Genomic DNA, 54,375 nt, shown 5'->3' with positions numbered 1-54,375 from the left:
GGCGCCACAGGAAATCCCGCCCGGTCTTCGGAGAGGGCGCGGCATCGACCGCCTGGGCCGCCTCCCCGGGCTCGACCGTCAGCGCGTATTCCGCGTGGCCGCGCAGCGCCTCGAGCCGGGCTGCGCATTCGTCGAGACGCTCGGTCAGCGCCGCCTGCAGGGCGCGCGGGCCGGAAAACCAGGTTCCGAAACGCACGGGCATCACGGGGCCCCGCACGAGGTAGCACGAGAGCAGCCGGTCATGCGCCAGCAAGCTGTCGAGGGCGGATTGCTCCGTCGGTGCGAGGGCGCCCTCGGTCACGATGGCGCTCACCGGGCCAAGCGGAAGCTGCCGGTGCGGCGGTGCGGCAGGGGCGGGGGCGGGACCGCCCGGGCTGATCAGCCCATGCAGCTGAAGCACCCTCATCGGCCTGTCCCCTGGTGTCGTGGCGCGGCGCTCGGCCCCGGAAGGCTGCGTGGCCCGACCGGAGCGGCGCATCCCTCGCGCCTGACGGCGAGGATCGGCACGTCGTCCACCGGCCCCGAGGGCAGGGTGAGCGCACAGACCCGGGCCAGAAGACGGCTGTGCTCGGTGCTGCAGCCTTGCATGAGCGCCTGCCTGCGGCGCTCGGGGAGCAGGGGGGCCAATGCGGCGAGCGCCGCGCCGGTTGGTGGTGTGGGAAGGGCCAGGCCAAGCGCGGCTGCCGCGGCGCACACATCCGTACCGGAGACCCGATGCAGCGACGCGAGCGCGAAGGACACCGCGGGGCTCGGCCCGACGAGCCGCAGGCGCAGCCGGTCCGGGCAGCGCGCGTCGATCTCTGCCAGCAGCGTGTCGAGCCGGTCTGCGTCGCTGCTGTCGATGAGCAGGATTCGATTGACCAGCGTATCGCCGCCGCCAAGCGGCAGCTCGATGCTGTCGCGCGCCAGGTGCGACAGCCGCTCTTCCATCCAAGATTTCAGCGCGGCCGAGGCAGGCGCCGGTGGGCGCGGCGCGTGGCCGTCCCAGGCGGCGGTCAGCTGGAACTGGATCCGGCCGGCAAGCCGATCGCACCACTCGGCCAGTTCCGCCTGGGAGGGGGACAGGTCGCCACGCGTGAGCCGAGATCCGGCCTGAATCGCGAGAACCGGCCCCAGCGGCAGAAGGGACTCAAGCTGCGCCTGGCGGTGTCCGGCGCGCTGCAGGACCGCGCGGCGTCCCTTGCCGAAGGTCACCCTGTGACCCGGCATGTCAGGCGCGCGCACGAGCAGGAGCGCGCCGCAGGGCTCGGCCGAGAGACCCGCCGGCAGCGGCATCGGTGCGTCACGCCGCAAGATGGCGAGCGGCGCCATCATGGCGCGCCCCGCCGCGCGGCTTCGGCCAGGCGCGCCATCAGCACCTCTTCTTCCGCGTCGTAACTTGCTTCGTCGAGATCGCCGCGATCGGCCGCGCGGGCCAGCGCCTCGATCTCGCGCCGGATGCGGACCGGGTCGTAGAATTCGGCCTCTGCCGCCTGCGCGAGTTGCGCGGTGACCCAAAGTGCGCCCGAGAAAGGCGCGGTCACCGGGACGCAGAGAAGCTTGCGCAAGAGGCCCATCAGACCACCTCGGGGTCCGGCTCCGCCGCCAGGGAGAAGGAGACGAAGTTGAAGGGCGGCGTGGGATGAACGAGGCGCAGGTGCGGGGGCGCGCCGGCGAAATCGCAGGACGAGGCGGCCTGGTCCGCGGCCTGGGAAAAGGCCTCGACCGCCGTTTCGGGCAAGAGAAAGGCCGCACGCAGCACCTGCACATCGTCCTCGGGAGGATGGAGCACATGGGCGCGGGCGAGGGGCGCGAGGCGCCGGAGCAAAGCGTGCTGGCAGACGGTGCGCCGCGCCTCCAGCGCCTCGGCGACCCGGCGCCCGAGCTCAATCTGGGCGAGGCGCCCGCCCCCGCCGCGCGCGAGCAGCGCGTCACGCTGCCGGGCAAGGCCCGGCGCGGCCGCGAGCGTTGCCTGCAGCGCGGCGGTGCGGTCGAACTCGACCCGCAGACCGACCTCGGCATGGCCCTCGATCCGGGTGAAATTCCGGGTGATCTGCGCCTTTGCCGCGCGCAGCATCCCGCTGAGGTGCGCGGTGTCGCGCACCACATGACCGAAGCGGAACGGCAGCACCGGGCCGTGAGACATCAGCACCTCGAGCACGCGGGCATGCGCCATGAGATAGCGCCGGCGTTGCGGCACCGGCTGCCCGTCGTGCGGCGTCATTGCGAGCACCGCACCGTCCATCGCCAGGGCCTGCACCGGGCCGAAAGCGCCGTCGATCGGATGGCGGGCCAGCCGGGCGCCCAGCGTGTCGCAGCGCAGCAACCCGTAGAGGTAGGCCGCAGTCATGCCGAGGTCCCCGCGCGCGAGGCTTCCACCGTCAGCCAGCCCCCTTGAAAGCGCATCCAGAGCACGCCTTCCCGCAGGTCTTGGGGAAGCGAGCAGCGGAGCTGGTGCCCAGGCGAGGTGAGGGTCAGGCGGCCCCGATGCACCTCGATGCGGAGTTCGTGCAGGGGGACGCCGGGAAGATGCGCCTCGAGCGTCCAGGCGGTGGCGTCTTGCACGATGCGGTGCTCCGGCACGCTGCGGTCCCGGTGCGAGGAGGCTTCCAGGAAATCCGCGAGGGTGCCGAGACGGACGTTGCGCGAAACCTCGGCAATGGCGGTTTCGGAACGCGGAGGCAGGCTCTCGCCGATCCTCTGCAAACTCTCTGCAAACGCGCCGATCAGCCCGCGCAGACGCAGGTCGAGCGCCTCGATCCGCGCGGCTGCCTCGGGGGACCCGTCCGAGGGCGGCTCTTGACCGGTATCGTCCGCCGGACCCGTTCCGAGGTTTCGGGGACTCATGCGCGCGCTCCCGGTATTGGCAGCTGCTCCAGCCGGGATTCGAGGGCGCTCACCCGCTCAAGCAGGGCCGCGTTCTCCTGCTCCAGGCGGCGTGCCTCCGCCGAAAGGTGGGGGTCGCTTTCCCACCAGTTGATGCCCAGCTCCTTGGCCTTGTCGACGGTGGCGACCAGCAGCCTGAGCCGGATCGACAGCAGCTCGATCCCGACCAGCGAGACCGAGACATCGCCGGCGACGACGATGCCCTTGTCGAGAATGCGCTCGAGGATGTCAGCGAGCCCGTCCGGCTGCATGGACTGCCCGTGATGGCTGCTGTGGGTCATTCTTCGCGATCCTCTCGATGGTAGCGGCGCAGTCGGCGGAAGCCGGTCAACTCGCCGGTGGGGTCAAGCGCGAGTTCGTAGGCAGCCAGGAGGTCGTTGTCGCCCATGCGGGCCGGTGCCTCGAGCACCTCGGCGACGATGCGCCATCCGCCGGGGTCCCGCTCGGAACTTGCGATGCCCTCGATCGGCAACGGGGTGATGTCCTGCAGCGCGGCGCGCGCCCTGTCCATCGCCTGCTGCAGGGAGATCGGGCGGCCCGGATCACTTGTTTGCGCGGCCGGGGCCGTTGCCGGGGCCGGGGGGGCGGGTCTCTTGCGGGCGGTCACGGCCACGGATCCTCCTCCGGCGTGGCCAGCCGGGCCAGCAGCCGCTGCGCCCGAAGCGCGTGGGCGCGAAGTTCGGTCGCGGAAAGACCGGCGCGGCGTTTCATGGCCTCAAGCTCCCGGCGGAGGCGATCGCGCTTGAACTCCACCTTCACCAGTTCCACCGCGGCTTCGGTTCGGGTGCGGGGCGGGCGGCGCAGAGCGGAGTTCGGGCGCCGCGGAGGGCATGCGGGCGGGCGTCTCATGAAGCCACCTGCATGGGGGCGTCGGAGGCGGGCGCGTCGCCGGCGCGCAGCCCGTCCAGCGCGGTCTTCAGGGCGGCTTCGAAGCCATCGGCCGAACCCGATCCACGCACTGAGCGGCTGCGCAGAACATCGACGCAGATCTGCACGAAACGGCTGTCTCGCGCGTCGACCTCCACCTTCTGGGCGGCGAGGAGGCGCCCGAGCAGCAGGGCCGTGCGCAGCGAGGCGGGGGTGCCGGGCAAAATCCGGCGCAGGGATCGCACAAGCGTGACCAGCTGCGCCGCCTTGGCCCTGTCGAGCCCGGTGCGCGCCGCGACGATGCCGCTTTCGGTCTCGGCCGGCATGCCGTCGAGATCGAAGGTCACCACCCGGTCGATCAGCGCGTCCGGCGGATGCTCAACCCCGACATATTCGTGCGGATTGGACGTCAGCAGCATGCGGAAGTCGGGATGCGCCTCGAGGCGCTGCCGCCCCGCGCGGGCGTCGTGGAACACCAGGACACGCTCCTCGAGCACCGGCAGAAGCACGGCATTGGCCGTCGGCGGGGCACGGGTGAACTCGTCGTAGACCAGCGTGTGCCCCAGGCGCATGGCGTCGGCCAGGATCGCGTCTTGCCAGTCCGTCCGCTCCTGGGTCTCGGTACGCCGGACCCGGCTGACGTAGGCATCCACCGTCTGGCGCGAGATGCGACCGATCTCGCGGCCGACGAGATCCTCGCGCGTCAGCCAGCGATCGCCGGTGAGAAAGGAGACAGGTCGCCCGAGACGGCCGGCGATGCGCAGCGCCAGGGTGGTCTTTCCCATGCCGGCAGGGCCACGTAGGTGCACCGGGACATCCGCGGCAAGGTAGGCCATGGCGCGGCTCTGCAGCGAGACGATCTCGTCATCTTCGAACAGCGGGCGTTCTTGCATGGGCAGCCGGAAATCTGCAGGGCACTCGGGCTGGGCCATGGCGAACTCCTTTCCTCGACATCGAACGCGGGACGGTCTCTGGTCTTGTCTTAGCGCGATGGTGGTGAATCCGGTCTTAATCGCGGGCGGAGTTTTTTGCGGGATGGCGCACTCAAGACTGCCAGTCGGCCAGCTTTCCCATGGGATCTCGCGGCAGTTGCGGACCGAATGTGTAGCTAAGCGGGCGTGCGGCCGGCGCGTGGCGCGCCGCCATCTCCGCGCGCAACCGCTCCTCCAGCGCGGCGGCATCGGCTCCGGCGCAGGGCACGATGTAGCATTTGAGTCGATCGCCGTCCTGCCGGACGCAGGCATGGGCGACCTCGGGTTGCGCCTCCAACGCCGCGACCACGGCGTGCAACGAGACAGTGTGACCGGCAATCTGCACGCTCCGGTCGTGGCGGCCGTGAATGGTGAAGGCCCGTCCGTCCTCCGACCAGCGGAGGTGATCCTGCAGGGCGATGGCGGCGCCCCGGCGCCGTGGCGGATTGCCCGGTTCGAGATAGGGCATGAGGCGGAAGGGCGCGTCGGGGTCGGCGCGGTGCCCGACGCCCCCCGTCTCGGAGGCGCCGAAGATCTCGGTCAGCGCGCCCAGGCCCGCCCGGGTGACCGCGGTCCAGAGCTCCGGCGGGGCCGGGGCGGTGGAGCTTAGCGCATGGGCTGCGACGGGCTTGCCCGAAAGCAGCGTCAACACCCGGCCGAAGATGTGCGGCGTGCCGACGATCAGATCGCCGTCCTGCAGCTCCCGGGACAGCGCGCCAGGCCCCCTGCTGGCGAGATCGAGCACCGGCACCCCCAGCCGCGCGGGCAGGAGCACGGTGAACAGAAAGCCGAAGATGTGATGCGGCGGCACCAGCGCGACAACCCGACCGGGCCTTTCGACAAGGCTGCGTGCCGCATGTGCCTCGACTTCCTCGACCAGGAGCTCCAGAGGGTGCTGCACGACCTTGGGCGTGCCAGTGCTGCCGGAACTGTGGAAGGCCAGGGACAGATCCGGGGCCGCGCTCTGAAAATGCGACTCGAGAAGCTGCGCCCAGGTTCCCAGCTCGGGATGCAGCAGCATGTAATCCTCGACCCCCGAGCGATGCAGCGCGAATCTTGCGGTCATTGCCGACACGAGATCGATCCTCGAGAGGCTGTCGAAGCCGAGACCGTCTTCGTCGATGCGCGTCTCATCCGTCCAGAGCGCCGCCGGCATGCGCCGGGCGCGCGACGGGTCTAGCCGCTGAAGCTCCTCGAAGATTACGGACTTGCACAAGCGCAGGGCATCGTTGCGGCGGATCATGGCGCCCTCCGGCGTGGCCCTCCGGCCTCAGGTCTCGTCCAGATCGTGCAGGAACTCGCCCACGAGGCTGGCGAAATGCGCGCGGGTCTCGGCGATCTCGGCCCGCAGCTGGACGGCCTTGGCGGCCAACTCGGCTGCGGTCGCATCAGCCGGGGGCATGTGCCGACCCACCGGGACATCCTGCGCAGCGTCATAGCTTTCGAGCGCAGACATGGCGGCGTCGAGATCGGAAAAGTGCCAGGCCCGGCAATAGTCGGTCTCGTCCTCTGACACGTGGAACCGCTTAATGCTCACCACGAAGCCAGAGTCGCTGCGGAAGATGTTGAACTCGTACCACCAGGGCAACTCGGGATTGAAGCTCATCGCCATGCCCAACTCCACGCCGGTGAACTCGAGCGGGCGAGCCCCGACCCGCCGCAGGCAATAGGTCAATGCGTCGGCGGGGTGGGTGTCGGACGGGGCGTCGTGGAGGGGCAGGACATGGTCGGTCGGCTGTCGGTCTGTCATGTAGGGCATCGCTACTCCTCTTGCCGGGTGGGTCCGGCTGCTCGGGCTCGAGTGACAGGGTCGGGACCGGAGTCCCATGGGCGGGTCCGGGGTCGCGCGTCTTCCGGCCCGCGCGGACCGGCGGGCAGTGTGGCGCATCCGTCGGGGCGGGCCGTCCCAAGAAGGGCTCGAAGATCAGACTGATTGGTGATCCAGGCGGCGCGGAAGGCCGGGCGCCTGGTGTCGTCCCGCGGCTCTCTGATGTGGGCGACGAGGCGGTCCTCGGGATCGAGGTAGAGCGCCAAGTGCCCGCGCTCCTGCGGACCGACGGAACACCCAACCGAGGTCGCCTCGCGCCCCTCCTCGCCGCGGCCGGGCGAACCAGGCCCTGGCTCGAGAGGGAGCACGAGCACGGGCACTGCCTCGACACACAGCGGTCGCAGGCCATCCCTGCGCAACCTGATCGGGCGGGGAGGCGGCCGGGTTCCCGCCCTCGCGGACGCATCGCCGCCGGCGGTGACGATCGCGGAGGGGCTGGCGCCCTGGACAAGCCGGGCGGGTGCGGCGGCCGGCAGAGGAAGCGGAGGCGCCGCCTCGGCCCTCGCGCGAAGCTGCCGCAGCTCCGGCTTGATCCGGATCAGGAATTTCTGTTCGGCCACCATGCTCGCCCCCGTGCTCAGACCCTTTTGACGAAGAGCCAGCAGGACTGTCCGTCCGGCTGCGACTTCATGTGGATCTTCACGTTCACGTCCGTGCCCTTGTAGGCGAACTTATAGTCGAACATGACGTTCACCTGGCCGCTGCGATGGAACTTGATGAACTCCCCGTGGAACCGCTTGCCCTTGGCGCAGGGGGCGATCTGGTTGAAGAAATCCATCCCGATCACCTCGGCGGGAACCCGGTTGGAGATCAGGCCTTCGGCCTTGTTGTACTTGATGATCTTGCCCATGCGATCAAGCAGGACGGCGCCGAAGGGAAGGTATTCGGCCCGCTGGGGCTCGCGGCTCAGGATGTTGTCGATGTCCTGGCTGCCAAAGGGAATGATTTCCATGTATCGATCCTCGCTCGTTCACGCCGCTCCGTCGGAGCTCTTGTCCACGCCGTCCTCGTCGTCGAGAAAGCTGTCGTTGCGGGTCAGGGACATGTCATGCAGCCGGCGCATCGTGTGACCGTCGAACTCGGTCAGCTTCTCGCGCCCCTCCTGGTCCGCCCAGCGATAATCCATCGTGCCCATGGTCACGACGCATTGCGGAAGCACCTCGTAGCGGAACTTCATGTCGACTTTATGCGCGTCTATATCGATCTCGCTCGCCTCGCCGAATTCCACCAGGGCAGTCAATTCCTCCATCCGGCTGTCGGCTTCGAGTTTCGTGTTGTCACGAATGATCTCGGCTGCGGCGGCGAGAACCCACTCGGGATAATTTCCGCGGACGACAAGGCCGAACTGATCTGAGTGGAATTCGAAGCGACCTCCGCTTTCCTTCAGGTATCCAATCGTTTCCATACTCGGAACGCTCCTTTCAGCCGCTTAGTAGACTGCTCTATCGTGAACTTTTCCGTGGCTTCGGAGTAAGCGACGCGTGCAGGATTTCCAAACGAACAATTCTTAAGTGGTTTCCCTTTCATTGCTAGAATCGCCAAAGTTTTTTTCTTCACTTTCGGTTAGCGTATTTCCCTCAGGCTCGCCCCGGCATGTCATTGAAAGGAGGGGACGAGGAATGACCTCGGCCAAGGCCCTGACCGCACCCGAGGCGTGCCCGGACCCTGCCAGGCTGCCCGATGCTGGTGATCCGCGGCGCGTGATCCTGCCTCGGGCCGGTCGCAAACCGCTGAATTTCATGGGGCGCAAAGCCAGCCGCACGGTCTGGTGCACCGGAGCAGGGGCAGGGGCAGGGGCTCCGCCGGACGAACTGGCGCTCTGGGCGCGCACCGATGGGCGGCTGGCGATATCGCTGCGGCTTGATGGGAAAGACGACGCGGCCGTTGTTGCCGATCTCGGCGCGGCCCTTGACTGGATTGAGGCGGCGTGCCGGCCGCAACGCCGCGATGCAACTCATCCCCAAGATGCCCGGGCGCTGCTCGAGCAGCTTGAAACCTGGCTGTGCGAGGCGCGTCGGGCCGAGCGGTTGCGCCGCCTTGCCGGTTTGGCGCTGCCGCAGTGGATCGGCCTTCGAGATGGGATCGGGCGAAAGGAGCGCGCATGAGCGATCACGAAACCTACGCGGACTGGGTGCGCTCCGTCCGTGCCGAAGCAAGGCGCAGTCTGCGGTCGCTGCGCCAAGACCGGCTCGCGCGGCGCAGTTCTCCGGGGCGCGCCGCAGTGGCGGGGTCTCCGCAGGGAGTCCTTCCAGAGGAGCTTCCGATTTTGGTCTCCCGTCAGACGGCTGACATGGTGCGCTCAGAGGCGGGCGACCCGCTGCCCGCTGCCGCATCGCAGGCGCCTGAGGCCGCCGATGTGACAGGGGATGGGGCAGGGGATGCGGCGGGGGATGGGGCAGGGGCCGAGCCCATGCAGCACCAGGGCGAGACCAGTGAGGCGCGACCGACCGGGGGTGACGCGGATCCGCAGCAACTTCCCGGCGATGCGGAGTCGACGGGGGAACAGGCTGATCAGGAAGCCCCGCTAGCCCCGGCCATGGCGCCGACGTCGCCAGAGGCTCCCTGCGCGGATGTGTCCAGCGAGACAGGCGAAGCGCCGGACAGCACGCTGTGCTGGACGGAGGCGGAGCTGCGTGCCAGCTCATTGAATCGCCTCCCCGGCGCCGGGATCGGGCTCGTATGGCTGCTTCATGCGAATGGGATCGGCTCGCTTGAGCAGCTGACCACAGCCGACGCCGTCAGGCTGACGCAGGGATTGGGTCTGGTGGGGCAACTCGTCGACGTTCAGGACTGGATCGATTTCGCGAAGAGCGAGCTCGGCGGGCCCGACGGCCAGACTCCGCTCGCGCCCCTGTAACGCCCAATCGGCTCGGGGGCGCCTCTGCGACCCGTCGGCTATTGACTGCCCTTAGATCGAAGCCTCGCGCCGTGATAGCGATCATCGCCGGGCCATCGCGGCAGGAGCCTTATCCTTCGCCGCATTGGAAGCCGCGTAGAGGCTCTTTTGCACAAATACCGTGAGAGATTTATATCGTGAATACAGAGTTGTAGCTGGGCTGCATGAGCAGACCGACACCCCCGACCTAGAAGGCCCGGAACTGGCCGAGCTACAACGAAGCGTTAAAGCGCCGCGGCTCTTTGACGATCTGGTTCGACCCCGCCATGACCTCGGAAGCCGCGCCGACCGGCAAGCGCGGACGGCATCCCGCCTATGGTGATGCCTCTATCCAGACCTGCCCGACGATGAAGGTGCTGTTCGGCATGGCGCTTCGACAGACAACAAGGTTCGGCGAGAGTCTGCAGCGACTGATCGGCTTGGACTGGGCCGTGCCAGACTTCAGCACGTTGTCGCGGTGCCAGAAGACCCTGAAGGTCAACATTCCCTATTCTGGATCGAACGGCCCACTGCACCTGCTGATCCCCTCTCGGGACATTGCTTTGCAATGCCCTGCCGGGCAGTGGACGGCACCGGCATCAAGGTCGAGGGTGACGGCGAGGGGAACGCCCGCAAGCATGGCGGTTCCAAGCAGCGCGTCTGGCGGAAGATCCACATCGGGATCGACGAGCAGACGCTGGAAATCCGGGCGGCGGAGTTCACCTCCAGCGAGATCGGCGACGCCCCGATGCTACCCGAACTGCTTGACCAGATACCGCCGGTGCGGGAGATCGCCAGCGTCACTGCCGACGGGGTTTTCGATACCCGCAAGTGTCAGGACGCCATCGCCGCCCGTGGAGCTGCCGCGATCACCCCACACCGCAAGCACGCCAAACCATGCAAGCCTGACACCGCAGGAGCCCTCGCTCGGAACGAAATCCTGCGGACAATGAAGCGTGTTGGCCGGTCGATCAGGCGACGATGGAGCGGCTATCACCGCCGAAGCCGCGCCGAGATCAAGATGCACTGCATCAAGCTCTTGCGGCAACTCCTGTCCGCCCGAAACTTCGACCGTCAGGGCGCGGAGTGTCGTTGCGAAAGGCTCCGAGACGACACTGGCCTCGCTCTGCGCTTCGACCTGTTTTGCCTGCCCGGCTGCGACATTCTTCGCTGTCACCTGCAACGTCTAAATGGGCCGATCATGGGTGCGTCGCCAACTTCACGACGTGCCATCCATAACCTTGCCCATATAGTCGTCGAAGGTGATCTCGCCACCTTCAGCTTCGGTCCGGCCCTTGTCCCAAGGGGGCAGGACGTCTTGCAGCATGTCAATGCGTTTCCACGACGGGAAAGGCTGCTGGCCCGCGGCATCTGGCACATAGGGGCTTTCGGAAACGCGGACGTGTTTGTGGATGTAGCGCGCGCAGTTAAGGAAACAGCCGGTCACTTCAACCCGCACCACAAGGTTGGCACCGGGGAAGGCAGCCAGAAGCTCCGGGTCTTCGCTCAGGATTGCGGCGCCCGACCGAAGCCGGGCGCCAGACCGACTACTCGGCCAGCGCGTCGTCGGTTTCGCTGTCGGCCGTCTCGACCGGCTGTGCGTATTCGTTGCTAAAGGCCATGACGACAGGAGCGGGCTTGTTGTTGACCATCAGCCGGAACACGTCCGGGCGCGAATAATGCCCACAGGGATCGGCGGCGGCCTTGCCGATGGCGATCATGTTGAGGTCGATGTCGGCGATCACCAGACCCTCTTCGTCCGGGGCGAGGTTTTCGCCCATGGGCGAGCCGTCGGGGGCAAAGATGCGGGCATAGCCTCCCCCCTTCTTCAGCAGCTGCTGCTTCACCGGCGTGTCGCAGAGCGCCTCGATCATCTCGTCCGAGACGGTGGCGCAGGGGGCGATGACAAAGCACTGACCCTCGACCGCGTACATGCGGCTGGCGGATGTGTTCACCTCCGGCCCGAGCGCATAGGCCCCGCCCTCGTAGACCGAGAAGCTTGGCCAGGCGCCGATATGGATCTGCTCGTTTTGCGCGAACATGGCGTATTTGTTCAGCGGATGCAGGTGTTCCCAGCAACACAGCGCGCCGACGCGGCCAATGTCGGTGTCATAAACCTTCATGTCGCTGCCATCGCCTTCGCCATAGACCGTGCGCTCGACATGGGTTGCTTTCAGCTTCCGCCGGCGGGAAATGACCTGCCCGTCGGGGCCGTAGTGCCACTGCGCGATGTAGAGCGTGCCGTTGCGGTTCCACGACAGGCCCATGACCACGTGGATCTTGTTCGCCCGGGCGGCTTCGGCCAGCCGTTTGTCCTGCGGGCTGCCCTCGGTGATAGAATTCGCCGCATATACCGGCACATTGTGCATAGTCATCGCCGGAGCGTCGAGCCAGATATACCACGGATAGCCCGGCAGGTAGGTTTCCGGAAAGGCGATCAGTTTGACGCCTTGGGCGGCAGCCTCTTCGATCAGGCCGATGGCTTTGTCGATACTGGCATCGAGGTTCATGAAGATGGGGGCGGCCTGAACGGCAGCGACTTTGGTGGGTCCGGTCATGGTGCTATCTCTCTGTTGGCGTCTTGTTGTTATGAAGAGAGGATAGACACGTCTCGTATCGCCGCGCGTGTCCACCTGGGCGGAAGGTGGTGTATTTTTGAGCGGAGGAGAGAGGTCTTTTTTTCGGTTTCGCTAGGCCTCTGTTAAGATCCCGTTATGGAAAAGCGATTCACGACGCAGGATGCACGCCCCACGGATCGGTTCGCCTATTGGCGCGAGGCGGTCTGCGATAGCTATGTCGAACTCGATTGCGCCACGGCGACACCTCGGTCCTTTCACGGTCAGATCGACCTCAAGCGGCGCGCGCATCTCTCCACATCCTACGTGAAGGGCAGCAACCAGACCGTAACCCGGAGCCAGACCCATGTATCCCGAAGCGGCGAAGAGACCTTTCTCGTCAGCTTGCAGCTGCAGAAGACGGGGTTCGTGGAACAGGCTGGGCGACTGGCTCGGCTCGAGCCGGGCAATTTTGCGCTTTATTGCAGTTCGAGCAGCTACCGGCTGACGCTGCCAGACGATTTCTCGCAGGTCGTCCTTCAGTTTCCGAAGGCGGATTTCCTTGACCGCCTGCCCTGTGCTGAAGCGCTGACCGCGATCAAGGCCCCGACGCTCAGCGGGTTCGGCAAGCTGGCCGCAGAGATCCTTCCCCGATTGGTGGCATCACTGGACGAGACGCCGGACTGTGCGCAGGCGCAAAGCCAGAATGCGATCATGGACCTCCTCGTAGCGGTATTTGCCACGATGCAGCCTGCGGTTGCCGACCTCCATTCTTACGATCAACTGATCCTGTTGCGGGCGCGTGCCTTCATCTCTCAGCACCTGGGCAACCCGGATCTGGACCGGACGGCGGTCGCAGGGGAAACGGGGCTTTCGGTGCGCCGGCTTAACGAGTTGTTCCAAATCGAGGGCAGTTCCATTTCCCGCGAGATCGCAACAGCTCGGCTGAATAGGATCGCGGCAGATCTCGCCAACAGTCAGCTGTCCCATCGCTCGATCAGTGAGATCGCCTATCACCGTGGAATCGTGAACTTTCAGAGCTTTTCGCGCATGTTCCGCAAACGCTTCGGCCAGACACCGTCAGACTTCCGGTCGGAGCTCGCTTCACGGTCCTGACGCCAGTAGGGGGGCGTTTGTCCGAGACCATGATATGTGCCCTGTTGATGCGATCCATATGGTCTGTGTCGCGCGGAAGATCTCTTGCCGCTGGCGGAAGCGGCTTGGAGGGATGCGACCGGCCACCTGAATGAACGAGAACGTCTTCGGACGGATATAAGTGCTTGAGAACGGCTGGCTGACTCATCAGCGGTCGGCCGGTCGCGAGGACGAAATGGCTTTGATCAGGCATCTGCCAATCTTGGTGCGACGGCCCGGATCGGGTTCAGTGCAGGGGGGTGGTCGCAGCGGAAGATCGCGCCGCGGAGCGACACGCGTGACGCCGCCTCCAGTTTATGGCGGCCTCCGCCGGGGCGCGCAGGCGATCGCATAAATCAATTTCGATCCGCGCATAGGTCACCAGGATATTGGTCGTGACGTCGGGCGACACGTCCGGCTCCGCGTTGAAGCAGAACCCGCTGATGGCGGTCAGGCGCCGGGCCCGTTCTGCGGTTTCGCGGGGAACGTGAGTGCGCAATGGAAATCAGAAAAAATCCGGTTCGAACCGGCTTCGGGCGCGGGCAGGGACGCGCCGACGCCAGTCGAAGCCGGTGGCGCGGTGCTCGAGATGGGGTTGAGCAGTTGCCAACTCTGGGCCTCCTGAGGTGGAGGTGCCGCGCAGGCTCCGGGAGGCTTGTGCAAACGCTTGTGCACCACATTGTGCAAAGCGAAACGCAAAACCCCCAGGCCTCTGCCGAGACCCGGGGGTTTTCTGCCGAAACTTCAAGCTCTTGCGAGAAGTTTGGCTCCGGCGGTAGGGATCGAACCTACGACCAATTGATTAACAGTCAACTGCTCTACCGCTGAGCTACGCCGGAACGTGGGGGGTGTTTAGCAATGGCGACTCCGGGCGTCCAGAGGCTTTTTGAAGTTTTTTCGCTCCGGCGTGAATTTTCTTTCATGCCCTTGAAAAGACGCAGTTCTTTTCGAGATTGCCTAGCGGAATCACGGCTTTACGCTGGGTGAGGTCGATGAGGTGCGCCAGCACATTGCGCGCTGCGGCGGGCAAAAGCGCGGGGTTTGTGTCGTGATAGATGACGGTCGCGAGACTCGCGGCATCGGCGGGGCCGTCGGCGAGCGCGGTGAGGATCGCCGCTTCGCGGGCGCGGCGATGGGCGCGCAGCGCGTCGATCCGTTCGAGGGGGGCCTCGACCGGGGCACCATGGCCGGGGTGAAGCCGAGACCAGCGAGTGCGGCGCAGCCGTTCCAGCGAGTTCATGAAGGCGCCGAGGTCGCCATCGGGGGGCGAGACCAGCGAACTTGCCCAGCCCATCACCAGATCCCCCGAGAACAGAACGTCTCCCCAGGCAAAGCTCAGATGGTTGCCGAAATGGCCCGGGGTGTGAATCACTTCGAGGCGCCAGCCCTCCGCGGCGATCACCGCGCCGTCGGGCAGCTCTTCATCAGGCGCGAAGCCCGCATCGACGCCTTCGCCGCCGCCGGCGAGGCCCGTCTCGGCAAGCCGCTGCATCATCTCGCTGCGTCCGGCGCGGGCGTCTCCGAAGGCCAGCACCGGCGCGCCGGTGGCCTCGGCGAGCGGGCGGGCGAGGGGGGAATGGTCGAGATGCGCGTGGGTGACGAGAATATGGCTGATGTGCTGGCCCGGTCCGACCGCCGCGAGGATGGCCTCGAGATGCGGCTCGGAGCACGGGCCGGGATCGATCACCGCCAGCGCGCCCGTGCCGAGCACATATGTATTGGTGCCGCGAAAGGTCATCGGCGAGGGGTTCGGCGCTAGCACCCGGCGCAGCCCGGGCGCAAGCGCCTCGGCGTGGCCCGGAACAGGCTGGAAGTCGGGCTGGGGATCGATCATCTTGGCTCTCGTTTGCAGATGGTGGCGCCTCGGCGCCTCGGCTAGGGTTAGCGCATGTTCTTCCAGTGGCTCAAACGTTACATGCCGCGCGGCATCTACGCGCGTGCGGCGCTGATCCTCATCCTGCCGGTCTTCACCATTCAGTTGGTGGTCTCGGTGGTGTTTGTGCAACGCCATTTCGAGGGTGTCTCGCAGCAGATGACGCGCGGCGTGGCGCGCGACGTGCGCTATGCGCTGCACGCGCCGGCGGCGGCTGCGCCGCTCGGGCTGAAGATGCGGGAGGTGGGCGAGGCGGCGCTGCCCCCGGCTGACCAGCGGCGCTGGTTCGACTTCTCGGGCATCGTGGTTGCCGAGACGCTGCGCGGTTTCGTGCCCGGCGTGCTGCGGGTGATGCTGCCCAATGACAATGACGTCGAGCTCTATCTGCGCGGCTCGCGCGGCACGCTTTACAAGGTGGAGTTCTCGCGCCAGCGCGCCTCGGCCTCGAACCCGCACCAGCTCTTGGTCAACATGATGGTCTTCGGCATCCTGATGACGCTGATCGCCTTTTTCTACCTGCGCAACCAGCTGCGCCCGATCACCCGGCTGGCCGAGGCCGCCGAGGCCTTTGGCCGCGGTCGGCATGTGCCCTATCAGCCGGGCGGGGCGGTCGAGGTGCGGGCGGCGGGCAATGCCTTTCTCGACATGCGCAACCGGATCGAGCGGCAGATCGAGCAGCGGACGATGATGCTCTCGGGGGTCAGCCATGACCTGCGCACGCCGATCACCCGGCTGCGGCTCGGCCTGTCGATGCTTGACGACGCGGACCGCGAGCCGCTCGAGCGCGACGTTGACGACATGCAGCGGCTCATCGACGCCTTCCTCGACTTCGCCCGCGGCAATTCGCAGGACGGGGTGGCCGAGCCGGTGGATCCGGTGGCGCTGGCCGCCTCGGTGGTGGCCGATGCGCAGCGCAGCGGCAAGGCGGTGAGCCTGGGGCAGATTGAGGGGGCGGGCGAGGTGAGCGTGCGCCCTGTGGCGCTGCGCCGGGCGCTGGAGAACCTTGTTGGAAACGCGGTGCGCTATGGCACCCGCTGCGAGGTTTCGGTGACCCTCACGGACAAGTCGCTGCGGATCCGGGTCGAGGACGACGGGCCGGGGATTGCGCCGGAGCGGCGCGAGGAGGCGATGAAGCCCTTCACCCGGCTCGACCCGGCGCGCAACCAGGACCGCGGCACCGGCGTCGGGCTGGGGCTGGCGATCGCGGCGGATGTCGCGCGCGCCCATGGCGGCGTGCTGCGGCTGGGTGAGAGCGACACGCTTGGCGGTCTGCGCGCGGACATCGTCATCGCGCGCTGATGGCGCAGGGGCGGCGCGCCGGACATGGCGCGCCCCGCCCCAAATGTCAGCCTTCGTCGAGGATTTCCTGGCGCGCCTCGGCCAGCAGAGCCGCGCGCTTGCGGGCGATCTCCTCGGCGCTGGCCTTGTCGCCGAGATCGCCCGCGACCCGGGCGATTCCGGCATGGCCCGCCGCGTCGAGTTCGGCCTTGATGAGCTGCGCCACGTAGTCACCGGCCTCGGGCTCTGATTTCCCGAGCAATTCCGCGGCCCAGAGGGCGAGCTTCCTGTTGCAGCGCATCTCGGCCTGGAAGTGCAGCTCCGCGTCGCGGGCAAACTTGTTCTCGAACGCCTGTTCTCGATTGTCGAAAGTCGTCATTGGAAACCCCTCCTGAGAATGCCCAACTATAGCGCGGATCGGGTGTATTGGATATTGCGCTGGCTCAAGTGAAAGCAGGCCGCTTGCGGCAAGGGCAGCCTTGATTTATGAGGGCGGACAAGACGCAGCGGCCGATACGCGGCCCCGGGCGAAAGGATTCCCATGGCACGGCGCAAGAAGATCTACGAAGGCAAGGCAAAGATTCTGTACGAAGGCCCCGAGCCGGGCACCATCGTCCAGTACTTCAAGGACGACGCCACCGCCTTCAACGCGCAGAAGAAGGACGTGATCGAGGGCAAGGGCGTGCTGAACAACCGCCTGTCCGAGTTCTTCATGACCGGCCTCAACAACATCGGCGTGCCGACCCACTTCCTCAAGCGGCTGAACATGCGCGAGCAACTCGTCCGCGCCTGCGAGATCATCCCGCTGGAAGTGATCGTGCGCAACTACGCCGCGGGTTCGCTGGCCAAGCGCCTGGGTCTCGAAGAGGGCACCGCGCTGCCGCGCCCGATCGTCGAATATTGCTACAAGGACGACAAGCTGGGCGACCCGCTGGTCACCGAAGAGCATATCGCCGCCTTCGGCTGGGCCGGGCAGCAGGACATGGATGACATCCTGAGCCTGTCGCTGCGGGTGAACGATTATCTCTCGGGCCTGATGTACGGCGTCGGCATTCGCCTCGTCGACTTCAAGATCGAGATCGGCCGCGTCTATGACGGCGACTTCCAGCGGCTGATCGTCGCCGACGAGATTTCGCCCGACTCGATGCGCCTTTGGGACATCGAGACAGGCCAGAAGCTCGACAAGGACGTGTTCCGCCGCGATCTCGGCTCGCTGACCGACGCCTACACCGAGGTGGCGCGCCGTCTGGGCGTGATGCCGAAGCAGGCCACCCACGTGTCGAAGCCGAAGCTGATCAATTGAAAGCGTAACGCCGGAGGCGGCGCTGCGATTTACCTGATTTGGGAACGATGAGGGGCAAAGCCCCTTTGCGAAGAACGGAGAGATGGCCATGAAGGCACGTGTGCATGTGATGCTGAAAGAGGGCGTGCTCGACCCGCAGGGCGAGGCCGTGCGCCACGCGCTTGGCGGGCTCGGCTTCGAAGGCGTGGGCGCCGTGCGTCAAGGCAAGGTGATCGACCTGGAACTGGCCGAAGGCACCGGCGAGGCGACGGTCAAGGAGATGTGCGAGAAGCTGCTCGCCAACACCGTGATCGAGAGCTACCAGATCGAAATGCTCTGATCCGCTCTGGCGGATCGGCCGAAAAGCCCATCCTGAGACGCAGACGCCCCCGGCCTCCGGCCGGGGGCGTTTTGCGTTTGGCGGGTGGGCTGCGCAATGAGGCGTGGATATGGCGACGGCAGGGGGTGCCCCGATTGGTCATGGGTCAGCTGCCGGATTGCGGTCACATTCCCAGGTTTGATTCGGAGAAATCGGCGCTTCAATCAGGGGTCACCGGGGCAATCTTTCAATTTGAGTAAGATTGGTTCGTCTGCCGGGACAGATGTGCCGTAATTTTGACGGACTACGGGCAGGCGTGGACTGCGGGTTTGGGCGCTACATCTGTTTCCACCTTGGGAACAACGCAGAGCGGCCTTCCCGGCGGGCCCTGCGGCAATGGCGGGAAAACGCAGCTTTCGGCGTCTCCGGGGAAGAATAAATTGGAAACAATATTTCGACACATTTGCGGCAGATTTCTCGACGATCAGCCGAAACCGGCCCATATTTGGACATCTATCGCCACCTGACCGCCACTTTTGACTTTGTTAACGCGCGGCCTGGCTCTAAGTAGTTTGTTAAGCCCGACTGGGGGGCGACGAAAGACAGGCCGGGGGCGGCCGCCGATCTCAAGTCATCCGCTGAGGATGTGACCGATGGTGTGGGGCAGATGTGGCCGGCACCAGTCGGACTGCTTTTGCCGCTGCCCGGCATGCAGGCCACCGGACACGCGGAGAGGACGGAGACGGGGCGATGCGGCGCAGTTGCGCCGGATGCCGCTGCCGCGGCGCGGGGAAGTCCCGTTCTGGAGTTGAAGGGTGTAACGATGGCTGACTTGTTTCTGAACTGGGTATCGCTTGGTGCGATGGGAACCACGCTGGCGGACACGTCGACCGGTGGCTCCGCGACCACCGTCGATACCGGCGGCGTCAACGTCGCCATCTCCTTCGAGGCGCAGGACACGGGGGCCGAGGCTTTCACCGCCGCATACGACGGCTACGTGCCCGAAGGCTCCTCGATCAATCCCAATTCGCACCTGAAGCTCTTCGGCGAAGGCGGGGATGGCGGCACTGTCTCGGCGACCTCGACCACGGTGCTCGATTTCAGTTCCTCGAACGAACTCTACACCGACGAGGTGCAGAACGTCTCCTTCGTGCTCAACGACGTGGATGGCGGCGCGGGCTCCGACCTCGGGGACCTGGCCGGCGACGCGACCCTCACGCCGGGCGGCATCGACTTCCAGGACAATGTCACGATCCTTGCCTTCGACGCCGAGGGCGCCCCAGTCGAGGTCACCCTGACCGCGCTTGGCGGCAGCACCAGCACCAGCGGCGGCACCGCCACCGGCGAGGACATTACTGGCTTCGCCGAGCAGGACGGCAGCGTGCTTGTCTCGATCGCCGGTCCGGTGTCGCGCATCGAGGTGGTCTACGGGAACGGCGGAGACTCGACGCAGGGCGTGCTGATTTCGGACGTGAGCTTCTCGACCTGCGACGTCGCGGACAGCGGCCCGGTGGCCGAGGATGACGCCGCCGAGACCGACGAGGACGTTGCCGTCACCATCGACGTGCTGGCCAATGACAGCGATCCCGACGGAGATCCGCTGACCGTCACCTCTGCCACCGCCACGCATGGAACGGTCGTGAACAATGGCGACGGCACCCTGACTTTCACCCCCGACGCCGATTACAATGGCGACGCCGAGATCACCTATACGGTCGAGGATCCCTCGGGCAATTCCGCCACTGGCCATGTGGCGATCACCGTCTACCCGGTGAACGACGATCCCGTGGCCGAAGATGACTTTGTCACCACCGGCAGCAACACCCCGGTCACGCTCGATCCGACCGTGAATGACACCGATGTGGATGGCGATGATCTGACCATCACCGGCGTGGGCGATGCCAGCAATGGCACGGTGACGCTGAATGCCGATGGCACTGTCACCTATACGCCGAACGAAGGGCATTCCGGCGAGGATAGCTTCGCCTACACCATCGACGATGGCCAGGGCGGCACCGACACCGGCACCGTCACGGTCAACACCGGGATCCCGACCACGCCGACCGATGGCGAGAACACCCCGCCCGACGCGCTGAACGATCTTTACCACACCACCGGCAGCGCGACGGCGACCTTCGACCCGACCGAGAACGACAGCGACGCCGATGGCGATACGCTGACCGTCACCAGCATCGGCGAGCCGACCAACGGCACCGCCACGCTCAACGATGACGGCACCGTGTCCTACACCGCCGAAGAGGGCTTCACCGGCTACGATGCCTTCTCCTACACCATCGACGATGGCCACGGCGGCACCGACACCGCCTATGTCACGGTCGAGGTGATGCCCTGCTTCACCCCGGGCACGCTGATCGCCACGCCGCAGGGCGAGCGCCTGGTCGAGGACCTCAAGGTCGGCGACCGCGTCATCACCCGCGACAACGGCATCCAGGAGATCCGCTGGGTCGGCCGCAAGGAACTCACCGGCTTCGAACTGGCCCGCCAGCCGCATCTGCGCCCGGTGCTGATCCAGAAAGGTGCGCTCGGCAAGAACCTTCCGGAGCATGACCTGCTGGTCTCGCCGAACCACCGCGTTCTGGTCGCCAATGACCGCACTGCGCTTTACTTCGAAGAGCGCGAGGTTCTCGCGGCCGCCAAGCATCTGACCGGGCTCAAGGGCGTGGACGAGGTCGACACCACGGGCGTCGCCTACATCCACTTCATGTTCGACCAGCACGAGGTGGTGCTGTCGAACGGCGCCTGGACCGAGAGCTTCCAGCCCGGCGACTACACGCTCAAGGGCATAGGCGACGCGCAACGCGAAGAGATTTTTGCACTCTTCCCGGAGCTTGAGCATGCCGAGGGCCTGCAGGCCTATGGCGCAGCCCGTCGCTCGCTGAAGAAGCACGAGGCGCAACTGCTGGTCGGCTGACTGGTCGTCTGACAGGTCGGCTGAACGGGAGGCCGCAAAGGATGCAGCTCGTCGCGGCGTCGCTGGTGGGGCGGCGCTGCGGCGTACCACAGACCCCGGGGCGCGGCGCGTCCCGGGGTTCTTTCTTGCGCATTGGGCGGAGGCCGCGGCTCAGCAGGGGTCAAGCGCGTCCTGGCGTTGTTCCCAGTCCCGCCATGCCTCTGGCGTGTCGAGGTCGATCAGCGCGCGGTTCCCCGGCAGGGCCACGCGGCGCAGCCGGTTGCGGTTGGCGGCGAGCACGCTGCGCGCGCCCTCGTCCCCGTCCAGCATCTGCATCGCCGAGAAGCAATCGGCCGGGAACAGCACCGGGTGCCCCGGCGTGCCATCTTCCGCACAGCCCTGCTGCAGCGTTGGCTGCGGCATGGCGCGAAAGCCCCGCACGAGCTTGAGGATATCCTCGGACGTCAGCTCGGGCATGTCGGCGGGCAAGACGATCAGCGCGTCGATCCCGGGTGGCAGCATGCCGACCCCGCGCCGCAGCGAGGCGGACATGCCGTGGCAGGCATCCGGGACGGCAACAAGTTGCACTGGCAGACCTGCCAGCGCGGCGGCGCGCGGATGGTCGTGATCGGGCAGGGTGACCGTCACGTGGTTGGCCGCGCGCAGCGCTTCCTCGGCCTGACGGCGCAGAAGCGCCCGGCCGCCGACCTGCTTCAGCAGCTTGTCGGCCCCGCGCATCCGACTGCTTGCGCCGGCGGCGGGAATCAAAACAGCGATTCCTCCCATGGAACTCCTTATACAGCAAAGCCAGATACCCCGACGGGCTTTCTCGGCGGTCCGGCAGGTCCGGCGTGATCCCGCAGGCGCGGTCGGCGGGCGGGGAAACGGGTGAAGCGGGGTGGTCTGACGCGCAAGCTTAAGCAACAAATTCACAAAAAATGTGTAAACTCGCCGGGGAATGCGCGGTTCTGGCGGCGTGATGGACGAACGGGAGGCACAATGGCCTTGGCGGTACCTTGCCTGCTACTATGTCTGAGAGACTGCCTGCGGCACGCGCCCCCAGCGCCTCGCAGGTTCCGGTGAAAAGGGGCAATTTCGGACAATGGTACTCGCACGGAAATCGGATGATGAGCTCGAACGTCTTGCCGAGCTGCGCAGCTTTGGCGTGCTCGACAGCGCTCCCGATCCGGCCTTCGACGAGGTGGTGGAACTGCTTGCCTCGCTGCTCGAGGTGCCGGTCGCTCTGATCAGCCTCGTCGATGAGCACCGGCAATGGTTCAAGGCGCGTTTCGGAATGGATCCGGGCCAGACGCCGCTCGAGCAATCGATCTGTTCCCATGCGATCCTGTCGGAGGAGATCCTCGAGATCGAGGACACGTTGCTCGACCTGCGCAGTGCCGACAACCCGCTTTGCTGCGGGCCGATTTCGTCCATGCGCTTCTACGCCGGGGCGCCGCTGGTGACCCGCAGCGGCCATACCATCGGAACGCTCTGCGTGCTCGACCACAGGCCGCGCCAACTGACCGCCCAGCAGCGCAAGCTGCTCAAGGTCATGGCCGGGCAGGTCATGCGTCAACTCGACCTGCAACGCGCCCTGCACAACAAGGAGATCCTGCGCGAGGAGATCGACCACAGGGTGAAGAACTCGCTGCAGACCGTGGCCTCGACCATCCGGCTCTACCGCGCCCGCTCGGCCGAGCCCGAGACCCGCGACGCGCTCGACGCCATCGCGCGGCGGGTGGATTCGGTCTCGCAGTTGCATGCCGAGTTGAACCTGACGTCCAAGATGCATTTCGTGCGGCTTGACACGTACCTCTCGCGCGTCGCCACGCTGCTGCAGCGTCATGCGCCTTCAGAGGTGCGTTTCGAGGTCGACGTGCCCCGCATCGAGGTGGAATCGCGGGTTGCCGCCTCGATTGGCGTGGTCGCCAACGAGTTCGCCGCCAATGCGATGAAATATGCCTTTCATGACAGCGACGCCGCGCCGGTGGTCCGCTTCGAGATGCGCCCGGCCGGGGTGAACCGGATCCTCTTCACCTGCCGCGACAACGGCACCGGCCCCGAGCCGGGCTCCACCCTCGACGCGCTGGCCTCGTCCGCGCTCGGCGCGCGGTTGCTCGAGGCGGCGGTGAGCCAGGTGGGCGGCACGGTGCTCGAGCGGCGCGAGCCGGGCGGCTACGTGCTCGAGGCCGAGCTGCCGATCGACCCTGCCGCCGATGTGCCGGTCACGCCGGCAGAGGCTCCACGGGCCGCACCCGCAGCCGGGTGATCCGGTTGTTCTCGCGCTCCATAACCTCGAAGCGGAAGCCGTGGAAGCTGAAGCGCTGGCCGACGGTGGGGATCATCTGCGCCTCGTGAATGACGAGGCCGGCGATGGTGTTCGCCTCGTCGTCGGGCAGCGACCAGTCGGCGGCCCGGTTGAGATCGCGGATGGTCATCGCGCCATCGAGCCAGAACCAGCCATCTTCGCCGGCGCTGACCTGATGCTCGGCGTCGGGATCGTGCTCGTCGGCGATCTCGCCAACGATCTCTTCGAGGATATCCTCGAGGGTGATCAGCCCCTCGAGCGAGCCATATTCATCCACGACCAGCGCGAAGTGCGTGCGGCGGCGCAGGAAGTTGCGCATCTGGTCGGCGAGCGTGGTGGTGTCGGGCACGAAGTAGGGCTTCATCATCACCTCGGTGATGCGGAAGTCGTCGAGCGCCGCGAAGCCGCGCTCGCCAGCCTGCGCCATGGTGTCATACATGGCGCGCAGCAGGTCCTTGGCGTGCACCATGCCGATGATGTTCTCGGGCTCGCCGCGGTAGACGGGCAGGCGGGTGTGGTTGCTGTCGAGGCACTGCTGCAGGATCGCCCGCGGCTCGGCTTCGGCGTCGATGCTCTCGATCCCCGAGCGGTGCAGCATGATCTCCTCGACCGTGCGCTCGGCCAGATCGAGCGCGCCGAGAATGCGGTCGCGGTCTTCCTTTTCCACCACGCCTTCCGAGTGGCCGAGCTGCAGCGCCCCGGCGATCTCCTCGCGCACGGCGAGGATCTGGCTGTCGGGGTCGGTCTGTACGCCGATGAGCTTGAGCAGCACCCGCACCAGCGCACGGATCGCCGCCACCACGGGCGAGAAGATCAGGATGACCAGACGGATCGGCGGGGCCACGGTGGCGGCCGCGGCCTCGGGGTTGGTGATGGCGTAGGTCTTGGGCAGCACCTCGGCGAAGATCAGCACGAGGAAGGTCATGATCAGCGTCGCCATCGCCACGCCGCCATCGCCGAGCAGCCGGGTGAACAGCGCCGTGGCGAGGGAGGTGGCAAGGATGTTGACCAGGTTGTTGCCCAGCAGCACCGAGCCGATCAGCCGCTCGTTGTCCTCGGTGATCTTCAGCGCCAGCGCGGCGCCGCGCGAGCCCCGGTCCATGGCGGCGCGCAGTTTCCCGCGCGAGGCGGCGGTCAGCGCGGTCTCGGAGCCGGAGAAGAAAGCCGAGAAGAGAATGAGCAGCAGGATCGCGGCGGAGGTCATCCAGAAGGCCGCGTCGAGTGTTCCGGTGGCAGGGGCGTCCATACGTCCGTCTTTTCATGTTCAAGAGTGTTCAGAGAGTTATGGGGCGCGCGGCCTTGGTCTTCAAGGCTCTGGCCGGATCCGCGGCAAAAGGGATCGCCTGCGTCGTTCCGGCCTTGCGCCCGTGCCGGCGCGCTCTGCGGTCTCGCAGTCCCTGTCTGCGGCCGTGTCTGCGCGTGGATCTGCGCCTGCGGTGGAGCCTCTGCGCCTCGGCGCGGACCCGTCTGCCGTGCCGGACCCGCGCCTCGATGCGACTTACTTTTTGCCGAGGAATTGGCCGACGATCGCGGTCAGAACACCGCCCCCGGCGGCGCCCCCCAGAAGCTGGCTGATCAGCGCGCCGATGTCGAGGCCGCCCGCGGCGGTGGCCGCATCGGCGGCCGCGGTCGGATCGCCGCCACCGAGGATCGCACCGATGGCGGAACCGCCGAGGATGCCGCCGATGGCGCCGGAAAGGAGCTTTGGAAGCACCGCCATGCCGACGGTCTTCACGAGCTGACCGGCCACGCCGCCTCCGACCATACCCGCGATCGCCTGAACGATTATTGCTGCAATACCTTCCATGAATGCGGTCCCCCAAGTTGCTAAATCAATCAATAGATCACGCCATGGTAGCTCAGGTCGCGAGATACCGTTAGGATAACTTCGGGCTCTGGCAGGGGCGCCGGGACATCCGCGCTTCGCCGCGTCTTACCTTTCCATCGCAATCGCCCGCCCGACTGGGGCGCGGTGTCGTCGCGTTTCCCCGAAGTCAGCCACGGATTTCATGACGTTCGGGCCAGGTTTGCCCGTGGGCGGCCTTTGCGCGGCAGGGACCCCCTCTATATTGCAAGAGGTATATTCCCTGACATGTCGGACACCGCGATGCGCCTGCCGTTTATCAAGAGTAGAAAGCCGGCACCGGTTCTCGAGCCGGAGAGGGCGCCGACCCAGGGTGACGCGCGCGAGGCCGGTCGCCAGGCGCTCTTCGAGATGATAGACGACGGCTTCTGCATCATCCAGTTCATCGACGGGCCGGATGGGCCACTGTCGGACTACATGCATATCGAAGCGAATTCGGGTTACGAGCGTCATACCGGCATCAAGGGGATCGTCGGGAAAACCGTCTTTGATGTTGCACCCGACGACGGGCGGCAATGGGTGAAGATCTACGGCGACGTGCTGGAACATGGCGCGCCAATCCGGTTCGAAAGAAGTTTCTCCGAGGTTGGGCGGTTCATCGAGGTCTCGGCGCGGCGGGTCGAGCCCAAGAGCCTCGGGCAGGTCGCGGTGCTCTTTCGTGACGTCACCAACCGCAAACGTGCCGAGGCGGAGATCCGGGCCAGCGAGAAGCTCGCGCGCGAGAGCGAACGCCGCGTCGGCCTCGCGCTCGAGGCCGGGGCGATCGTCGGCACCTGGGTCTGGGATGTCCCCCGGGACGTCTTCACCGTCGACGCGGCGCTCGCCTCGGCCATGGGGCTGCGCGAGGTCACCGAGCTTGGCGATCTCAAGCTCGACGACCTGGTCGAGAACGTTCATCCCGAGGACAAGCCGCGGCTGATCTCGGATATCGAGGCGGCGCTGCGCGAGGGTGGGTCCTATTTCGATCAATTCCGTGTTCTGCGCGAGGACCGCAAGTATCATTGGATCGAAGCGAGCGGGCGGGTCGAGCTCAATGCTCACGGCAAGTCCGAGTCCTTTTCCGGGGTGCTGATGGATGTCAGCCGCCGGCGCGAGGTCGAGGCCGAGCGCGACCGGGTGACGGCCGAGCTTTTCCGACTCAACGAGACCCTTGAACGCCGGGTGTCGGAACAGACCGCCGCGCTGATGGCGCGGGAGGAAGAGCTGCGCCACGCCCAGAAGATGGAGGCGGTCGGCCAGCTCACCGGCGGGCTGGCGCATGACTTCAACAATCTTCTGGCGGCGGTCGCCGGCTCGGTCGAGATGGCCGGTGCGCGGCTGTCAGAACGGCGCCTCGACGAGATCGGGCGATATCTGTCGGCGGCCCGGAACGCGGCGAGTCGCGCAGCGAACCTCACGCAGCGGCTCATGGCCTTCGCCCGCAAGCAGACCCTCGCCCCCAGGCCGACCGATGTGGTGCAGCTCTGCGCCGGTATGGTCGACCTGGTGCAGCGCACGGTCGGGCCGCACATCGAGCTGAGGACAACCGCCGACGCGAACCCCTGGCTGTCGCTCGTCGATCAGAACCAGCTCGAGAACGCGCTGCTGAACCTCTGCATCAACGCCCGCGACGCCATGCCCGAGGGCGGCAGCCTGACGATCCACCTCTCGAACCAGAGCATGGCGCGCACCAAGGCAAAGAGCATGGGTCTCGAGGCGGGGGACTACCTGCGCATCAGCGTGTCTGACACCGGCAGCGGCATGACCGCCGAGCAGATCGACCGGGCTTTCGAGCCTTTCTTCACCACCAAGCCGATGGGCGAGGGCACGGGGCTGGGCCTGTCCATGGTCTACGGGTTTGCCCAGCAGTCCGGCGGCGCGGCCGAGATCACTTCGGAGGTTGGCGCGGGTACGGTGGTGAGCCTCTACCTGCCGAGGAGCTTCGAGGCTGTCGAGGTGGAGCAGGACGCCGAAGAACGCGGCGATACCGCGCTGGCCGCGGCGCCGGAAAAGACGGTGCTCGTGGTCGAGGACGAGGTCCTGGTGCGGATGGTGGTCGTGGATGCGCTGCGGGACCGGGGGTACTCCGTGCTCGAGGCCGGCACGGCGGCCGAGGCGCTGGAGGCGCTCGCGCGGACGCCTCAGGTCGATCTGCTGCTCACCGATGTGGGGCTGCCGCGCGGGATGAACGGGCGCCAGCTGGCCGAGGCCGCCCGCGCCGAGCTGCCGGGGCTCAAGGTCGTCTTCGTCACCGGCTATGACGAGAGCGCGGCGCTCGGGGGCGAGCTGCCTGCGGCGGACGTCGAGATCGTGCAGAAGCCCTTCGATCTGGATGTGCTCATTGGAAGGGTCGGTGAGCTGATCAACCCGGTGTAGGCCGCAGGCTCGCAAAGGTCCGAGGGGCCTTATGCAAAAGAGAAAGGGCTGGCGCAGGCCAGCCCTTTCGTATTTCCGGTGTCCCGGATGCGAGATCGCATCCGTGGGAAACACGCCTCAGAACGGGATCTCGTCGTCGATGTCGCGCGAGCCGCCACCCCCCGCGCCGCCGCCGTAGCCGCCGCCCGAACCGCCGCCGTAGCCGCCCTCGTTGCCGCCGCCATAGCCACCGCCGCCCGAGCCACCGCCGTAGCTGCCACCCGAGCCGCCGCCGAAGTCACCGCCGCCGCCACCCTGGCGGCTGTCGAGCAAGGTCAGCTCGCCGCCGAAGGGGCGCAGCACGATCTCGGTGGTGTAGCGGTCCTGGCCGGACTGGTCCTGCCACTTGCGGGTCTCGAGCTTGCCCTCGATATAGACCTTGGAGCCCTTGCGAAGGTACTGCTCGGCGATCCGCGCAAGCGGCTCGCTGAAGATCGCGACCGAATGCCACTCGGTGCGCTCGCGGCGCTCGCCGGTGTTGCGGTCTTTCCAGTTCTCTGAGGTGGCGATGCGCAGGTTGCAGACCTTGCCGCCGTTCTGGAAGGTGCGCACCTCGGGGTCCGCACCGAGATTGCCTACCAGGATCACCTTGTTCACGGAGCCGGCCATGTCATCCCCTTATTCTTGGTCGTTTCGTCTGGTCGTTTGTCTGGTCGCCGCCTGTTGCCCAGACGGCGCGATTTCCTGTGCCTGACAGGGATTTTCGCACGTCTGCGAATCCCCGCAGGCGGAGTGTTTGCACAGGTCTACACCACGGGCCCGATGTGCCCAAGCGCTCAATGTCGCGCGGAAATCCGCCGGTAGGAGGGTGTCCGGCAAGCTGGCCTAGGGTCAATTTATCTGTATAGTCGGGCGACAAGGGAACAGTGAAGCGGGACAGGGACGTGATGCGCAATTACGCAACGCGGGCGCTGGCCGGAGTGGTGTGTGCTCTGGTGTTGTCGGGGACTTCGGTCTCGGCAGAGGTGCTTTCATCCAAGAGCCGGGTACGGCTCTTCTCCAAGCAGACCAACGTGCTCGATGGGCGCGCGTCTCAGCAATACAACAGCTCGGTGCGACTGCAGCCGAGCCGTGTGGTGACCCCGACGAAATGGGGCCCCATGGGCGGCAACGAGGGCGCGGTGCCGAGCTATCGGGGCAGCTATCGTGGCCCCTACGCCGATCTCGCCCGACAGGCGGCGCGGCGGCACGGCGTGCCCGAGGACCTCTTCCTGCGCCTCGTCCAGCAGGAATCCGGATTCAATCCGAAGGCGCTGTCGCACAAAGGGGCCATCGGCCTCGCGCAGCTCATGCCGTTCACCGCGCGCAAGCTCGGGGTCGATCCGCATGACCCGGCCCAGAACCTCGAGGGCGGGGCGCGCTACCTGATCCAGCAATACCGCAAGTTCGGCTCCTGGCAGCTGGCGCTGGCGGCCTACAATGCCGGGCCGGGCGCCGTCGAGAAGCATGGGGGCATCCCGCCGTACCGCGAGACGATGAACTACGTGAAGGTGATCTGGGGCCGGTAACCCTATCCGGCAGGCCCCGGTGACCTCCGCCTCCCTTGACGCAGGGAGGCCTTTGCCTGATATGCCTGACATAAAGGCTAGGGATTTGATCCCGATCATGGAACTGCGCTCGGCGCAGGGCCAGACTGGTCGGATCGACACCGCCGAGCCCCGCTGACAGGTCCACAGGAGAGTTCCTTATGCGTCATGCCGCCATTCTTGCGTCCGCCACCGTTCTTGCGCTTGGTGTGGGCGGGCTGGGTTTGGCCTGCGTGTCCGCGGCCTCGTCCGGGTTCGACAGCATGGATGCGCTCGGCGAGGCGCTCTTCTTCGACGCGAACCTGTCGAAGACTCGCTCGCAGAGCTGCGCCACGTGCCACGATCCGGCCTATGCCTTTGCCGACCCGCGCGGCGCCGCCTCCATCGGCGATGATGGCGCCTCGCTCGGCGACCGCAATGCGCCCACGGTGAGCTATGCCGCGCATGTGCCCGAACTGGCGCGTGACGAGGACGGCCGCTGGCGCGGCGGTCTCTTCCACGACGGGCGCGCGGTGACGCTGGAGGAGCAGGCGGGCGGCCCGCCGCTCAACCCCGCCGAGATGGGCATGGGGGACAAGTCCGAGGTGGTGGCACGCCTGCGCGAGAACCCGGACTACGTGGCCGCCTTCGGCGCGCTCTTCGGTCCCGGCACGCTGGACGATCCCGAGGCGGGCTATGCCGCCATGACCCACGCCATCGCCGAATTCGAGCGGCGGCCCGAGTTCGCGCCTTTCGATTCCAAATACGACCGCTTCCTGCGCGGCGAGGCCGAACTGACTAAGCAGGAAGAGCTCGGACGGCTGCTGTTCTTCTCGCAGCAGTTCACCAACTGCAACCAGTGCCACCAGCTTCGGCGCAGCGCTGTGGACCCTGCCGAGACCTTCTCGGATTACCGCTTCCACAACCTTGGCGTTCCGGCGAACAGCGCGCTGCGGGGGTCGAACGGCTCCGAGGACGGCTTCATCGACGGCGGGCTGCTGCAGAACGCGCATCTGACCGAAGATGGCGGCCCGGCGGACGAGACCCTGCGGGGCGCCTTCCGCACGCCGACGCTGCGCAACGTCGCGGTCACCGCGCCCTATATGCACAACGGGGTCTTCGAGGATTTGCGGACGGTGATCCTCTTCTACAACAGCTACAACACCCGCAACGAAGCGCGGAAGATCAACCCCGAGACCGGCGCGCCCTTCGGTCCCCCCGAGGTCGCAGAGAACCTTGCGCCCGAGCTGACCGACGGGCCCGCGCTCGACGACAAGCGCGTGGATGCGCTGGTGGCCTTCCTCAAGACGCTGACCGACGCGCGCTACGAGGACCTGCTCGAGGACTGACCCCTCAGCGCGCCATCTCCTCTTCGATGACCGAGGTCACGGCCGGGCGGGACAGGCAGCGCGCGACCCAGTCCTTGATGCGTGGATCGTCGGGGACGAGGTCGTGGAACCAGCCATAGGTCGAGGCCACCAGAAGATCCGCCGCACTGATCTGGTCGTCCACCAGCCAGTCCTTTTCGGCCAAGGCCTCCGAGAGCCGCGCCACCGCCTCGGGCACGTCGCGGAAGGTGACCTGGGTGATCGGATGCGAGACCCCGGCGACCTGCAGCACGTAGACCGGCTCGAAGACATTGCCGTACCAGGCCAACCAGGACAGGTAGGCGCCGCGCGACGGGTGGCCGACGGGGCGGCCCATGGGGCTCTCGGGATAGAGGTCGGTCAGATAGAGCATCACCGCGTTGCTCTCGCGGATGAGCGCACCGTCGTGCACCAGCGTCGGCACCTTGCCCTCGGGGTGGGGATTGTCGGGGTCGCGCCCGCCCGAACCGTCCTGGCGCGGGATCTGCACGATCCGGAGGTCGACATCCTCTTCGATGCTCATGTCGCGGATCAATTGAACAATGCGCGTCGAGCGCGAGCGCGGCGCATGGTAGAGCGTCAGCATGCAGGTGTCCTCCCAGGGGCTGAAATGCGGCCTTGCCTCCGGGCGGTAGCCTGCCGGAGAAGCGCGCGGCTGTCATCTTTGGCAGCGGCGCTTGGCAACCCTCCGCCGAGCTTCAGACCTCCAGCGCGAGCTTGTAGAGGTGGATTTCGAACGAGGGATGCATCTCGGCCCCGAGCACGCCGGGCCGGACGTGGCGGTAGAGCGAGCGCCAGAACGGCTGCACGATCACCGCGTCCTGCTGCAGCTTGCGCTCGATGCGGGCCATGATCTCCTTGCGGGCCTCGGCATCGGCGATGGTCAGCGCCTCGGCCACCATGGCGTCGAATTCGGCATCGGCGTATCCGGTCTCGTTCCAGGCTTCGCCGCTGCGGTAGGCCAGCGCCAGCACCTGGATGCCCAGGGGACGGTGGTTCCACTCGGTGATCGACAGCGGGTAGTCCTTCCACTCCTGCCAGAAGGCCGAACCGGGCAGCACCTTGCGGCTCACCTTGAACCCTGCGTCGCGCAGCATGGCGGCGCAGGCGTCACCGGTGCGCCGGGTGAAGCCGTCGTCGAGCGTGACCAGCTCGTGCTCGAGATCGCCGAAGCCCGCCTCCTGCGCCAGCGGCAGGGCGAGGGCGGGGTCGTACTCGGTGGGGCCGACCTCGGCATAATCTGGATGGATCGGCGCGACGTGGTGGTTCTCGGCCACAGTGCCAAGCCCGGCGTGTCCGAGTTCCAGCGCGATATCGTTGGCGATGGCAAGCTGGAGCGCCTTGCGCATGCGCTTGTCGGCATAGGCAGCGCGGCCGTCCACCAGCGCCTGCTGGTTGCCGCGCAGCACCACTGTCGCGCCGGTGACCACCTCGGAGCGCTGCCAGCCCAGAAGATCCGCCACTTCGATGAAGGTGCCGACGTTCTCGTAGAGCATGTCGATCTCGCCGCTTTCGGCCGCGGCGAGCCAAGAGGCCGGATCGGTGCCATAGTCGAGGAACTCGATCCGCTCGAGCGTGGCGCCGCCCCAGCCGTCGGCCTCGGTCCCCCACCAGGCATGGGCCTTGTTACGCACCAGCACGGCGCGCTGGGTGGGGACCAGCTCCTCGGGCAGGTAGGGGCCGGTGCCGATGGGGTCGGTGAGCATGGTCGCCGGATCGTGCCGCGCGTGGACGCAGGCGGCGGGATAGTCCGACAGGCCCGCCATGATCGCCACGTCCGGATAGGCGAGGTTGAGGCGCAGGGTCAGATCGTCGAGGACTTCCACCGCGCCTTCGGCCAGCCGCTCGGTCTGCGGATCGCCAAGGGCGGCAAGCCGCCCGGCCATCGAGTTGCCCTCGACGCTGCGGTCGCACCAATAGCCCATGAGCCGCGCCACGTCGCCCGAGGTGAAGGGCTCGCCGGTGGTCCAGGTCACGCCGGGGCGGACATGCAGCAGGTACTGCGCGGCGTCCTCGCTGGCCTCCCAGCTCTCGAGCAGCATGCCGCGAAGGCTGCCATCGCGGTTATATTCGACGAGGTATTCGAGCCACCCGCGCGAGATATTGGCGATTTCGGACCAGTCGTAGGTGCGCGGATCCTTGAGCGGGCGCACCTCCATCTGGATGCGCAGCGTACTGCCCGGCGGTGCCTCGGAGGGGGTCTCTTCAGCGGCGGCCATGCCGACCATGCCGCGCGCGATCACGGCCGAGGTGCCGAGCGCCGTTGCCCGGGTGAGAAACTCTCTTCGCGTCACGAGGCCCTGCCGGAAATCGCAAAGCTCCTGCCGCACCGCGGGGTGGATGCACTGCGCGTTGCGGCCTCGGCTCATCTGCGTTTCCCCTTCGCTCGTTCTGCGGTCATCTGCCCGCCCATTGCGCATCAATTGCAACGCTACGTCAATCGACTAACGCGATCGCTGCGCAGTGAAACCCGAGGTTCCGGCAGGCCGGTCCGCCGCTGCGTCGCGGTGTCATGCCAGCGCCTCCGCGGGGCAGTGGCGTGGCCAGTCCTTCATCCGTGCGCGGAACCAGGTGCGCTGGCGCTTGGCGAATTGCCGGGTGAGGATCGCGCCGCGCTCCACCGCCTCGTCCAAGCTCAGCTCGCCCCGCAGGTGCCCGATCAGTTCGGCCGCGCCGATGGCCTTGGCCGAGGGAAGGGCGGGGTGCCAGCTCTCCTGGTTGGCCCGGGCCTCGTCGAGGGCGCCGCCCTCGACCATCAGCCGGAAGCGCCGCGCGATGCGCGCGTTCAGCCAATCCTTCGGCACGTCGAAAAGGATCGGCTGAACCTGCGCCAGCGGCAGCAGCGGTGGCGGCGTCTCGGCCTGCCAGGCCGCGATTCCGCGCCCGGTGGCGGTCAGCACCTCCCAAGCGCGCTGCACCCGCATCGGGTTGTGGCAATCGATGCGGTCGCGGCTCTCGGGATCAAGCTCTGCAACCATGGCCTGCAGCTCCCCGGCCTCCAGCCGGGCCATGGCGCGGGCGCGGACCTCGGACGGGGTCTCGGGAATCGCCGCCAAGCCCTCGGTCAGCGCCGAGAAGTAAAGCCCCGTGCCGCCGACGATAATCGGCCGCGCCCCGCCAAGGAGCGGTTGCAGATCGCGCAGCCAGTCGCCCACCGAATAGGCATGACTGCCCGGCACGTGACCATAGAGCAGGTGCGGCACTCGCGCCTCATCTTCTACCGGGGGACGAGCGGTCAGCACGCGCCAGTCGTCGAAGACCTGGATCGCGTCGGCATTGATTATGACGCCCCCCGCAGATTCGGCGATTTCAAGCGCCAGCGCGGACTTGCCGCTGGCGGTGGGCCCCGCGATCAGCACCGGAAGGCTCGGATCGGGCGCATATTGTTTCACCAGATCAGCCACCGGCGATCCTTTCTTGCGGGGGCGCTCAGCATTGCAGGCGCGGATGTTTTCGGTCACATATAGCCGCAATTTGGATCGTGCACAGACGGAGCGCAACATGACCGAGCAGCCCCAAACCACCTTCAAGCGTGTGATGCTGAAAATCTCGGGTGAGGCGCTCATGGGCGACCAGGGCTACGGTCTGCACCCGCCGACCGTCGAGCGCATCGCGCGCGAAGTGAAGTCGGTGCACGACATGGGTGTCGAAATCTGCATGGTGATCGGTGGCGGCAACATCTTCCGCGGCCTCGCCGGCTCGGCGCAGGGCATGGAGCGCACCACCGCCGACTACATGGGCATGCTGGCAACGGTGATGAACGCGCTCGCCATGCAGTCGGCGCTCGAGGAACTGGGCGTCTTCACCCGGGTGATCTCGGCGATCCGCATGGACGAGGTGGCCGAGCCCTACATCCGCCGCCGGGCCGTGCGCCACCTCGAAAAGAAGCGGGTCTGCATCTTTGCCGCGGGCACCGGCAACCCCTATTTCACCACCGACACCGCCTCGTCGCTGCGCGCCAACGAAATGGCCTGCGAGGCGATCTTCATGGGCAAGAACGTCGACGGCATCTACGACTGCGATCCCAAGACCAACCCCGAGGCCAAGCGCTATGACCGCATCTCCTACGACGATGTGCTGCGCGACAACCTCAAGGTGATGGACGCCTCGGCCATCGCGCTGGCGCGCGACAACAAGATGCCGCTGATCGTCTTCTCGCTGAACGAGCCGGGCGGCTTCCGGGGCATCTTGGCTGGCGAAGGCACCTACACCGAGGTGCACGCCTGATCCCAGAGGTTCGGCAAGCGGGGGCTCGGCCCCCGCACACCCGGGATATTCCCGCCTGGAAGCAAGGGCGCGGCGGGCTCCTATCGTAGAGACATGGCGAAGCGCGCTGCGGCGGCGTCAGTCCCGGGCGAGCGGGTGATGGTCGAGCACAAGCTCGCGCAGACGCTCTTCGAGAACATGGGTATAGATCTCGGTGGTCGCCACATCGGCATGACCGAGGAAGGTCTGGATGGCGCGCAGATCGGCGCCATTGGCCAGAAGATGCGTCGCGAAGGCGTGGCGCAGCGTGTGCGGGGTGACCTTGGCCGGCGAGACGCCCGCCGCCACGGCAATATCCTTGATCATGATGTAGAAGGCATGGCGGGTCAGATGCCCGGCCTTGCCGCGCGACGGGAAGAGGAAGCTCGAGGCGGGCTTGCCCTCGGTCTTCTTGAGCGTTTCCTGCGCATCGCGCCGGTTCAGCCACTCGGCCAGCGCCACGCGCGCCGGCGGCGAGAGCGGCACCATGCGCTCCTTGCCGCCCTTGCCACGGATCAGCAGCATGCGCGGATCGCCCCGTGCCGCCGAGAGCGGCAGCGTGACCAGCTCGCTCACCCGCATGCCGGTGGCATAGAGCAGTTGCATCAGGCAGGTGTTGCGCATCCGGTCGTCGGCGCTGCGGCCATGAGACTCGGCGGCCTCGAGCAGCCGGTCGACCTCTTCGGTCGAGAGCGTTTTGGGCAGGCGTTTGGGGCGGCCCGGACCGGCGATCTGCACTGCCGGGTTGTCGGCCCTCAGCCCCTCTTCGAAGGCGAAGCGGTAGAGCTGTTTGATCGCCGAGAGCCGACGCGCGCGGGTCGAGACCGCAAGCCCCTCGGCTTCGCAGGCGACCAGGTAGTCCTCGACGTCGCCGCGCTGTGCGCTGGCAAGGTCGCGCTTGCGCGCCGCCAGCCAGCCGGTGAAGGACGCGAGATCGCGGGCGTAGGCGGCCTGCGTGTTGTCCGCGGCGCCGCGCTCGGCGGCCTGCGCCTCGAGGAAGGCCGAAACCCAGTTGGCGGCGCTCACAGCGGTGCGCCTTCGTCCGAAAGCAGGATCTGCTGGATGGCGGCGCGGCGCGCCGTGTCCTCGAGCCCCACCCGGCGCAGCGTCGCCAGCGCACCGGTGAGATCGGCGTGGTTGCCTTCGGCACCGGACTGGAAAAGCGCGATGGCCCGCAGGATCGCCTCGCCCAACTTGCCGTCACGCAGCAGGCTGGCCAGCTCCGGCGGCACCTCGGCATCCGGGCGCCAGGCCTCGACAATGGCCTGGGCGGCGGGGGCGAGGGGGACGGTGTCGGGCATCTCGCCTTGCGCCACGGCGTGCACCGCGCGGATCAGCCCGCTGCGCGCAGGCAGGCGGCGGGCAGCCTCCTCGTAGTCCGGCGACAGCAGCGCGGCGCGTTGCGCCAGCGCCGCGGCGCGCGGATCGAGGTCGAGCCCCTGCAGCCGCGCCGCGTAAAGCTCGGAGAAGGGCACCAGCAGCCCGGCGCTGCGCATCTGCGGCCAGGCGGCGAGCAGGGCGGGGCCGATCAGATCGCCGCGCCCGGCGTTCAGCGCGGCCTCGAGATCCTGCACCGCCGCGACGCGGTCCCAGACCCCGCCCGAGGCAGCGGGCTCGCGGTCGGTATAGATGCCCAGCAGGCGGTTCTCGGAAAGCGTGCCGCGCCGCGCAAGGCGTTCTGCGGCGAGGATCTGTGCCCGCCAGCCGCTGTTGCCCGACAGGTCCGCGGCGGCGAACATGCGCGGAAGCGGCTGGGTGGGCAGCGCTTCGCCCACGGCCTCGAAGAGGTGAAATTCCAGCGGCGTCGGCCGCGCTGGCGGGTTGAGCGGTTCGGAGGCATCGACCAGTTCGGGGTCGAGGAAGCGCGCCAGCAGCTCTGCATCGCGCGCGCCGATCTGCCCCAGCGCCCCGGCAGAGCCGTAAACGGTGACCGCATGTTCCCAGTTGCCGATCCGCGCGTCGCAGTAGATGCGGGTGGCGATGTCCATGGTGAGATAGGGCTTGCGCGCCAGGGTGCGGCAGGCCTCGTCGTCGTTGCCCGCGAGCAGCGACAGGTCGAGCCAGCGGGCGAAGATCTCGGGGTTGGAACTGCCGCCGGCCTGCTCGACCAGCGCCAGCGCGGCATCGACCGCGCCTTCCTCCATCAGCCGGTCGATCCGCGCCACCAGCAGCGAGCCATTGCCCGCGGGCGCATCCGCCTCGGCCAGCAGCAGCGTCAGAAGCTGCGCCGAGAGCGCGGGCACCGCGGGTTCCGTCTGCGCGATGAGCGCGGCGAGCTGGGCTGCGTCGGAGCCCGACCAGAGCGTCCGCGGCAGCCCGGTCAGCGCGCTCGACAGGAGCCCCGCCGACTCGGCGCTGGGGGCCTCGAGCGGCGCGCTCTCGACGTCGGGCGTGCCGCCCGAGGCGGCCACGGGGGGCTCGTCGCGGCGCGGGCGCTCGGCGTGCGGCACGGCCCGTCCGCCCTGCGGCCGGGGATCGGGCAGGGGCAGGGCCGCGCTCATCCCCGGGTCGCGCTTGAGCCAGTCGATGGCGGCAAGCGGGGCCTCGGCGGCGAGGGCCGTCGGCACGCCCAGAGCGAGCGTGCAAAGGAGGAACCTAGTTCGCATCAAGCTCCACGGGCTGGCGGATCTCCGTTTGTGGCGGCGAGAAGTCCGCGCCGAAATAGGGCCCGACATAGGCGTAGGCCACCAGCGCGATTGCCGCGAGGAGAAGAAGGATCAGAAGGGGTTTGAACAGTCGTCCCATATGCTCAGTAGTCCTGCCTCATGTTTTTTGTCACTTATACCTAGCCTTTTTGGCAGTGACACGTCATTCACGGCCTCAGGAGGCAGAATTGGCGATGCAAGGCCGAGAAACAAGGGGATTGAACCCGAAGTTGAAAAAGACAGTTGTGCTTGTGGGCATGATGGGGGCGGGGAAATCGGCGGTCGGCCGGGCCTTGGCTTCTGCCCTGAATGTGCCGTTTCGCGATTCGGATGCCGAGATCGAGAAGGCGGCCAACATGACCATCGCCGAGATCTTCGCCCGCGACGGCGAGGCCTTCTTCCGGCGCAAGGAATCCCAGGTGATCGAGCGGCTGCTCGACGCCCGCCCGGCGGTGCTTTCGACCGGGGGCGGTGCCTATATGGCCGAGGGCAACCGCAGCATGATCACCGAGAAGGGCGTTGCCGTCTGGCTCGATGCCGACCTCAAGGTGCTCTGGGGGCGGGTGCGCCACAAGGACACCCGGCCGCTGCTGCGTACCCCCGATCCGCTGGCCACCCTGAGCGAGATCTACGACCGGCGCGTGCCGGTTTACGCGCTGGCGGATCTTGCGGTGAAATCGGAGCAGGGCCTGTCGATCGATGCCATGGCCCGCAAGGTGATCGAGACGTTGAAGACACGCCCGGACGTGCTGGAGGAAAGCTGATGAACGAGGCGATGCAGGCGGGGACCGTGCATGTGGATCTGGGGGCGCGGGCCTATGATGTGCGCATCGGCAGCGGGCTGCTGGGGCGCGCCGGGTCAGAGATCGCGCCGCTGCTGGGCACCCGCAAGCGGATCGTCGTGGTCAGCGACGAGACCGTTGCCGCGGCGCATCTGCCGGCGCTGAAGGCGGGGCTCGCCGCCGCTGGGATCAGCTGCGAGGCGCTGCTTCTGCCCCCGGGCGAGGCGACCAAATGCTGGGCCCAGCTCGAGCGGGTCACCGAGTGGCTGCTGGCGCAGAAGGTCGAGCGGCGCGACATCGTGGTGGCGCTCGGCGGTGGGGTCATTGGGGATCTCGTGGGGTTTGCCGCCGCCATCCTGCGCCGCGGCGTGCGCTTCGCGCAGATCCCGACCTCCTTGCTGGCGCAGGTCGACAGCTCGGTCGGTGGCAAAACCGGGATCAACTCGCCCGCGGGCAAGAACCTCATCGGCGCCTTCCACCAGCCCTCGCTGGTGCTGGCGGACATCGATGTGCTGCAGACGCTGACGCCGCGCGACTTTCTCGCGGGCTACGGCGAAGTGGTCAAATACGGCCTGCTCGGCGACGCGACGTTCTTCACCTGGCTCGAGGCGGGCGCCGAGGATCTGCTGGCCCGCCGCCCTGCGGCGCTGGAACATGCGGTGACCCGCTCGGTGGAGATGAAGGCCGAGATCGTGGTGCGCGACGAGACCGAGCAGGGCGACCGGGCGCTGCTCAACCTCGGGCACACCTTCTGCCACGCGCTCGAGGCGGCGACCGGCTATTCGGACCGGCTGCTGCACGGCGAGGGCGTGGCGATCGGCTGCGCGCTGGCTTTCGAGCTCTCGGCGCGGCTCGGGCTCTGCCCGCAGGAGGATCCGTCGCGGCTGCGCGCGCATCTCGCCGAGATGGGTATGAAGCGCGACCTGTCGGACATCCCCGGCGATCTGCCTTCGGCCGAAGTGCTCTACGATCTGATGGGGCAGGACAAGAAGGTGCTCGACGGCGCCATCCGCTTTGTCCTGGCCCGCGGCATCGGCCGCGCCTTTGTCACCGCCGACGTGCCGGGCGAGACGGTTCTGGCGCTGCTGCGCGAGGCCCTGGCCGGGCACTGAGCGGCACATTGCTGCCCCTGAGGTGTACCTGAAAAAGAGAAGAAGCCCGGAGGTTCGCGATGACCTCCGGGCTTCTTCTTTCTGAAAATACGCATGTCCGGCAGCGCCGTAAGTGCGGCGCTCGCCGGGCGCGCATAAAAAAGGCGCGAGGGAATGCCTCGCGCCCAGGGGAAGAGGTTCCGTCAGGTCCGGGGATCAGCCCTGCCAGAACTTGCGACGCGCCTCCCTCAGGGCGACGTGCCGTTCGAGCCCGACGTCGCGCAGCAGGTGGTCGTCGAGGTCTATCAGCGCACGGCGTGTGCGGCGACGCTCCGACCACTGCGCGGTAACCACCGCCACGCGGAGCGCCAGTGCTGCAAACGGCGGCAGCGGTTTCTGCGCGTCGAGATAGGCAATGAGCGGGGCGTGTGCGGCGGCTGCCATCGGTGTGTCTCCAGTTTTGTATCGGTACAATTATGTTGATCTCATGCTCCAATTGATACATTGTGGAAAAATGACCGTCGAGCAAAACATTGTTACCGATACAATTTTCGATCTGTTCGAGAAACAGGCATCGGGCCCGAAATATCGTGTACTCGCAAGCGCTTTGCGGGATGGCATCACGCAGGGGAAACTGCCGCCGGGGACACGGCTGCCGCCGGTGCGCGAGCTGGGATGGCGCCTTGGCATGACCCCCGGCACGGTGGCGCGGGCCTATACAATCCTCACCGACGAGAATGCGCTGCTGGCCGAGGTCGGCCGCGGCACATTTGTGCGCGGCGAGGCCGAGAGCGCCGCGCCGCTGCTGATCGAGAGCGGTCCGCGCGAGGTTGCCGAGAACGGCGACCGTATGGTGAGCCTTTTCACCGGGCGCATTCCCGATCTCGGGCAGGTAGGGCTGGTGCGTGAGGCCCTGGCGCGTATCGCAGCGCGCCCGGCTCCGGGGCTGATGGACTACCCCACCAGCCGCGCCTTCGCCCCGGCCCGGCAGGTGGCGCTGGACTGGCTGTCGGATGTGCCGCTGGGACAGGTTCACCACGAGGACCTGGTGCTCAGCCACGGCGCGCAGAACGGCATTTCGCTGGTGATGCAGGCGGTGCTGCGCGGGCGCCGGCCGGTCGTGCTTGTCGAGGAGCTTTGCTATCCGGGGTTCCGCCGCGCCGCCGAACTGCTGCGTGCCGAGCCGGTGCCGGTGCCGATGGACGAGAAGGGCATCCGCCCCGATGCGCTGCGCGACCTGGCGCGCAGGCATGAGGCGCAGCTGCTGTGCACCTCGCCGGCGCTGCACAACCCCACCACCATCGTCACCCCGCCCGAGCGGCGGCGCGAGATCGCCGACGTGGCGCGCGGCTGCGGTCTGCACATCCTTGAGGATGACAGCACCTTTCTCGGCCAGGCGCGCTGCGAGACCTACCGGGCGATGCTGCCCGAGCTGGGCTGGTTCGTCTCGTCGATCTCCAAGACGCTGACGCCGGGGCTGCGGGTGGGGTTTGCGATCGCCCCGCGCGCCCGGCGCGCCGACCTGCGGCGGGCGGCGGAATACGGGTTCTTCGGGCTCGCGCTGCCGCTTGCGGACCTCGTGGCCGATCTGCTGTCGCGACAGGAGACCCGGCAGATCGTCCGCGCGGTGCGCGAGCGCAACGCGCTCTACGTGCGCAGCACCGTCAACATCCTCGGCGGCCATGAGCTGCGCTGGAGCGAGGAGGCGCCCTTTGTCTGGCTGCGGTTGCCGCCGGGCTGGCGGGCGGCCGCCTTTTGCATGGCGGCCGAGGCCAAGGGGGTGCAGGTGCGGGCGGCGGAAGATTTTGCCCTGCGCGATGCCTTTGCCCCGCATGCGGTGCGCATCGGGATGAACGGGCAGGTGCCGCTGGCGGAATTCGAGCAGGCGATTCTGCGGCTGCGGCGATTGCTGGACGATCCGCCGGAGCAAATCCTCGTGTGAAACGGGGCGGGAGGCCGGCGCGGCGTCGAATTCTTTGGGGTATTATGATACCGTTTTTGCAAGTGATTGAAATTAATAAATAAATGCAAAACCATGGTGCTTGACTGTGCCGCGGGCGTGCTTATAACCCGCCCATCGGAATTCGGGCCCCCCAGGCGGGCCCCATTTGAACAGCTCAAGGGCACCCACGATGAAAACCTTCTCTGCGACTCCTGCAGACATCGAGAAGAAGTGGATCGTGATCGACGCGGAAGGCGTCGTTCTCGGCCGTCTCGCCTCGATCATCGCCATGCGTCTGCGCGGCAAGCACATGGCAACCTTCACCCCGCACATGGACATGGGCGACAATGTCATCGTCATCAACGCCGACAAGGTGCAGATGACCGGCAAGAAGCGTGAAGAGAACTTCTACTGGCACACCGGCCACCCGGGCGGCATCAAGTCCCGCACCAAGGCCCAGATCCTCGAGGGTGCACACCCCGAGCGCGTCGTGTTCCAGGCCGTCAAGCGTATGCTCCCGGGCAACCGCCTGTCGCGCAAGCAACTGACCAACCTGCGCATCTACGCAGGCGCGGCGCACCCGCACGAGGCGCAATCGCCTGAAGTGCTGGACGTCAAGTCGATGAACAAGAAAAACACCCGGGTGTAATCATGGCCGAACAGATCAACTCCCTGGAAGAGCTCGGCGCCGCAGCCGGCATCGAAGCTGCACCCGCAGTCGTTGAAACCCCGCGCGAGCCCGTCCGTGACGAGCTTGGCCGTTCCTATGCGACCGGCAAGCGGAAGGACGCGGTTGCCCGCGTCTGGATCAAGCCGGGCTCCGGCAAGGTCGTGGTGAACGGCAAGGAGCAGTCGAAGTACTTCGCCCGCCCCGTGCTGCAGATGATCCTGCGCCAGCCCTTCACCATCGCAGGTGTCGAAGACCAGTTCGACGTCTACGCCACCGTCAAGGGCGGCGGTCTCTCGGGTCAGGCCGGTGCAGTCAAGCACGGCATCTCGAAAGCCCTGCAGCTCTACGATCCGTCGCTGCGCAGCGCTCTGAAAGCCGCAGGCTTCCTGACCCGCGACAGCCGCGTCGTCGAGCGTAAGAAGTTCGGTAAGCGCAAGGCACGCCGCAGCTTCCAGTTCTCGAAGCGCTGATCCGCGTCTCGATACGATTTTGCGAAGGCCGCTCTCCGGAGCGGCCTTTTGCTTTTGCGGGGCAGGCGTTAGGACTGGGCTGACCCGGATGCGCAGGCGGGCCGCTCACCGCGGGCCGGCGCGCTGCGGATGATCTCGGCAAGAGGGGGCTCGACATGGTGCCATACACAATCGATCGCGTGGCCGAGCTGGTGGAGAGCGTCTCGCGCCCGGTCGATCCGGACAAGCTGACGATCTTCTCGATCGTCCGCAACGAGATGGCCCTCTGCCCGGCGTTCTTCGACTATTACCGCAGCATCGGGGCCGAGCAGTTCCTGATCATCGACGACCGCTCCGACGACGGCACGCACGCGTGGCTCGAGGCGCAGCCCGACTGCTGCGTCGTGAGCATGTGGCTGCCCTATGGCGACGAGATCGAAATCCAGCTCGAGGGGGCGGCGCCGCGGATGCAGCGCGCCGGCACCTTCTACAAGATCGCCCTGCCGCACCTGTGGATGGACGGCGGCTATGTCACCTATGTCGACGCCGACGAGTTCCTCTTCCTGCCTCCGGGGGTGAGCTCGCTGCAGGAGATCGCCGCGCGGCTGAAGGCCGAGGGCGCGGCCGCGGCGGTGGCCTCGGTGGTGGAGTTCTTTCCGGCTTCGGTGGGCGGGCTCGCGGGGCCTTTGCCGCAGAGCTTCGCCGGGCTGCTCGAGGCCTATCCCTATTTCCAGGCGGAGCGCCTGGTGGAGCTGTCGCCGCAGGGCGCGGAGTTGGTCGGCGAGAGCAAGACCGCCCGGTTGTTCGAGCGCTACTCGGTCAAGCCGAAAGTCGAGCGGCGCGGCTGGCACCGCATCTACATGCCCTCGCGGGTGCGCAAGGCGCAGAGCTTCCAGAAGGCTGCCCGGCACAAGACCCCGATGGTCCTGCGCAGCAAGCACAGCGGCATGATCGACACCCACAACGCCAACCAGCCGCCCTCGCAGACCGTCCTGCTGACGCTGGCACATTTTGTCTATACGTCAGAATTCGCGGCAAAGATCGAGCGGGCAATCTCCTGGGGGGCACATGCCAATGGCGCCGCCAAGTATCGCTACTACGCCGAGCTTCTGGAGAAGATGGACGGGGTGGAGGACGGCTTTCTCGACGAGAATTCCGTGCGCTACGAGGGGCCGGAGCAGCTCGTCGAGCTTGGCCTCATGCGCTGGTGAGCGCGTAGGGGGCCGAAGGCCAGAGCGCGCGTACCCGCGGCAGGCGCTCGGCCGCGGCCTCGTAGGCAGGCCGGTAATGCGCCGCGATCTCGGCCAGAAGATCCTCGGGGAGGCTGCCCGAGCCCTTGGCCCGCGCGTTGACCGCTTGTCCGCCCTGCGATGGATCGGACGGGACCTGCGCGAAATCCGACAGCGCGGCGATCCCCTCGGGGGTAAAGAGATCCTCGAAGAGGCACAGGAAGCGATCCTCGGGGGCGAAGACCTGCTCGATCGCGGCGATCGTGCGGTCGTAGCGGCTGCGGGCCTCGGCCTCTTCGGTGGCATAGAAGGCCCGCAGCGGTGCGGCGTTGGTCTCTTCCGCCGAAAGCCGGTCCTTGGCCATTTCCATGCGCATGTGTGAGCGCAGCCGGTCCACCGGATCGCGCATCGAGAAGATTGCCTTCACTGCGATGCCGCGTTCGGCGAACCCCTCGCGGATGCGCGCCAGCCTTTCGGGCGGCAGCGCGGCGTAGGAGGGGGTGATGTCGCCGGTGCAGACGATGCCGGGACGCGCCAGCAGCCCGGCAAAATAGTCGAAATACGCCTCGGGGTCGGACTGCAGCCGCCAGCGCAGATGCTGCGCCGGCTCGTCGGCGCCCACGGCGGTCTTGAGCCGCGCCCGCAGCCGCTCCTTCAGCGGCGGCGTGGGCACCTTGTAGCGGGCGAAGACGCCGCCAAGCTGGGGCTCCCAGACCTGGTACTCGCCGAGCCGGCCGAAGTCGCTGCCCTCTTGCCGGTTCAGGTAAGCCTGGATCCAGGTCGAGCCGCATTTCTGGCCGCCGAGGCCGAGGTAAAAGGTCTTTTGGGTCATGTCGCGGTCCTTGAGGCGGGATGAGAGGCGGCGCTGCCCCTACCGCGCACAGCGCGGATCCCCCGGATGTTTCTGGCTCGAAATATGCTCAGGCGTCGGGCGGGATGAGGCCGAGGCCGCGCAGGTAAATGCCGATGCCGCTTTCCAGCAGTTCGTCGGCGGGGAAGGGCGACTGCGTGCCGGGCGAGTTGCGCGCGAAGAGCTCCACGACGCCGTGGCTCATTGCCCAGATATGGGCCGAGAACATCGCGGCGGGTGGCCGCTTTTCCGGAGGGATGTGCTGGGAGAGGTCCGAGGCGGCTTTCTCGAGCACGCCGCGGGCATGGCGCGAGGCGCTGGCAAGCTCGGGCGAATGGTTCACCGACACGCCGCTTTCGAACATCGCGATGTAGTGGCCCGGATAGCGGCGGGCGAAGGCGAGGTAGGCGCGGCCCGTGGCCTCGAAGGCCGCGAGCGCCGAGGGCTGGCCGCTGTCGTAGGCGAACTGCATGAGATCGCCGAAGATCTCGTAGCCCTGCCGCGCCGCCTCGGCGATCAGATCCTCGCGCCCCGAGAAATGCCGGTAGACCGCGGCCGGGGTGACCCCGGCGCGTTTCGCCGCCTCCGAGAGGGTAAAGCCCGTGGGGCCCTTTTCCTCGATCAGTTCAAGCGCCGCCTCGACCAGCGCCTGACGGAGATTGCCGTGGTGGTAGCCGCGTTTAGCCATCCCAGACTTCGGGACCTCCGGCGATCTTGGGATCGGGCGCGCCGACGTTGCGCTCGTCCTTGCTGTCGTAGTCGAGATCGGTGAGCACGTGGCGGATCGCTTCGATCCGGGCGCGCTTCTTGTCGTCCGAGCGGATCACCGTCCAAGGGGCGGCGGCGGTATGGCTGCGCGACAGGGTTTCCTGAATCGCCGCGCCGTACTCGTCCCAGAGCTTCAGCCCCTCCACATCGATCGACGAGAGCTTCCACTGCTTCAGCGGGTCCTTTTCCCGCGCGAGGAAGCGCCGCAGCTGCTCGGCGCGGCCGACGTTGAGCCAAAACTTGAAGAGCTTGATGCCCTCCTCGACCAGCATCTTCTCGAAGTCCGGCACCTGGGCAAAGAAATGCTCGCGCTGCGCCTCGGTGCAGAAGCCGAAGACCTTTTCCACCACGCCGCGGTTGTACCAGCTGCGGTCGAAGAAGACGATCTCGCCCCCAGAGGGCAGGTGGTCGATGTAGCGCTGCAGGTACCATTGCGTCGCCTCGGTGTCCGAGGGCTTGCCGAGCGCCACGACCCGCGCGCCGCGCGGGTTGAGGTTCTCGCGAAAGCGCTTGATCGTGCCGCCCTTGCCGGCGGCGTCGCGCCCTTCGAAGAGGATGGCGACGCGCTCGCCGCTTTCTTTGACGTGGCGCTGCAGCTTCATAAGCTCGATCTGCAGCGCCGCCATCTGCTTGTCGTAGGCCTTGCCCTTCATCTCCTCGGAGTAGGGGTAGCTGGCCGAGAGGATGTCATCCTTGTCGGCGCGGCGGATGGCCTCGCGGATTTCCTTGGGGGCCTTCTTCTCGAAATAGGCGCTGATCGCGCCGTCGAAGGGCTTGGACACGGGCTTGGGTCCTTCGTGTTGAAATCTCACGCTCAATATGACGCTTCGGCGCGTCTAGCGCAAACCCGCGCGCGCGGCGGCCCGGGCGATGGCGGCATCCATCTGCGCCGGGCTGACGTGCTGCGGCATATGGCCGACGCGGGGCAGGGTGACGAGGTTGGCGCCGGGGATCTGCGCCGCCGTGGGCACCGAGTGGATCTGCAGCCCCACGGTGGTGTCGGCCTCGCCATGGATCAGTTCGACCGGCAGATCGAGCGCCGGGTAGCGGGGCGCGAGCGCGCGGATCTCGGCCTTGAGGCTGGCGCGCTGGCGGGCGTTGGCGTCGAGGCTCTCGCGTCGGAGCGTCAGCGGTGCGCCGATATGGGCGGCATAGCCCGCGGGCACCGGGTTGGGCGCGAAGACCTCGGTGATCGCCTCCTGCACCCTGTCATCCGGGGCGAAGGCGGCGATGGCGGGATTGGCCAGCGGCGCGAGCGGCCCGGCGGTCAGCTTGTAGAAGAACGGCAGCCCGCCCTCCCAGGGTTGCGAGGCGGCGCCCAGCAGCACCAGCGCCGAGACCCGCTCGGGGTGGTTCGCCGCCCAGGCCAGCGCCACTGCGCCGCCGTAGGACTGGCCGAGCACGATGGGGCGCGTCGCGCCGAGCTGCGTGGCCGCGGCAGAGAGCAGCGCGGCCTGCTCGAAAATGCTGTCACCATCCGCCTCGGCCTCGGTATAGCCGAGCCCCGGGCGGTCGAATGCGATGACTCGGTAATCGGGGCTCAGCCGCGAGACGGCGTCGAAGGTCCAGTCGCGCAGGTTGCCGCTGGCACCATGGATCAGCACCAGTGCAGGGCCGGAGCCCGCCTCGACGTAGTGCACGCGGCGGCCATCCACCTGCAGGAAACGGCCCTCTGGCGGGAAGGCGGCTTCGGCGGCGGCCTCTTCCCTGACGGCCTTGCTGCTGGTCAGCCCGCAGCCTGCCAGCAGCAGCGCGACAACGGGAAGCAGCGCCTGCCACATGGCTCAGGCCCCGACCTTCGCCGCGGCACGCCAGTCGGTGGACTCGCTGCCGATGCGGGAGAGGTCGAAGGGGGTGGTCATGTAGATCTCCGAGATCCAGTTGGTGAAAAGCAGATGCGCGTGGCTGCGCCAGCGGTTTTGCGGCTTCTTGCTGGGATCGTCGTTCGGGTAGTAGTTCGCCGGCACGTTGATCGGCTTGCCGGCCTCGACGTCGCGGTCGTACTCGTCCTTCAGCGTGGTGCTGTCGTACTCGAGGTGGTTGAAGATGTAGAGCGCGCGGTGCGCCTTGTCCTCGACCAGCGCCGGGCCGGTTTCGGGAGAGTCGATCAGCACAGGCAGGCCGGCGGCCTCGATCTCGTCCCGGCGCATTTCGGTCCAGCGCGACACCGGCATCACCATGTCGTCCGAGAAGCCGCGCAGGAAGGGCGAGGCGGGGGCGAGGTTCTGGTGGCGCACGCAGCCGAAGGCCTTGTGATCCAGGCTGTGCTTCTTCACCCCGTGGAAATAGTTGATCATCGCCATGCCGCCCCAGCAGACGCCGAAAGTGGCGTGCACATGGGTCTGGCTCCAGTCGAAGACCCTGCGGAGCTCGTCCCAGTAGGTGACCTCGGAGAACTCCAGATGCTCGATCGGCGCGCCGGTGATGATCAGCCCGTCGAATTTCTCGCCGCTGGCCTCGACCTCGGAGAAGGGCCGGTAAAAGGCCTCCATGTGCTCGGCGGCGGTGTTCTTGGTCTGGTGCTCGGTCATGCGGATCAGCGACAGCTCGATCTGCAGCGGCGTCGCCCCGATGAGGCGCGCGAACTGGTTCTCGGTCTGGATCTTCTTGGGCATGAGATTGAGCAGCGCGATGCGCAAGGGGCGGATATCCTGCCGAGAGGCGCTGTCCTCGGACATGACCATCACGCCCTCGCGCGAGAGCACGTCGTAGGCGGGAAGGTCTTCGGGCAGCTTGATGGGCATGGAAATCGTCCTCTTGTCAGTTGCGTAGATGTATCCCTGCAGTGGCCATTGCTCAAGAGGCACGCCGGGATGGCGCAGGAGAGGGGGCGGAAGGAAGGGCGACGCGCCAGTCCGCTACCCGCGCTGCCGCGGAAGTCTCTCCTCTAGGATAAGGGCGCGGGGTGTCTTCGGGGCCCAAATATCCCGACGCAGGCAGGCCGGGATTCCCCGCCCGCGCGGGGCTTGTGTTTTGCCGTGGCCTGTCGTTCTGTGATCCCAGATTCTGGAGGAGATCATTCATGCGCGCCGCCGTCCTGAGAGAATACAACGCCGATTTGTCGATCGAGGAGGTGGAGATGCCCGCCTGTCCCGACGACGGGGTGGTGCTGAAGGTGCTGGCCTGCGGGGTCTGCCGCTCGGACTGGCACGGCTGGTCGGGCGAGCATCCTCGGGTCAAGCCGGGACAGATTCAGGGCCACGAGTATTGCGGCGAGGTGGTCGAGGCCGGGCCGGGCTCGCAATGGCAGGTGGGCGACAAGCTGGTTGCGCCCTTCATCCTCGCCTGCGGCACCTGCCCGCAGTGCCGCGAGGGGCAGCAGCATACCTGCTTCGACCAGCGCCTCCCGGGCTTCATCGAGCCGGGCGCCTTTGCCGAATACGTCGCCGTGCCGCGCGATTTCAACCTCGCCCGGCTGCCCAAGGGCATGTCGCCGACTTTGGCGGCGGGTCTCGGCTGCCGGGTGACCACCGCCTGGCACGCGCTCACCGGGCGCGCGGCGCTGCAGGGCGGCGAGTGGCTGGCGGTGCACGGCACGGGCGGCATCGGGCTTTCCGCGGCGATCCTCGGCCGGGCTCTGGGCGCGCATGTGGTGGTCGTCGACGTGGTGCCCGAAAAGCTCGAGCACGCGCTCTCGCTCGGCATGGACGCGGCGGTGAACGCCGCCGAGGAGGATGCCGCGGCGCGCATCAAGGAGATCACCGGCGGCGGGGCCCATGTCAGCGTCGAGGCGCTGGGTATTCCGCAGACGGTCAACGCCTCGATCCGCTGCCTGCGGCCGCTCGGGCGACACGTGCAGGTCGGCATGCCGGTCGGGCATCACGCCGTGCAGGAGGTGGACATGAACGCCGTCTACATGGCCAATCTCGCGCTTTACGGCACGCGCGGGATGCCCTCGCACCGCTATCCGTCGCTGCTTGGATTGATCACGCGGGGAAAGGTGGATATGAGCCCTCTCATCGCGCGCGAGATTCCCCTCAGCCAGGCCGGGGCGGAGCTGGCGGCGTTCAATGGGCCGACGCCTCCGGGCGTGGCCGTGATCACCGATTTCACCCGCTGAGGCGGGGCGGCGCCGCAGCGCGTCGCAAGGCCGTTCAGGAGAGTGCCCATGAAAGCCGCCGTCATCGTCTTCCCCGGATCGAACTGCGATCGTGATCTGAAGATGGCCTTCGAACAGGCCGGGCTCGAGGTCGAGATGGTCTGGCACAAGGACACCACGCTGCCCGCGGGCGTCGACATCGTCGGCCTGCCGGGCGGCTTCTCCTATGGCGATTACCTGCGCTGCGGTGCCATCGCCGCCAACTCGCCGATCTGCCAGGGCGTGAAGGCCCATGCCGAGCGCGGCGGCTACGTCTTCGGCGTCTGCAACGGCTTCCAGATCCTCACCGAGACCGGGCTGCTGCCGGGGGCGCTGCTGCGCAACGCGAACCTCAAGTACATCTGCCGCACGGTGGGGCTCGAGGTGGCCGAGAGCCAGTCCGTCTTCACTCGCGGCTACGAGATGGGCGAGAAGATCGGCATCCCGATCGCGCATCACGACGGCAATTACACCGCCGACGCTGCGACGCTGGACATGCTCGAGGGCGAGGGCCGCGTGGCCTTCCGCTACACCGACAACCCCAATGGCGCGGACCGCGACATCGCCGGCATCCTTTCGGAAAACCGCCGTGTTCTCGGCATGATGCCGCACCCCGAGCGGGCCTGCGATCCGTCGCAGGGCAACGAGGACGGTGCGCGCCTTTTCGCCAATCTGACGGCGGCGCTCGCCGAGGCTTGACCGGCACCGCTTGAGCCGGCCCGGCGCCCGGCGTAAGTTGGGCGCCATGTCGGAGACCACGCGTGACAAGAAAGACAGACGGCGTTCGGGCCCGCTGAGTTGGCGGGTGCGGGCGGCGCTTATCCTTTTGCTGGTGCTGGCGGTCAGCACGGTGTGGATCACCAACGTCCTGCTCACCGACCGTTCCACCGCCTCGACGCGCAACCGCGCCGAGCTGCGGCTGGCGCTCTACTCGGGCAATATCCTGTCCGAGTTGCGCCGCAATGCCATCGTGCCGCAGCTGCTGGCGCGCGATCCGGCCCTGATCGGGGCGCTGAACTCGGGCGACTTCAGCCAGTCGACGCAGCGGCTGATTTCCTATGTCGACGAAATCGGGGCGGCCTCGCTGATGCTGCTCGACCGCGACGGGCGCACCGTGGCAGCCACCGACCGCAACCGGCTTGGCTCGAACCACCGCTCCGAGGCCTATTACGTCGACGCGCTGCGTGCCAATACCACCGTCTTTACCGTGCAGGAGCGCGAGGCGGGGGGCTACGCCTTCACCTATTCGCGGCGCATGGAGAGCCAGAACTCCTCCATCGGCGTGATCATGGTCGAGGTCGATCTGGCGAAGTTTGAACGGGCCTGGGCAGGGATCACCGATGCCGTCGCCGTGCTCGATTCCGAGGGGCGGATCATCCTTGCCACCGAGCCGCGCTGGCGCGGGCTCACCATGGACGAGGCGCTGGCAAAGCAGCCCGCCGAGAATGCCATCGAGCGCGCCATCAAGGCCACCGCCGACTGGACCGCGCTGCCCGCCGATGCCTACCTGCGCGGCGAGGCGGTGATGCGCATCGACGGGCGCATTCCCTTCCGCGGCTGGACCATGGCGACCTTCACCACCTATGCCTCGGTGCGCGAGAAGGTGAACGCCGTGCTGGCGCTCGAGATCATGGCCTTTGCCCTGCTGACCGCGCTGGCCTTCTACGCGCTGTCGCGCAAGACCGCGCTGCGCATGGCTCTCTTCCAGCGCGAGAGCGTCGAGCTGCGCGCGCTGAACGCGCGGCTGCAGCGCGAGATCGCCGAGCGCGAAAAGGTGCAGAAGGATCTGGCCAGCGCCGAGCAGACGCTCGAGCAGAGCTCGAAGCTGGCCGCTCTCGGAGAGATGTCCGCCGCCGTCAGCCATGAGCTGAACCAGCCGCTGGCGGCGATGAAGACCTACCTCGCGGGGGCGCGGCTGCTGCTCAAGCGCAACCGCCCCGAGGAGGCGATGACCGCCTTTTCCCGCATCGATGACCTGATCGAGCGCATGGGGGCGATCACCCGCCAGCTCAAGAGCTACGCGCGCAAGGGGCAGGCCAATTTCGTGCCGGTCGACATGGGCGAGGCATTGGCCTCCTCGCTGTCGATGATGGAACCGCAGCTGAAGGCGCGGCGGGTGCGGATCTCCAAGATTCTTCCCGACCTGCCAGTGATGGTGATGGGCGACCGGATGCGCATCGAGCAGGTCCTGGTGAACCTGCTGCGCAACGCCATCGACGCGACCAAATCCGTTGCCAACCCCGAGATCGAGATCATCCTCGCCAGCGGCGAGACGGCGACGCTCAGCGTGCGTGACAACGGCCACGGCATCGAGGATCTCGATGCGCTGTTCGAGCCCTTCTACACCACCAAGCAGCCCGGCGACGGCACCGGTCTCGGCCTCGCGATCTCCTCGGGGATCGTCACCGACCTCGGTGGACGCCTCTCGGCACGCAACGGGACCGAAGGGGGGGCTGTTTTCGAGATGCAATTGCCTATCTTGAACGAAAGCCCCGCCGCGGCAGAGTGAGCCGCGTGCGATGACGAGTAAGTTACCGCGCGAGACGCGCGCCAAGACCACAACAAAAGGCGACCAGACCGAATGACCAAAGCCATGAAGATCGCCATCGTCGACGATGAAAAGGACATGCGCCAGTCGATCAGCCAGTGGCTGGCCCTGTCTGGCTATGACACCGAGACCTACTCCAGCGCCGAAGAGGCGCTTGGCGCGGTGGGCGCGGATTACCCGGGCATCGTGATCTCGGACATCCGAATGCCGGGGATGGATGGCATCCAGTTCCTGCGCAAGCTGATGGGCAACGACTCGGCGCTGCCCGTCATCATGATCACCGGCCACGGCGACGTGCCCATGGCCGTCGAGGCGATGCGGATCGGGGCCTATGACTTCCTCGAGAAGCCCTTCAACCCCGACCGCATGTCGGAGCTGGCGAAGAAAGCCACCAATGCCCGTCGCCTGACGCTCGACAACCGGGTGCTGCGCCGCGAGCTTTCGGACGGCGGCCAGCTGATGAGCAAGCTCATCGGCCAGAGCCCGGCGATGGAGCGGCTGCGCGAGGATGTGCTTGATCTGGGCCAGGCCGATGGCCACGTGCTGATTGACGGCGAGACCGGCACCGGCAAGACGCTGATCGCCCACGCGCTGCACGCGGTGGGCTCGCGCGCCGGCAAGAAGTTCGTGCTGATCTCCTGCGCGGCGATGGACGAGGACGCGCTGATGCGCCGCCTCTTCGGCCCGATGCAGCCCGAGGACACCCGGCTTCCGGCGATCGAGGAGGCGCGCGGCGGCACGCTGGTGCTCGAGGACATCGAAAGCCTCTCGGACGCCTCGCAGGCGCGGCTTCTGTCGGTGATCAACGATCAGGGCACCCCGCCCGAAACCCGCATCATCGCCATCTGCAACCTGCAGGACGAGGGCCGCACCTGCGAGACCGCGCTGCGCCCCGACCTTTACTACCGTCTTGCCGCGCTGAAGATCACCGTGCCGCCGCTGCGCCAGCGCGGCGAGGACATCCTGACGCTCTTCACCCGCTTCTCCGAGCAGTTCTCTGATGAATATGGCTGCGACGCGCCGCAGGTCTCGGCTCAGGAGGCGGCGCAGCTGCTGCAGGCGCCCTGGCCCGGAAACGTGCGCCAGCTGATCAACCTTGCCGAGCGCGCGGTGCTGCAGTCGCGTCGCGGGACGGGCACCATCGCCTCGCTGCTGATGAATGACCACGAGGACATGCAGCCGGTGATGACCACCGAGGGCAAGCCACTGAAGGAATACGTGGAAGCCTTCGAGCGGATGCTGATCGACAACACCATGCGCCGCCACAAGGGGTCGATCTCCTCGGTGATGGACGAGCTCTGCCTGCCGCGCCGGACGCTGAACGAGAAGATGGCCAAATACGGCCTGCAGCGGTCGGACTACCTCTGAGCGCCGCGCGCGCGTAGATGAGGTCACGGAACCAAGGATCGACGCCGCCCGGCTCCCGGGCGGCGTTTCGCTTTGCCCGCCTTGTGCCAAGGCGCGGCGTATATCTCTTCGGCCGGGGCACTTATTAACAACTCCTTAAGGTTTTCCATAAAGCTTGATGTAACCGGCGTGCCTCTGCGCGTGGCGGGAATTGTGTTGGGGGCCGGCATCCGCGTCTGCGCCCCGGGTTTTCGACTTGGGATTTCACGTAACGGAGGTGCCGGCTCCATGATTAGCGATTTGCCGGACCACGATGCCTTCGGCCAGGATGACCTGCCGGTTTCCGAACTCGACGCCTTTCTGGACAGGATCGGCGCCTCGGCCCTGCCATTGACCGGGGCCGTCGCCTGTCTTGTGGACCTTCCGCCCGAGGTCGTTGGACCGCGCGCGGTACGCATGGCGGCGCCGCTCGAGGGGCCCGTTGCCGAAAGCCTGCGCAACCTCGTGGACAATCGCCCCGAAGCGCTGGCGCTGCAACAGCGCAGAGGGACCGTCGAAGCCGTCGTGAAGGGCCGGCGCCTGTGTTTCCTGATCGAGCGGATCGGCAGCGGCCGGAGTTCGCATCCGGCGTTGCCGCTGGGCACCATCGTGCTCGGATTCAATGCCGACGAGGTCAGCATAGCCGCGGCAGAGAAGGCCTCGCGGCCTTTCATCGCCATGCTCGCCGCGCTGCTTGTCGAGCGCCGCGGGAAGATCGCGATGGCGCAGGACATGGCCGCGCTCGGGCGTCAGGCGGCAGAACTGCAGCGACGGGTGCAGAAGGATGCGCTCTCCGGGCTCGACAATGCCGACGCCTTCCGGGCGCAGGCGCGCGAGACCCTGGGCGCGGGGCGCGGGCCGTATGCGCTGGTGCTCATGGACCTGGATAATTTCAAGCAGATCAATGATCTGCACGGGCATCAGTTCGGCGACGTCTACCTGCGTGCCATCGCCGGGGCGCTGCAGGGCAGCGTCCCGTCCGACTCCCGGCTCGGGCGGATCGGTGGGGATGAGTTTGCGCTGCTGCTGCGCCTGCCCGCGGATGCGGAGGTGGCGCTGCTGCAAGTGATGCGGGCCTGCAGCGCGGCGAGCGCCCGCTTGGCCGAGACCATGGGAAAGTCCGAGCTGGGCGGGATCAGCATGGGCGCCGCGCTTTACCCGCGCCACGGCGAAAGCTACGACACCCTGTTCGAACAGGCCGACACGGCGCTCTATGCGGCCAAGGAGGCCGGGCGCGGCGCCGCGGTGATCTTCGATCCGCATCGCCACCTGCGTTTCAGCCTGCGCGAGCTCATGCGGAATTTCGCCGGGGCGTTGGCCGCAGGAGAGATAGGGCCGGCCTTTCACCCGGTGGTCGACCTCGCCACAGGGCAGTGTACCGGCTACGAGGTTCTGGCCCGCTGGCGCGGTGAGAATGGCGAGATCATCGGCCCCGAGCTCTTTTACCCGATCTTCGAGAACCCGGTTCTGGCCGAACAGTTGACCCGCAGCATGAT

54 protein-coding genes, 1 tRNA gene and 2 pseudogenes (2 of these 57 only partly in view) are annotated in these 54,375 nt (G+C 67.1%); 24 read left to right on the top strand and 33 right to left on the bottom strand.

The annotated features are described in order from the left end of the window. From G0Q01_RS01630 to G0Q01_RS01570, 13 genes and pseudogenes are all read right to left on the bottom strand, one after another. On the bottom strand, nucleotides 1–406 hold the 5' portion of the coding sequence (locus tag G0Q01_RS01630; protein WP_164196881.1) for a GvpL/GvpF family gas vesicle protein. 287 nt of this gene lie to the left of the window's left edge; 406 of the gene's 693 nt are visible here — the first part of the coding sequence; its start codon is at nucleotides 404–406; its stop codon lies off the left edge, out of view. Then, entirely contained in the window at nucleotides 403–1,314 is a 912-nt protein-coding gene (locus tag G0Q01_RS01625) for a GvpL/GvpF family gas vesicle protein (RefSeq protein WP_164196882.1), read from the bottom strand. The genes G0Q01_RS01630 and G0Q01_RS01625 overlap by 4 nt, the downstream gene beginning before the upstream one ends. Then, the gene (locus tag G0Q01_RS01620) at nucleotides 1,311–1,556 is read right to left on the bottom strand and encodes a gas vesicle protein GvpG (RefSeq protein WP_164196883.1); all 246 of its coding nucleotides are present in this window, start codon (nucleotides 1,554–1,556) and stop codon (nucleotides 1,311–1,313) included. The genes G0Q01_RS01625 and G0Q01_RS01620 overlap by 4 nt, the downstream gene beginning before the upstream one ends. Next, nucleotides 1,556–2,329 (bottom strand): GvpL/GvpF family gas vesicle protein, encoded by a 774-nt coding sequence (locus tag G0Q01_RS01615; protein WP_164196884.1) that lies wholly within the window; start codon nucleotides 2,327–2,329, stop codon nucleotides 1,556–1,558. The genes G0Q01_RS01620 and G0Q01_RS01615 overlap by 1 nt, the downstream gene beginning before the upstream one ends. Then, on the bottom strand, nucleotides 2,326–2,826 hold the full coding sequence (locus tag G0Q01_RS01610; protein WP_164196885.1) for an Hsp20/alpha crystallin family protein: 501 nt from the start codon (nucleotides 2,824–2,826) through the stop codon (nucleotides 2,326–2,328). The genes G0Q01_RS01615 and G0Q01_RS01610 overlap by 4 nt, the downstream gene beginning before the upstream one ends. A 152-nt stretch (nucleotides 2,827–2,978) precedes the next feature. Beyond that, nucleotides 2,979–3,116, bottom strand: a pseudogene (gene gvpJ / locus G0Q01_RS27250) (gas vesicle protein GvpJ); the annotation flags it as partial. Nucleotides 3,117–3,142: 26 nt separating this feature from the next. Continuing rightward, nucleotides 3,143–3,478, bottom strand: coding sequence for a gas vesicle protein GvpO (gene gvpO / locus G0Q01_RS01600; RefSeq protein WP_164196887.1), 336 nt, complete (start codon nucleotides 3,476–3,478; stop codon nucleotides 3,143–3,145). Further along, on the bottom strand, nucleotides 3,469–3,633 hold the full coding sequence (locus G0Q01_RS01595; RefSeq protein WP_164212948.1) for a hypothetical protein: 165 nt from the start codon (nucleotides 3,631–3,633) through the stop codon (nucleotides 3,469–3,471). Before G0Q01_RS01595 ends, gvpO begins: the two co-directional genes overlap by 10 nt. Before the next feature lie 77 nt (nucleotides 3,634–3,710). After that, a complete protein-coding gene (locus G0Q01_RS01590) occupies nucleotides 3,711–4,664 on the bottom strand; it encodes an AAA family ATPase (RefSeq protein ID WP_164196889.1) in 954 nt (317 codons plus the stop codon). 112 nt (nucleotides 4,665–4,776) lie between these two features. Beyond that, complete coding sequence (gene pcl, locus G0Q01_RS01585) at nucleotides 4,777–5,946, bottom strand: 4-coumarate--CoA ligase (RefSeq protein WP_164196890.1); 1,170 nt, start codon at nucleotides 5,944–5,946, stop codon at nucleotides 4,777–4,779. Between the two features lie 27 nt (nucleotides 5,947–5,973). Next, the gene (locus G0Q01_RS01580; RefSeq protein WP_164196891.1) at nucleotides 5,974–6,462 is read right to left on the bottom strand and encodes a hypothetical protein; all 489 of its coding nucleotides are present in this window, start codon (nucleotides 6,460–6,462) and stop codon (nucleotides 5,974–5,976) included. Nucleotides 6,463–7,108: 646 nt separating this feature from the next. Continuing rightward, complete coding sequence (pyp, locus tag G0Q01_RS01575) at nucleotides 7,109–7,483, bottom strand: photoactive yellow protein (protein WP_095880866.1); 375 nt, start codon at nucleotides 7,481–7,483, stop codon at nucleotides 7,109–7,111. Nucleotides 7,484–7,501: 18 nt separating this feature from the next. After that, nucleotides 7,502–7,936 (bottom strand): hypothetical protein, encoded by a 435-nt coding sequence (locus tag G0Q01_RS01570; RefSeq protein WP_108965939.1) that lies wholly within the window; start codon nucleotides 7,934–7,936, stop codon nucleotides 7,502–7,504. A gap of 214 nt (nucleotides 7,937–8,150) precedes the next feature. On the opposite strand from G0Q01_RS01570, the gene G0Q01_RS01565 reads away from it, so the two are divergent. From G0Q01_RS01565 to G0Q01_RS01555, 3 genes and pseudogenes are all read left to right on the top strand, one after another. After that, nucleotides 8,151–8,636, top strand: coding sequence for a hypothetical protein (locus G0Q01_RS01565; protein WP_164196892.1), 486 nt, complete (start codon nucleotides 8,151–8,153; stop codon nucleotides 8,634–8,636). After that, nucleotides 8,633–9,388: a hypothetical protein gene (locus tag G0Q01_RS26705; RefSeq protein ID WP_235939445.1), complete on the top strand. Its 756-nt coding sequence runs from the start codon at nucleotides 8,633–8,635 to the stop codon at nucleotides 9,386–9,388. Before G0Q01_RS01565 ends, G0Q01_RS26705 begins: the two co-directional genes overlap by 4 nt. A gap of 203 nt (nucleotides 9,389–9,591) precedes the next feature. Further along, nucleotides 9,592–10,493, top strand: a pseudogene (locus G0Q01_RS01555) (IS5 family transposase); the annotation flags it as partial. Between the two features lie 460 nt (nucleotides 10,494–10,953). On the opposite strand, the gene G0Q01_RS01545 reads toward G0Q01_RS01555, so the two are convergent. Next, a complete protein-coding gene (locus G0Q01_RS01545) occupies nucleotides 10,954–11,964 on the bottom strand; it encodes a carbon-nitrogen hydrolase family protein (RefSeq protein WP_164196893.1) in 1,011 nt (336 codons plus the stop codon). Between the two features lie 156 nt (nucleotides 11,965–12,120). Here G0Q01_RS01545 and G0Q01_RS01540 point away from each other — a divergent pair, with 156 nt between their 5' ends. Then, on the top strand, nucleotides 12,121–13,077 hold the full coding sequence (locus tag G0Q01_RS01540; RefSeq protein WP_164196894.1) for a helix-turn-helix domain-containing protein: 957 nt from the start codon (nucleotides 12,121–12,123) through the stop codon (nucleotides 13,075–13,077). Nucleotides 13,078–13,859: 782 nt separating this feature from the next. On the opposite strand, the gene G0Q01_RS01535 is transcribed toward G0Q01_RS01540, so the two are convergent. Beyond that, nucleotides 13,860–13,934, bottom strand: a tRNA-Asn gene (locus G0Q01_RS01535). Between the two features lie 80 nt (nucleotides 13,935–14,014). Further along, nucleotides 14,015–14,929, bottom strand: a complete 915-nt coding sequence (locus tag G0Q01_RS01530; protein ID WP_164196895.1) for an MBL fold metallo-hydrolase — start codon at nucleotides 14,927–14,929, stop codon at nucleotides 14,015–14,017. 54 nt (nucleotides 14,930–14,983) lie between these two features. On the opposite strand from G0Q01_RS01530, the gene G0Q01_RS01525 reads away from it, so the two are divergent. Continuing rightward, a complete protein-coding gene (locus tag G0Q01_RS01525; RefSeq protein WP_164196896.1) occupies nucleotides 14,984–16,267 on the top strand; it encodes an ATP-binding protein in 1,284 nt (427 codons plus the stop codon). 46 nt (nucleotides 16,268–16,313) lie between these two features. Here G0Q01_RS01525 and G0Q01_RS01520 read toward each other — a convergent pair whose 3' ends face one another. After that, nucleotides 16,314–16,625 carry a DUF1476 domain-containing protein gene (locus tag G0Q01_RS01520; RefSeq protein ID WP_108965902.1) on the bottom strand — a complete coding sequence of 104 codons (312 nt, stop codon included), beginning with the start codon at nucleotides 16,623–16,625 and terminating at the stop codon, nucleotides 16,314–16,316. A 162-nt stretch (nucleotides 16,626–16,787) separates the two neighbouring features. Here G0Q01_RS01520 and purC point away from each other — a divergent pair, with 162 nt between their 5' ends. From purC to G0Q01_RS01505, 3 genes are all read left to right on the top strand, one after another. After that, nucleotides 16,788–17,549, top strand: a complete 762-nt coding sequence (gene purC, locus G0Q01_RS01515) for a phosphoribosylaminoimidazolesuccinocarboxamide synthase (RefSeq protein ID WP_108965900.1) — start codon at nucleotides 16,788–16,790, stop codon at nucleotides 17,547–17,549. Nucleotides 17,550–17,637: 88 nt separating this feature from the next. After that, nucleotides 17,638–17,868: a phosphoribosylformylglycinamidine synthase subunit PurS gene (gene purS / locus G0Q01_RS01510; RefSeq protein WP_095881779.1), complete on the top strand. Its 231-nt coding sequence runs from the start codon at nucleotides 17,638–17,640 to the stop codon at nucleotides 17,866–17,868. A gap of 802 nt (nucleotides 17,869–18,670) precedes the next feature. Then, nucleotides 18,671–20,779, top strand: a complete 2,109-nt coding sequence (locus G0Q01_RS01505; protein ID WP_164212947.1) for a Hint domain-containing protein — start codon at nucleotides 18,671–18,673, stop codon at nucleotides 20,777–20,779. Nucleotides 20,780–20,929: 150 nt separating this feature from the next. Here G0Q01_RS01505 and G0Q01_RS01500 read toward each other — a convergent pair whose 3' ends face one another. Beyond that, a complete protein-coding gene (locus tag G0Q01_RS01500; protein ID WP_164196897.1) occupies nucleotides 20,930–21,544 on the bottom strand; it encodes an NTP transferase domain-containing protein in 615 nt (204 codons plus the stop codon). 316 nt (nucleotides 21,545–21,860) lie between these two features. Here G0Q01_RS01500 and G0Q01_RS01495 point away from each other — a divergent pair, with 316 nt between their 5' ends. Next, complete coding sequence (locus G0Q01_RS01495) at nucleotides 21,861–23,027, top strand: histidine kinase dimerization/phosphoacceptor domain -containing protein (protein ID WP_164196898.1); 1,167 nt, start codon at nucleotides 21,861–21,863, stop codon at nucleotides 23,025–23,027. Here the strand turns inward: G0Q01_RS01495 and G0Q01_RS01490 are convergent. Then, a complete protein-coding gene (locus G0Q01_RS01490; RefSeq protein ID WP_108965892.1) occupies nucleotides 22,984–24,312 on the bottom strand; it encodes an HlyC/CorC family transporter in 1,329 nt (442 codons plus the stop codon). The genes G0Q01_RS01495 and G0Q01_RS01490 overlap by 44 nt on opposite strands. A 252-nt stretch (nucleotides 24,313–24,564) precedes the next feature. Further along, the gene (locus G0Q01_RS01485) at nucleotides 24,565–24,873 is read right to left on the bottom strand and encodes a hypothetical protein (RefSeq protein ID WP_164196899.1); all 309 of its coding nucleotides are present in this window, start codon (nucleotides 24,871–24,873) and stop codon (nucleotides 24,565–24,567) included. A gap of 285 nt (nucleotides 24,874–25,158) precedes the next feature. Here G0Q01_RS01485 and G0Q01_RS01480 point away from each other — a divergent pair, with 285 nt between their 5' ends. Further along, nucleotides 25,159–27,285, top strand: coding sequence for a PAS domain-containing sensor histidine kinase (locus tag G0Q01_RS01480; protein ID WP_235939441.1), 2,127 nt, complete (start codon nucleotides 25,159–25,161; stop codon nucleotides 27,283–27,285). A 117-nt stretch (nucleotides 27,286–27,402) separates the two neighbouring features. Here the strand turns inward: G0Q01_RS01480 and ssb are convergent, their stop codons facing one another. Beyond that, the gene (ssb, locus tag G0Q01_RS01475; RefSeq protein WP_164196901.1) at nucleotides 27,403–27,933 is read right to left on the bottom strand and encodes a single-stranded DNA-binding protein; all 531 of its coding nucleotides are present in this window, start codon (nucleotides 27,931–27,933) and stop codon (nucleotides 27,403–27,405) included. Between the two features lie 278 nt (nucleotides 27,934–28,211). On the opposite strand from ssb, the gene G0Q01_RS01470 reads away from it, so the two are divergent. Together G0Q01_RS01470 and G0Q01_RS01465 are read left to right on the top strand one after the other, a co-directional pair. Beyond that, nucleotides 28,212–28,832 carry a lytic transglycosylase domain-containing protein gene (locus G0Q01_RS01470; RefSeq protein ID WP_164196902.1) on the top strand — a complete coding sequence of 207 codons (621 nt, stop codon included), beginning with the start codon at nucleotides 28,212–28,214 and terminating at the stop codon, nucleotides 28,830–28,832. A gap of 179 nt (nucleotides 28,833–29,011) precedes the next feature. Continuing rightward, nucleotides 29,012–30,178 (top strand): cytochrome-c peroxidase, encoded by a 1,167-nt coding sequence (locus tag G0Q01_RS01465; protein ID WP_164196903.1) that lies wholly within the window; start codon nucleotides 29,012–29,014, stop codon nucleotides 30,176–30,178. A gap of 4 nt (nucleotides 30,179–30,182) precedes the next feature. Here G0Q01_RS01465 and G0Q01_RS01460 read toward each other — a convergent pair whose 3' ends face one another. The 3 genes from G0Q01_RS01460 to miaA form a co-directional block, all read right to left on the bottom strand. Continuing rightward, nucleotides 30,183–30,782 (bottom strand): glutathione S-transferase family protein, encoded by a 600-nt coding sequence (locus tag G0Q01_RS01460; RefSeq protein WP_164196904.1) that lies wholly within the window; start codon nucleotides 30,780–30,782, stop codon nucleotides 30,183–30,185. 112 nt (nucleotides 30,783–30,894) lie between these two features. Continuing rightward, nucleotides 30,895–32,565, bottom strand: a complete 1,671-nt coding sequence (locus tag G0Q01_RS01455; RefSeq protein ID WP_164196905.1) for an ABC transporter substrate-binding protein — start codon at nucleotides 32,563–32,565, stop codon at nucleotides 30,895–30,897. 141 nt (nucleotides 32,566–32,706) lie between these two features. Beyond that, the gene (gene miaA, locus G0Q01_RS01450) at nucleotides 32,707–33,600 is read right to left on the bottom strand and encodes a tRNA (adenosine(37)-N6)-dimethylallyltransferase MiaA (protein ID WP_370457301.1); all 894 of its coding nucleotides are present in this window, start codon (nucleotides 33,598–33,600) and stop codon (nucleotides 32,707–32,709) included. Nucleotides 33,601–33,697: 97 nt separating this feature from the next. On the opposite strand from miaA, the gene pyrH reads away from it, so the two are divergent. Then, a complete protein-coding gene (gene pyrH / locus G0Q01_RS01445; RefSeq protein ID WP_095883193.1) occupies nucleotides 33,698–34,423 on the top strand; it encodes a UMP kinase in 726 nt (241 codons plus the stop codon). A 117-nt stretch (nucleotides 34,424–34,540) separates the two neighbouring features. Here pyrH and G0Q01_RS01440 read toward each other — a convergent pair whose 3' ends face one another. Genes G0Q01_RS01440 through G0Q01_RS26530 form a run of 3 tightly spaced genes read right to left on the bottom strand, consistent with a single transcriptional unit; the run spans nucleotide 34,541 to nucleotide 37,186 of the window. Beyond that, on the bottom strand, nucleotides 34,541–35,467 hold the full coding sequence (locus tag G0Q01_RS01440) for a site-specific tyrosine recombinase XerD (protein ID WP_164196907.1): 927 nt from the start codon (nucleotides 35,465–35,467) through the stop codon (nucleotides 34,541–34,543). Continuing rightward, nucleotides 35,464–37,047, bottom strand: coding sequence for a hypothetical protein (locus tag G0Q01_RS01435; protein WP_164196908.1), 1,584 nt, complete (start codon nucleotides 37,045–37,047; stop codon nucleotides 35,464–35,466). The genes G0Q01_RS01440 and G0Q01_RS01435 overlap by 4 nt, the downstream gene beginning before the upstream one ends. After that, nucleotides 37,037–37,186, bottom strand: coding sequence for a hypothetical protein (locus G0Q01_RS26530; RefSeq protein WP_176476714.1), 150 nt, complete (start codon nucleotides 37,184–37,186; stop codon nucleotides 37,037–37,039). Before G0Q01_RS26530 ends, G0Q01_RS01435 begins: the two co-directional genes overlap by 11 nt. Nucleotides 37,187–37,280: 94 nt before the next feature. Between G0Q01_RS26530 and G0Q01_RS01430 the strand changes: the two genes are divergently transcribed. Together G0Q01_RS01430 and aroB are read left to right on the top strand one after the other, a co-directional pair. Further along, entirely contained in the window at nucleotides 37,281–37,850 is a 570-nt protein-coding gene (locus G0Q01_RS01430; protein ID WP_108965870.1) for a shikimate kinase, read from the top strand. Continuing rightward, entirely contained in the window at nucleotides 37,850–38,980 is a 1,131-nt protein-coding gene (aroB, locus tag G0Q01_RS01425) for a 3-dehydroquinate synthase (RefSeq protein ID WP_235939438.1), read from the top strand. Before G0Q01_RS01430 ends, aroB begins: the two co-directional genes overlap by 1 nt. Before the next feature lie 195 nt (nucleotides 38,981–39,175). Here the strand turns inward: aroB and G0Q01_RS01420 are convergent, their stop codons facing one another. Further along, nucleotides 39,176–39,403 (bottom strand): DUF1127 domain-containing protein, encoded by a 228-nt coding sequence (locus tag G0Q01_RS01420; protein ID WP_108965868.1) that lies wholly within the window; start codon nucleotides 39,401–39,403, stop codon nucleotides 39,176–39,178. 70 nt (nucleotides 39,404–39,473) lie between these two features. On the opposite strand from G0Q01_RS01420, the gene G0Q01_RS01415 reads away from it, so the two are divergent. The 4 genes from G0Q01_RS01415 (at nucleotide 39,474) to G0Q01_RS01400 (ending at nucleotide 43,231) form a co-directional block, all read left to right on the top strand. Beyond that, the gene (locus G0Q01_RS01415; protein ID WP_164196909.1) at nucleotides 39,474–40,901 is read left to right on the top strand and encodes a PLP-dependent aminotransferase family protein; all 1,428 of its coding nucleotides are present in this window, start codon (nucleotides 39,474–39,476) and stop codon (nucleotides 40,899–40,901) included. Between the two features lie 190 nt (nucleotides 40,902–41,091). Beyond that, nucleotides 41,092–41,550: a 50S ribosomal protein L13 gene (gene rplM / locus G0Q01_RS01410; RefSeq protein ID WP_108965864.1), complete on the top strand. Its 459-nt coding sequence runs from the start codon at nucleotides 41,092–41,094 to the stop codon at nucleotides 41,548–41,550. A gap of 2 nt (nucleotides 41,551–41,552) precedes the next feature. After that, on the top strand, nucleotides 41,553–42,041 hold the full coding sequence (gene rpsI / locus G0Q01_RS01405) for a 30S ribosomal protein S9 (protein WP_095883698.1): 489 nt from the start codon (nucleotides 41,553–41,555) through the stop codon (nucleotides 42,039–42,041). Between the two features lie 155 nt (nucleotides 42,042–42,196). Next, nucleotides 42,197–43,231: a glycosyltransferase family 2 protein gene (locus G0Q01_RS01400; RefSeq protein WP_164196910.1), complete on the top strand. Its 1,035-nt coding sequence runs from the start codon at nucleotides 42,197–42,199 to the stop codon at nucleotides 43,229–43,231. On the opposite strand, the gene G0Q01_RS01395 is transcribed toward G0Q01_RS01400, so the two are convergent. The 5 genes from G0Q01_RS01395 to metA all read right to left on the bottom strand — a co-directional run bounded on the left by G0Q01_RS01395 (nucleotide 43,218) and on the right by metA (nucleotide 47,611). Next, nucleotides 43,218–44,081, bottom strand: coding sequence for a sulfotransferase family protein (locus tag G0Q01_RS01395; RefSeq protein ID WP_164212946.1), 864 nt, complete (start codon nucleotides 44,079–44,081; stop codon nucleotides 43,218–43,220). The two genes, G0Q01_RS01400 and G0Q01_RS01395, sit on opposite strands and share 14 nt — an antisense overlap. A gap of 88 nt (nucleotides 44,082–44,169) precedes the next feature. Further along, nucleotides 44,170–44,787 (bottom strand): TetR/AcrR family transcriptional regulator, encoded by a 618-nt coding sequence (locus tag G0Q01_RS01390; protein WP_108965857.1) that lies wholly within the window; start codon nucleotides 44,785–44,787, stop codon nucleotides 44,170–44,172. Further along, complete coding sequence (ppk2, locus tag G0Q01_RS01385) at nucleotides 44,780–45,649, bottom strand: polyphosphate kinase 2 (RefSeq protein WP_164196912.1); 870 nt, start codon at nucleotides 45,647–45,649, stop codon at nucleotides 44,780–44,782. The genes G0Q01_RS01390 and ppk2 overlap by 8 nt, the downstream gene beginning before the upstream one ends. 54 nt (nucleotides 45,650–45,703) lie before the next feature. Beyond that, entirely contained in the window at nucleotides 45,704–46,648 is a 945-nt protein-coding gene (locus G0Q01_RS01380; protein WP_164196913.1) for an alpha/beta fold hydrolase, read from the bottom strand. A gap of 3 nt (nucleotides 46,649–46,651) precedes the next feature. Beyond that, complete coding sequence (gene metA, locus G0Q01_RS01375; RefSeq protein WP_108965851.1) at nucleotides 46,652–47,611, bottom strand: homoserine O-succinyltransferase; 960 nt, start codon at nucleotides 47,609–47,611, stop codon at nucleotides 46,652–46,654. Between the two features lie 278 nt (nucleotides 47,612–47,889). On the opposite strand from metA, the gene G0Q01_RS01370 reads away from it, so the two are divergent. The 5 genes from G0Q01_RS01370 to G0Q01_RS01350 form a co-directional block, all read left to right on the top strand. After that, nucleotides 47,890–48,927: a zinc-binding dehydrogenase gene (locus G0Q01_RS01370; RefSeq protein ID WP_164196914.1), complete on the top strand. Its 1,038-nt coding sequence runs from the start codon at nucleotides 47,890–47,892 to the stop codon at nucleotides 48,925–48,927. Nucleotides 48,928–48,975: 48 nt separating this feature from the next. Continuing rightward, nucleotides 48,976–49,644, top strand: coding sequence for a phosphoribosylformylglycinamidine synthase subunit PurQ (gene purQ / locus G0Q01_RS01365; RefSeq protein ID WP_108965846.1), 669 nt, complete (start codon nucleotides 48,976–48,978; stop codon nucleotides 49,642–49,644). Nucleotides 49,645–49,690: 46 nt separating this feature from the next. Continuing rightward, on the top strand, nucleotides 49,691–51,454 hold the full coding sequence (locus tag G0Q01_RS01360) for an ATP-binding protein (protein ID WP_108965844.1): 1,764 nt from the start codon (nucleotides 49,691–49,693) through the stop codon (nucleotides 51,452–51,454). Between the two features lie 72 nt (nucleotides 51,455–51,526). Continuing rightward, a complete protein-coding gene (locus tag G0Q01_RS01355; protein ID WP_095883317.1) occupies nucleotides 51,527–52,861 on the top strand; it encodes a sigma-54 dependent transcriptional regulator in 1,335 nt (444 codons plus the stop codon). A gap of 267 nt (nucleotides 52,862–53,128) precedes the next feature. Continuing rightward, a protein-coding gene (locus G0Q01_RS01350) for a bifunctional diguanylate cyclase/phosphodiesterase (protein ID WP_164196915.1) crosses the window boundary here: on the top strand, nucleotides 53,129–54,375 show its 5' portion. Its footprint extends 592 nt past the window's final position; the window shows 1,247 of its 1,839 coding nt (coding positions 1–1,247); it begins with the start codon at nucleotides 53,129–53,131; the stop codon falls past the right edge of the window.

The organism is Salipiger sp. PrR007, from assembly GCF_010499845.1.
Lineage (GTDB): Bacteria > Pseudomonadota > Alphaproteobacteria > Rhodobacterales > Rhodobacteraceae > Salipiger > Salipiger pacificus_A.
Note: the sequence above shows the minus strand (reverse complement) of the source record. Positions and strands in the feature narration are given on the sequence as shown.

Bases quoted from the DNA above. Each gene is read 5' to 3' on its own strand.
- G0Q01_RS01520 (WP_108965902.1), bottom strand. From the start codon at position 16,625: ATGACGACTTTCGACAATCGAGAACAGGCGTTCGAGAACAAGTTTGCC.
- G0Q01_RS01490 (WP_108965892.1), bottom strand. From the start codon at position 24,312: ATGGACGCCCCTGCCACCGGAACACTCGACGCGGCCTTCTGGATGACC.
- rplM (WP_108965864.1), top strand. From the start codon at position 41,092: ATGAAAACCTTCTCTGCGACTCCTGCAGACATCGAGAAGAAGTGGATC.
- ssb (WP_164196901.1), bottom strand. From the start codon at position 27,933: ATGGCCGGCTCCGTGAACAAGGTGATCCTGGTAGGCAATCTCGGTGCG.
- G0Q01_RS01625 (WP_164196882.1), bottom strand. From the start codon at position 1,314: ATGATGGCGCCGCTCGCCATCTTGCGGCGTGACGCACCGATGCCGCTG.
- G0Q01_RS01570 (WP_108965939.1), bottom strand. From the start codon at position 7,936: ATGGAAACGATTGGATACCTGAAGGAAAGCGGAGGTCGCTTCGAATTC.
- G0Q01_RS01615 (WP_164196884.1), bottom strand. From the start codon at position 2,329: ATGACTGCGGCCTACCTCTACGGGTTGCTGCGCTGCGACACGCTGGGC.
- G0Q01_RS01485 (WP_164196899.1), bottom strand. From the start codon at position 24,873: ATGGAAGGTATTGCAGCAATAATCGTTCAGGCGATCGCGGGTATGGTC.
- G0Q01_RS01620 (WP_164196883.1), bottom strand. From the start codon at position 1,556: ATGGGCCTCTTGCGCAAGCTTCTCTGCGTCCCGGTGACCGCGCCTTTC.
- pcl (WP_164196890.1), bottom strand. From the start codon at position 5,946: ATGATCCGCCGCAACGATGCCCTGCGCTTGTGCAAGTCCGTAATCTTC.
- G0Q01_RS01525 (WP_164196896.1), top strand. From the start codon at position 14,984: ATGTTCTTCCAGTGGCTCAAACGTTACATGCCGCGCGGCATCTACGCG.
- G0Q01_RS01390 (WP_108965857.1), bottom strand. From the start codon at position 44,787: ATGGCTAAACGCGGCTACCACCACGGCAATCTCCGTCAGGCGCTGGTC.
- purQ (WP_108965846.1), top strand. From the start codon at position 48,976: ATGAAAGCCGCCGTCATCGTCTTCCCCGGATCGAACTGCGATCGTGAT.
- G0Q01_RS01545 (WP_164196893.1), bottom strand. From the start codon at position 11,964: ATGACCGGACCCACCAAAGTCGCTGCCGTTCAGGCCGCCCCCATCTTC.
- G0Q01_RS01355 (WP_095883317.1), top strand. From the start codon at position 51,527: ATGACCAAAGCCATGAAGATCGCCATCGTCGACGATGAAAAGGACATG.
- G0Q01_RS01380 (WP_164196913.1), bottom strand. From the start codon at position 46,648: ATGTGGCAGGCGCTGCTTCCCGTTGTCGCGCTGCTGCTGGCAGGCTGC.
- G0Q01_RS01465 (WP_164196903.1), top strand. From the start codon at position 29,012: ATGCGTCATGCCGCCATTCTTGCGTCCGCCACCGTTCTTGCGCTTGGT.
- G0Q01_RS26705 (WP_235939445.1), top strand. From the start codon at position 8,633: ATGAGCGATCACGAAACCTACGCGGACTGGGTGCGCTCCGTCCGTGCC.
- purC (WP_108965900.1), top strand. From the start codon at position 16,788: ATGGCACGGCGCAAGAAGATCTACGAAGGCAAGGCAAAGATTCTGTAC.
- G0Q01_RS01480 (WP_235939441.1), top strand. From the start codon at position 25,159: ATGTCGGACACCGCGATGCGCCTGCCGTTTATCAAGAGTAGAAAGCCG.
- G0Q01_RS01420 (WP_108965868.1), bottom strand. From the start codon at position 39,403: ATGGCAGCCGCCGCACACGCCCCGCTCATTGCCTATCTCGACGCGCAG.
- G0Q01_RS01455 (WP_164196905.1), bottom strand. From the start codon at position 32,565: ATGAGCCGAGGCCGCAACGCGCAGTGCATCCACCCCGCGGTGCGGCAG.
- pyrH (WP_095883193.1), top strand. From the start codon at position 33,698: ATGACCGAGCAGCCCCAAACCACCTTCAAGCGTGTGATGCTGAAAATC.
- G0Q01_RS01460 (WP_164196904.1), bottom strand. From the start codon at position 30,782: ATGCTGACGCTCTACCATGCGCCGCGCTCGCGCTCGACGCGCATTGTT.
- G0Q01_RS01500 (WP_164196897.1), bottom strand. From the start codon at position 21,544: ATGGGAGGAATCGCTGTTTTGATTCCCGCCGCCGGCGCAAGCAGTCGG.
- G0Q01_RS01505 (WP_164212947.1), top strand. From the start codon at position 18,671: ATGGCTGACTTGTTTCTGAACTGGGTATCGCTTGGTGCGATGGGAACC.
- G0Q01_RS01580 (WP_164196891.1), bottom strand. From the start codon at position 6,462: ATGCCCTACATGACAGACCGACAGCCGACCGACCATGTCCTGCCCCTC.
- G0Q01_RS26530 (WP_176476714.1), bottom strand. From the start codon at position 37,186: ATGGGACGACTGTTCAAACCCCTTCTGATCCTTCTTCTCCTCGCGGCA.
- G0Q01_RS01590 (WP_164196889.1), bottom strand. From the start codon at position 4,664: ATGGCCCAGCCCGAGTGCCCTGCAGATTTCCGGCTGCCCATGCAAGAA.
- G0Q01_RS01395 (WP_164212946.1), bottom strand. From the start codon at position 44,081: ATGACCCAAAAGACCTTTTACCTCGGCCTCGGCGGCCAGAAATGCGGC.
- G0Q01_RS01430 (WP_108965870.1), top strand. From the start codon at position 37,281: ATGCAAGGCCGAGAAACAAGGGGATTGAACCCGAAGTTGAAAAAGACA.
- purS (WP_095881779.1), top strand. From the start codon at position 17,638: ATGAAGGCACGTGTGCATGTGATGCTGAAAGAGGGCGTGCTCGACCCG.
- G0Q01_RS01540 (WP_164196894.1), top strand. From the start codon at position 12,121: ATGGAAAAGCGATTCACGACGCAGGATGCACGCCCCACGGATCGGTTC.
- G0Q01_RS01495 (WP_164196898.1), top strand. From the start codon at position 21,861: ATGGTACTCGCACGGAAATCGGATGATGAGCTCGAACGTCTTGCCGAG.
- metA (WP_108965851.1), bottom strand. From the start codon at position 47,611: ATGCCCATCAAGCTGCCCGAAGACCTTCCCGCCTACGACGTGCTCTCG.
- G0Q01_RS01400 (WP_164196910.1), top strand. From the start codon at position 42,197: ATGGTGCCATACACAATCGATCGCGTGGCCGAGCTGGTGGAGAGCGTC.
- rpsI (WP_095883698.1), top strand. From the start codon at position 41,553: ATGGCCGAACAGATCAACTCCCTGGAAGAGCTCGGCGCCGCAGCCGGC.
- G0Q01_RS01360 (WP_108965844.1), top strand. From the start codon at position 49,691: ATGTCGGAGACCACGCGTGACAAGAAAGACAGACGGCGTTCGGGCCCG.
- G0Q01_RS01435 (WP_164196908.1), bottom strand. From the start codon at position 37,047: ATGCGAACTAGGTTCCTCCTTTGCACGCTCGCTCTGGGCGTGCCGACG.
- G0Q01_RS01565 (WP_164196892.1), top strand. From the start codon at position 8,151: ATGACCTCGGCCAAGGCCCTGACCGCACCCGAGGCGTGCCCGGACCCT.
- G0Q01_RS01610 (WP_164196885.1), bottom strand. From the start codon at position 2,826: ATGAGTCCCCGAAACCTCGGAACGGGTCCGGCGGACGATACCGGTCAA.
- pyp (WP_095880866.1), bottom strand. From the start codon at position 7,483: ATGGAAATCATTCCCTTTGGCAGCCAGGACATCGACAACATCCTGAGC.
- aroB (WP_235939438.1), top strand. From the start codon at position 37,850: ATGAACGAGGCGATGCAGGCGGGGACCGTGCATGTGGATCTGGGGGCG.
- G0Q01_RS01370 (WP_164196914.1), top strand. From the start codon at position 47,890: ATGCGCGCCGCCGTCCTGAGAGAATACAACGCCGATTTGTCGATCGAG.
- G0Q01_RS01530 (WP_164196895.1), bottom strand. From the start codon at position 14,929: ATGATCGATCCCCAGCCCGACTTCCAGCCTGTTCCGGGCCACGCCGAG.
- G0Q01_RS01470 (WP_164196902.1), top strand. From the start codon at position 28,212: ATGCGCAATTACGCAACGCGGGCGCTGGCCGGAGTGGTGTGTGCTCTG.
- G0Q01_RS01415 (WP_164196909.1), top strand. From the start codon at position 39,474: ATGACCGTCGAGCAAAACATTGTTACCGATACAATTTTCGATCTGTTC.